The 55536-nt window shown below is 70.2% G+C and carries 55 protein-coding genes and 2 pseudogenes (2 of these 57 running past the window's edge); 29 read left to right on the top strand and 28 right to left on the bottom strand.

From position 1 onward, the window contains the following. A protein-coding gene (locus RCO28_RS29320) for a pyridoxamine 5'-phosphate oxidase family protein (protein ID WP_308944308.1) crosses the window boundary here: on the bottom strand, positions 1 to 293 show its 5' portion. The gene continues 178 nt to the left of window position 1, outside the view; the window shows 293 of its 471 coding nt (coding positions 1-293); its start codon is at positions 291 to 293; its stop codon lies off the left edge, out of view. A 280-nt stretch (positions 294 to 573) separates the two neighbouring features. Here RCO28_RS29320 and RCO28_RS29315 point away from each other — a divergent pair, with 280 nt between their 5' ends. Beyond that, entirely contained in the window at positions 574 to 1209 is a 636-nt protein-coding gene (locus RCO28_RS29315; RefSeq protein WP_308944307.1) for an isochorismatase family protein, read from the top strand. Between the two features lie 96 nt (positions 1210 to 1305). Here the strand turns inward: RCO28_RS29315 and RCO28_RS29310 are convergent, their stop codons facing one another. From RCO28_RS29310 to RCO28_RS29270, 9 genes are all read right to left on the bottom strand, one after another. Further along, positions 1306 to 1809 (bottom strand): Rieske (2Fe-2S) protein, encoded by a 504-nt coding sequence (locus RCO28_RS29310; protein WP_308944306.1) that lies wholly within the window; start codon positions 1807 to 1809, stop codon positions 1306 to 1308. Positions 1810 to 2179: 370 nt separating this feature from the next. Next, entirely contained in the window at positions 2180 to 4333 is a 2154-nt protein-coding gene (locus RCO28_RS29305) for a prolyl oligopeptidase family serine peptidase (protein WP_308944305.1), read from the bottom strand. 81 nt (positions 4334 to 4414) lie between these two features. Then, positions 4415 to 5599: an NADH:flavin oxidoreductase gene (locus RCO28_RS29300; protein ID WP_374991272.1), complete on the bottom strand. Its 1185-nt coding sequence runs from the start codon at positions 5597 to 5599 to the stop codon at positions 4415 to 4417. Between the two features lie 685 nt (positions 5600 to 6284). Continuing rightward, entirely contained in the window at positions 6285 to 7649 is a 1365-nt protein-coding gene (locus tag RCO28_RS29295) for an MFS transporter (RefSeq protein ID WP_308944304.1), read from the bottom strand. Beyond that, entirely contained in the window at positions 7646 to 8716 is a 1071-nt protein-coding gene (locus RCO28_RS29290; RefSeq protein ID WP_308944340.1) for a PLP-dependent cysteine synthase family protein, read from the bottom strand. Before RCO28_RS29290 ends, RCO28_RS29295 begins: the two co-directional genes overlap by 4 nt. An 845-nt stretch (positions 8717 to 9561) precedes the next feature. Further along, positions 9562 to 9975: a hypothetical protein gene (locus RCO28_RS29285; RefSeq protein WP_308944303.1), complete on the bottom strand. Its 414-nt coding sequence runs from the start codon at positions 9973 to 9975 to the stop codon at positions 9562 to 9564. Positions 9976 to 10243: 268 nt separating this feature from the next. Next, entirely contained in the window at positions 10244 to 11125 is an 882-nt protein-coding gene (locus tag RCO28_RS29280) for a F510_1955 family glycosylhydrolase (protein ID WP_308944302.1), read from the bottom strand. A gap of 138 nt (positions 11126 to 11263) precedes the next feature. Next, positions 11264 to 11914, bottom strand: a complete 651-nt coding sequence (locus RCO28_RS29275) for a DUF305 domain-containing protein (RefSeq protein ID WP_308944301.1) — start codon at positions 11912 to 11914, stop codon at positions 11264 to 11266. A gap of 94 nt (positions 11915 to 12008) precedes the next feature. Next, on the bottom strand, positions 12009 to 12479 hold the full coding sequence (locus RCO28_RS29270) for a DUF6153 family protein (protein WP_308944300.1): 471 nt from the start codon (positions 12477 to 12479) through the stop codon (positions 12009 to 12011). A 181-nt stretch (positions 12480 to 12660) separates the two neighbouring features. Here RCO28_RS29270 and RCO28_RS29265 point away from each other — a divergent pair, with 181 nt between their 5' ends. Next, positions 12661 to 13029 (top strand): BlaI/MecI/CopY family transcriptional regulator, encoded by a 369-nt coding sequence (locus RCO28_RS29265; RefSeq protein ID WP_308944299.1) that lies wholly within the window; start codon positions 12661 to 12663, stop codon positions 13027 to 13029. Further along, positions 13026 to 13943 (top strand): M56 family metallopeptidase, encoded by a 918-nt coding sequence (locus tag RCO28_RS29260; protein ID WP_308944298.1) that lies wholly within the window; start codon positions 13026 to 13028, stop codon positions 13941 to 13943. Before RCO28_RS29265 ends, RCO28_RS29260 begins: the two co-directional genes overlap by 4 nt. A 27-nt stretch (positions 13944 to 13970) precedes the next feature. On the opposite strand, the gene RCO28_RS29255 is transcribed toward RCO28_RS29260, so the two are convergent. Further along, on the bottom strand, positions 13971 to 14504 hold the full coding sequence (locus RCO28_RS29255; RefSeq protein WP_308944297.1) for a hypothetical protein: 534 nt from the start codon (positions 14502 to 14504) through the stop codon (positions 13971 to 13973). A 5-nt stretch (positions 14505 to 14509) separates the two neighbouring features. Beyond that, complete coding sequence (locus tag RCO28_RS29250) at positions 14510 to 14689, bottom strand: hypothetical protein (protein WP_308944296.1); 180 nt, start codon at positions 14687 to 14689, stop codon at positions 14510 to 14512. A 160-nt stretch (positions 14690 to 14849) separates the two neighbouring features. On the opposite strand from RCO28_RS29250, the gene RCO28_RS29245 reads away from it, so the two are divergent. Continuing rightward, entirely contained in the window at positions 14850 to 15425 is a 576-nt protein-coding gene (locus tag RCO28_RS29245) for a TetR/AcrR family transcriptional regulator (RefSeq protein WP_308944295.1), read from the top strand. Here RCO28_RS29245 and RCO28_RS29240 read toward each other — a convergent pair. After that, positions 15358 to 16209, bottom strand: a complete 852-nt coding sequence (locus RCO28_RS29240; RefSeq protein ID WP_308944294.1) for a helix-turn-helix transcriptional regulator — start codon at positions 16207 to 16209, stop codon at positions 15358 to 15360. The two genes, RCO28_RS29245 and RCO28_RS29240, sit on opposite strands and share 68 nt — an antisense overlap. 102 nt (positions 16210 to 16311) lie before the next feature. Between RCO28_RS29240 and RCO28_RS29235 the strand changes: the two genes are divergently transcribed. The 9 genes from RCO28_RS29235 (at position 16312) to RCO28_RS29195 (ending at position 24016) form a co-directional block, all read left to right on the top strand. Further along, positions 16312 to 17805, top strand: coding sequence for an MFS transporter (locus tag RCO28_RS29235; RefSeq protein WP_374991274.1), 1494 nt, complete (start codon positions 16312 to 16314; stop codon positions 17803 to 17805). Between the two features lie 212 nt (positions 17806 to 18017). Beyond that, the gene (locus RCO28_RS29230; protein ID WP_308944292.1) at positions 18018 to 19064 is read left to right on the top strand and encodes an NlpC/P60 family protein; all 1047 of its coding nucleotides are present in this window, start codon (positions 18018 to 18020) and stop codon (positions 19062 to 19064) included. Positions 19065 to 19467: 403 nt separating this feature from the next. Then, positions 19468 to 20136, top strand: coding sequence for a thioredoxin domain-containing protein (locus tag RCO28_RS29225; protein ID WP_308944291.1), 669 nt, complete (start codon positions 19468 to 19470; stop codon positions 20134 to 20136). Further along, positions 20133 to 20774, top strand: a complete 642-nt coding sequence (locus RCO28_RS29220) for a vitamin K epoxide reductase family protein (RefSeq protein ID WP_308944290.1) — start codon at positions 20133 to 20135, stop codon at positions 20772 to 20774. Before RCO28_RS29225 ends, RCO28_RS29220 begins: the two co-directional genes overlap by 4 nt. A gap of 117 nt (positions 20775 to 20891) precedes the next feature. Continuing rightward, positions 20892 to 21644, top strand: a complete 753-nt coding sequence (locus tag RCO28_RS29215) for a cytochrome c biogenesis protein CcdA (protein WP_308944289.1) — start codon at positions 20892 to 20894, stop codon at positions 21642 to 21644. A gap of 61 nt (positions 21645 to 21705) precedes the next feature. Further along, the gene (locus tag RCO28_RS29210) at positions 21706 to 22095 is read left to right on the top strand and encodes a metalloregulator ArsR/SmtB family transcription factor (RefSeq protein WP_308944288.1); all 390 of its coding nucleotides are present in this window, start codon (positions 21706 to 21708) and stop codon (positions 22093 to 22095) included. Positions 22096 to 22135: 40 nt separating this feature from the next. Beyond that, entirely contained in the window at positions 22136 to 22822 is a 687-nt protein-coding gene (locus RCO28_RS29205; protein WP_308944287.1) for an SCO family protein, read from the top strand. Between the two features lie 127 nt (positions 22823 to 22949). Then, the gene (locus RCO28_RS29200) at positions 22950 to 23285 is read left to right on the top strand and encodes a metalloregulator ArsR/SmtB family transcription factor (RefSeq protein ID WP_308944286.1); all 336 of its coding nucleotides are present in this window, start codon (positions 22950 to 22952) and stop codon (positions 23283 to 23285) included. 2 nt (positions 23286 to 23287) lie between these two features. Then, positions 23288 to 24016, top strand: a complete 729-nt coding sequence (locus tag RCO28_RS29195; RefSeq protein WP_308944285.1) for a cation transporter — start codon at positions 23288 to 23290, stop codon at positions 24014 to 24016. Positions 24017 to 24194: 178 nt separating this feature from the next. Here RCO28_RS29195 and RCO28_RS39490 read toward each other — a convergent pair. The 3 genes and pseudogenes from RCO28_RS39490 to RCO28_RS29185 all read right to left on the bottom strand — a co-directional run. Then, positions 24195 to 24446: pseudogene (locus tag RCO28_RS39490) on the bottom strand (ATP-binding protein); the annotation flags it as partial. 12 nt (positions 24447 to 24458) lie between these two features. After that, a pseudogene (locus RCO28_RS39485) lies at positions 24459 to 24711 on the bottom strand (ATP-binding protein); the annotation flags it as partial. A gap of 535 nt (positions 24712 to 25246) precedes the next feature. Further along, complete coding sequence (locus RCO28_RS29185) at positions 25247 to 26395, bottom strand: FAD-dependent oxidoreductase (RefSeq protein ID WP_308944284.1); 1149 nt, start codon at positions 26393 to 26395, stop codon at positions 25247 to 25249. Between the two features lie 379 nt (positions 26396 to 26774). Here RCO28_RS29185 and RCO28_RS29180 point away from each other — a divergent pair, with 379 nt between their 5' ends. Beyond that, entirely contained in the window at positions 26775 to 27350 is a 576-nt protein-coding gene (locus RCO28_RS29180) for a LuxR C-terminal-related transcriptional regulator (protein WP_308944283.1), read from the top strand. Here the strand turns inward: RCO28_RS29180 and RCO28_RS29175 are convergent. After that, on the bottom strand, positions 27319 to 28152 hold the full coding sequence (locus RCO28_RS29175; RefSeq protein ID WP_308944339.1) for an alpha/beta fold hydrolase: 834 nt from the start codon (positions 28150 to 28152) through the stop codon (positions 27319 to 27321). The genes RCO28_RS29180 and RCO28_RS29175 overlap by 32 nt on opposite strands. 32 nt (positions 28153 to 28184) lie before the next feature. Next, positions 28185 to 29867, bottom strand: a complete 1683-nt coding sequence (locus tag RCO28_RS29170; protein WP_308944282.1) for an AMP-binding protein — start codon at positions 29865 to 29867, stop codon at positions 28185 to 28187. A 218-nt stretch (positions 29868 to 30085) separates the two neighbouring features. On the opposite strand from RCO28_RS29170, the gene RCO28_RS29165 reads away from it, so the two are divergent. The 3 genes from RCO28_RS29165 to RCO28_RS29155 all read left to right on the top strand — a co-directional run bounded on the left by RCO28_RS29165 (position 30086) and on the right by RCO28_RS29155 (position 36384). Further along, positions 30086 to 34963: a non-ribosomal peptide synthetase gene (locus RCO28_RS29165; RefSeq protein ID WP_308944281.1), complete on the top strand. Its 4878-nt coding sequence runs from the start codon at positions 30086 to 30088 to the stop codon at positions 34961 to 34963. Positions 34964 to 35074: 111 nt separating this feature from the next. Beyond that, complete coding sequence (locus RCO28_RS29160) at positions 35075 to 35452, top strand: BlaI/MecI/CopY family transcriptional regulator (RefSeq protein ID WP_308944280.1); 378 nt, start codon at positions 35075 to 35077, stop codon at positions 35450 to 35452. Further along, positions 35449 to 36384, top strand: a complete 936-nt coding sequence (locus RCO28_RS29155; RefSeq protein WP_308944279.1) for a M56 family metallopeptidase — start codon at positions 35449 to 35451, stop codon at positions 36382 to 36384. The genes RCO28_RS29160 and RCO28_RS29155 overlap by 4 nt, the downstream gene beginning before the upstream one ends. 69 nt (positions 36385 to 36453) lie before the next feature. Here the strand turns inward: RCO28_RS29155 and RCO28_RS29150 are convergent, their stop codons facing one another. Beyond that, positions 36454 to 38742 (bottom strand): MMPL family transporter, encoded by a 2289-nt coding sequence (locus RCO28_RS29150; RefSeq protein ID WP_308944278.1) that lies wholly within the window; start codon positions 38740 to 38742, stop codon positions 36454 to 36456. A 66-nt stretch (positions 38743 to 38808) separates the two neighbouring features. On the opposite strand from RCO28_RS29150, the gene RCO28_RS29145 reads away from it, so the two are divergent. From RCO28_RS29145 to RCO28_RS29110, 8 genes are all read left to right on the top strand, one after another. Continuing rightward, positions 38809 to 39420, top strand: coding sequence for a TetR/AcrR family transcriptional regulator (locus RCO28_RS29145; protein ID WP_308944277.1), 612 nt, complete (start codon positions 38809 to 38811; stop codon positions 39418 to 39420). Between the two features lie 308 nt (positions 39421 to 39728). Then, the gene (locus RCO28_RS29140) at positions 39729 to 40580 is read left to right on the top strand and encodes a HipA family kinase (RefSeq protein WP_308944276.1); all 852 of its coding nucleotides are present in this window, start codon (positions 39729 to 39731) and stop codon (positions 40578 to 40580) included. After that, the gene (locus RCO28_RS29135; protein ID WP_308944275.1) at positions 40577 to 40960 is read left to right on the top strand and encodes a DUF3037 domain-containing protein; all 384 of its coding nucleotides are present in this window, start codon (positions 40577 to 40579) and stop codon (positions 40958 to 40960) included. The genes RCO28_RS29140 and RCO28_RS29135 overlap by 4 nt, the downstream gene beginning before the upstream one ends. Positions 40961 to 41138: 178 nt before the next feature. Next, positions 41139 to 41900 carry a 3-oxoacyl-ACP reductase FabG gene (fabG, locus tag RCO28_RS29130; RefSeq protein WP_308944274.1) on the top strand — a complete coding sequence of 254 codons (762 nt, stop codon included), beginning with the start codon at positions 41139 to 41141 and terminating at the stop codon, positions 41898 to 41900. A gap of 48 nt (positions 41901 to 41948) precedes the next feature. Beyond that, entirely contained in the window at positions 41949 to 42704 is a 756-nt protein-coding gene (locus RCO28_RS29125) for an SDR family oxidoreductase (protein ID WP_308944273.1), read from the top strand. Between the two features lie 150 nt (positions 42705 to 42854). Next, positions 42855 to 44438, top strand: a complete 1584-nt coding sequence (locus RCO28_RS29120; protein ID WP_308944272.1) for an ABC transporter substrate-binding protein — start codon at positions 42855 to 42857, stop codon at positions 44436 to 44438. Positions 44439 to 44562: 124 nt separating this feature from the next. After that, entirely contained in the window at positions 44563 to 45267 is a 705-nt protein-coding gene (gene ung / locus RCO28_RS29115; RefSeq protein ID WP_308944271.1) for a uracil-DNA glycosylase, read from the top strand. An 84-nt stretch (positions 45268 to 45351) separates the two neighbouring features. Next, the gene (locus RCO28_RS29110; RefSeq protein ID WP_308944270.1) at positions 45352 to 45867 is read left to right on the top strand and encodes a hypothetical protein; all 516 of its coding nucleotides are present in this window, start codon (positions 45352 to 45354) and stop codon (positions 45865 to 45867) included. 28 nt (positions 45868 to 45895) lie between these two features. Here the strand turns inward: RCO28_RS29110 and RCO28_RS29105 are convergent, their stop codons facing one another. The 3 genes from RCO28_RS29105 to RCO28_RS29095 form a co-directional block, all read right to left on the bottom strand. Beyond that, positions 45896 to 46417: a hypothetical protein gene (locus RCO28_RS29105; protein ID WP_308944269.1), complete on the bottom strand. Its 522-nt coding sequence runs from the start codon at positions 46415 to 46417 to the stop codon at positions 45896 to 45898. Positions 46418 to 46530: 113 nt separating this feature from the next. Then, positions 46531 to 46809 carry a hypothetical protein gene (locus RCO28_RS29100; RefSeq protein ID WP_308944268.1) on the bottom strand — a complete coding sequence of 93 codons (279 nt, stop codon included), beginning with the start codon at positions 46807 to 46809 and terminating at the stop codon, positions 46531 to 46533. A 322-nt stretch (positions 46810 to 47131) separates the two neighbouring features. Next, entirely contained in the window at positions 47132 to 47752 is a 621-nt protein-coding gene (locus RCO28_RS29095) for a TetR/AcrR family transcriptional regulator (RefSeq protein WP_308944267.1), read from the bottom strand. Positions 47753 to 47841: 89 nt separating this feature from the next. On the opposite strand from RCO28_RS29095, the gene RCO28_RS29090 reads away from it, so the two are divergent. Both RCO28_RS29090 and RCO28_RS29085 read left to right on the top strand, forming a co-directional pair. Further along, positions 47842 to 49050 carry an FAD-dependent monooxygenase gene (locus RCO28_RS29090; RefSeq protein ID WP_308944266.1) on the top strand — a complete coding sequence of 403 codons (1209 nt, stop codon included), beginning with the start codon at positions 47842 to 47844 and terminating at the stop codon, positions 49048 to 49050. Between the two features lie 140 nt (positions 49051 to 49190). Then, complete coding sequence (locus RCO28_RS29085) at positions 49191 to 50165, top strand: Gfo/Idh/MocA family oxidoreductase (RefSeq protein ID WP_308944338.1); 975 nt, start codon at positions 49191 to 49193, stop codon at positions 50163 to 50165. Between the two features lie 54 nt (positions 50166 to 50219). Here the strand turns inward: RCO28_RS29085 and lnt are convergent, their stop codons facing one another. The 4 genes from lnt to RCO28_RS29065 all read right to left on the bottom strand — a co-directional run bounded on the left by lnt (position 50220) and on the right by RCO28_RS29065 (position 53234). Beyond that, the gene (gene lnt / locus RCO28_RS29080; RefSeq protein WP_308944265.1) at positions 50220 to 51875 is read right to left on the bottom strand and encodes an apolipoprotein N-acyltransferase; all 1656 of its coding nucleotides are present in this window, start codon (positions 51873 to 51875) and stop codon (positions 50220 to 50222) included. Positions 51876 to 52013: 138 nt separating this feature from the next. Then, a complete protein-coding gene (locus RCO28_RS29075; RefSeq protein WP_308944264.1) occupies positions 52014 to 52532 on the bottom strand; it encodes a nuclear transport factor 2 family protein in 519 nt (172 codons plus the stop codon). A gap of 70 nt (positions 52533 to 52602) precedes the next feature. Further along, entirely contained in the window at positions 52603 to 52779 is a 177-nt protein-coding gene (locus tag RCO28_RS29070) for a hypothetical protein (RefSeq protein ID WP_308944263.1), read from the bottom strand. A 104-nt stretch (positions 52780 to 52883) separates the two neighbouring features. Next, complete coding sequence (locus RCO28_RS29065; protein ID WP_308944262.1) at positions 52884 to 53234, bottom strand: deoxyxylulose-5-phosphate synthase; 351 nt, start codon at positions 53232 to 53234, stop codon at positions 52884 to 52886. A gap of 167 nt (positions 53235 to 53401) precedes the next feature. Between RCO28_RS29065 and RCO28_RS29060 the strand changes: the two genes are divergently transcribed. Then, positions 53402 to 53596: an antitoxin gene (locus RCO28_RS29060; RefSeq protein WP_308944261.1), complete on the top strand. Its 195-nt coding sequence runs from the start codon at positions 53402 to 53404 to the stop codon at positions 53594 to 53596. A 36-nt stretch (positions 53597 to 53632) separates the two neighbouring features. On the opposite strand, the gene RCO28_RS29055 is transcribed toward RCO28_RS29060, so the two are convergent. After that, positions 53633 to 54505 (bottom strand): undecaprenyl-diphosphate phosphatase, encoded by an 873-nt coding sequence (locus RCO28_RS29055; RefSeq protein WP_308944260.1) that lies wholly within the window; start codon positions 54503 to 54505, stop codon positions 53633 to 53635. A 202-nt stretch (positions 54506 to 54707) separates the two neighbouring features. Then, a complete protein-coding gene (locus RCO28_RS29050; protein WP_308944259.1) occupies positions 54708 to 55445 on the bottom strand; it encodes a TVP38/TMEM64 family protein in 738 nt (245 codons plus the stop codon). Positions 55446 to 55494: 49 nt separating this feature from the next. On the opposite strand from RCO28_RS29050, the gene RCO28_RS29045 reads away from it, so the two are divergent. Beyond that, on the top strand, positions 55495 to 55536 hold the beginning of the coding sequence (locus RCO28_RS29045) for a DNA alkylation repair protein (RefSeq protein WP_308944258.1). 711 nt of this gene lie beyond the right edge of the window; the window shows 42 of its 753 coding nt (coding positions 1-42); it begins with the start codon at positions 55495 to 55497; its stop codon lies off the right edge, out of view.

Genomic DNA, 55536 nt, shown 5'->3' with positions numbered 1-55536 from the left:
ACGAACTCGACGCTGCCGGAGAGCTCCACGCCGCGCAGCTCCCCGTACTCCTCGCCCGCGTCGATCACCACCGCGATGCGCGGGTCGCGGCGCAGGTCGGCCCAGCGCTTGCTGCGAGTGATGGAGTACAGCCACAGTGCCGATCCGTCCCAGACGAACCAGAGGGTGCTGGCGTGCGGGGCGCCGTCCGCCGAGACCGTCGCGACCCGGCACGTGCGCTGCTCCGTGAGGAACGCGTCGCGCTCGTCCGGCGTCATCATGATCTTGCGGCCCCTGCGCTGCGTACCGGACATGCATCCTCCGTGTCGACGAGCCTCGTGCCGCACCGGGTTCGCGCGGCCCCGCGATCTGTGCGGAACGGCCGGGCGCGGCACCGTAGCTGACAATCCGTCAGGAAATCATGGTGTCTCTTCCACCGGTACGCAATGGGGGCTACCCTCCGGCGCCAACCGAGGCGACCGCCGTGCGCTCGGGCGGTCAGGCGACCGCCGTCCGCTCGTACGGTCAGCGAAGGTCACCGAGGCAGCAGGTCACCGAGACAGTAGGCAGGTCACCGAGACAGCAGGGGGAATCATGCCGTCCAGCGCACAGCTCGCCGAACTCCTCGATCCCGCCACCACCGCGCTGCTCACTGTGGAATGCCAGCAGGGCGTCGTCGGCGAGGACAGCGCGCTTCCCGAACTGGCCCGCGAGGCAAGAGAGTCGGGCGCACTCGACAACGTCGCGCGCCTGGTGGCGGCCGCGCACGCCGCCTCGGTCCAGGTGCTGCACGCGGTGGCGGAGCGGCGGCCGGACGGCCGGGGCGCGGGACGCAACGCCCGGCTCTTCCGCGCGGCGGAGCGCCTGCCGGTGCAGCAGTTGTCCGGTACGCGGGCGGTCCGGGTGGCGCCGCCGATCGAGGTCGCCGAGGAGGATCTCGTCGTACGGCGACTGCACGGGCTCTCGCCGATCGCGGGCACCGACGTCGACCCGCTCCTGCGGAATCTCGGCTGCCGCACGCTGATCGTCACGGGCGTCTCGGCCAACGTCGCCATCCCCAATGCCGTGTTCGACGCGGTCAACCTCGGCTACACGGCGGTCGTCCCCGCCGATGCGATCGCGGGGGTGCCGGCCGACTACACGCCGGTGGTGGTCCGCAACACGCTCTCGCTCGTCGCGACGGTGACGACCACCGAGGATGTGGTGGGGGTCTGGAAGGGCGCGCGGTAGGAGGGGCCGGGTCGTACCTGGGCGGACGCGGACGGGCGGGCGGGGCGCTCGACTCGCGCCCCGCCCGCCCGGTGGCCATGGAACCCGCGCCGCCCGTCAGAGCAGCCTGATCTCCTCACCCGAGACCTCGATCTTCTCGCTGGGCAGCGGGCGCGTCGCCGGGCCGTTCTCCACGGCGCCGTCCGCCACCGCGAACTTGCTGCCATGGCACGGGCAGTTGATCGTGCCGCCCGAGACGCTCCCCACGACACAGCCCTGGTGCGTGCAGGTGGCCGAGAAGGCCTTGAACTCGCCGGCGGCCGGTTGGGTGACGACGACCTTCTGCTCCTTGAAGATCTTGCCGCCGCCCTCGGGGATGTCGGAGGTCTTGGCGAGCGGGGCGCCTCCGCCGCCGGTCTCCTCCGTCGCGCCGCCCGTCGGAGAGTCGGGGGCGCCTTCGGTCGGGGTGCCCGTGTCGGTGCCGCCGGTGCCTCCCTCGGAACCCGAGTCGTCCGATCCGCCGCACGCCGTCACGGCTGCGGCCAGACCTGCCACGCCCACGGCTGCCACGACGGTGCGCCGGGCGGGGTCGGGGCGAGGGGTGTCCTGCGATGCGGCCATGCCATCCTCCATGCGGGATTTGAGGTCCGGAGCGTTGACCGGACCCGAGACGTCCGGCGGGTGCGGGGCGCACGCGACGGTGAGGCCTTGACCAGCCCCGCCGAGGGGTACGTCGCGCTCCGCGATGTGGTTCAACGTTCCAATGCCCGCGCCGTGAAATCCAGAGGACGCACGGACGCCGGACCAACCCGCGCCCCTACAGTCGCGACGGGTGCCGCCGGTCGGGTGCAGCGGCGCGGCCTCCGCGAGGCGTGCGGGGCCAACACGCGGAGCCGCGCAAGCCCCGCATGGAGGCGCGCAGGCCCCAGACGGAGCCGTGCAGGCCCCACACGCAGCTTCGCAAGCCCGCAGCCCCGCAGTCCCGCACGCCTTACGGCTTCCCCTCCCCAAGGGCGTCCCGCAGGAAGGTGAGTTCGTGCCGGAGCAGCATGTCGGCCACGCCCTCGCCGCTCGGGACGTGCGTGGCCGTCGGCAGCGGCAGCACCCCGTGCGGGCGCCCGGCCGCGAGCAGCGCCGCGGAGAACCGCAGCACGTGGGCGGCCACCACGTTATCGTCGGCGAGTCCGTGGACCAGCAGCAGGGGGCGCGTGAGGCGGTGCGCGTGCGTGAGGAGTGAGGCCTCGTCATAGATCTCCGGCCGCACGCCCGGATGCCCCAGGAAGCGCTCCTTCCAGTACGTGTCGTACAGCCGCTGGTCGGCCGTCGCCGCGCCCGCGACCGCCGCGTGGAACACGTCGGGGCGCAGCAGCACCGCCCCCGCCGCCAGATAGCCGCCGAACGACCAGCCACGGATCGCCACCCGGTCCAGATCGAGGTCCGGATACTCCTCGGCCGCCGCGTGCAGCGCCGCCACCTGGTCGTCGAGTACGGGCGTCAACTGGTCGCCGTGGACGGCCCGTTCCCACGCCCGGCCCCGCCCCGGAGTGCCCCGCCCGTCCGTGACGAGGACGGCGAAGCCCTGGTCGGCGAACCACTGGCACACCGCCGACGGCCAGGTGCGGGCCCGCACCACGAGCTGCACGCCGGGACCCGAGTACGGGCTGAGCAGCACCGGAAGCCGCCCGCTGCCGGGCTCGTGGCCCGTCGGCAGAAACAGCCGACTGCGCAACTCCCGTCCGCCGAGCCGGAGTCGGAGCGGAGCGGGACGTACGACCGGACGGTCCGTGAGCGTCTCGATCCGGCCCGCCTCGGCGCCCGCGCGCAGCAGCCGCACCGCGTCGCCCTCCGGTGTCCGGCTCTCCAGGACGAGCAGCGGGCCGTCGGCCACGGCGGTGTGCAGGCCCGGGACCTCGCTGATCCGCTCACAGCCGCGGCCCTTCTCGTACGACCACACATGCGTCTCTTCCGGGTCCTCGCTCGCCGTGAACAGCACCTGTTCGCCGACCGTGCCGAGCACCACGCGCGCGTGCAGCCCTTCCGGGGTGACGGCGACCCCGTCGACCTCCAGGCCGTCCGTATCGCCCACCGCGCGGGGCACGACCAGGGCGCCCGACGCGGTGCGTGCGGGTGTGCCGGGCAGGGCCGTCACCCAGGGCGCGTCGTGCCGCCGGTGCAGCACCTCGGCGGCGCCGGTGGCCGGGTCGAGGGCGCAGACGTACTCCGTGCGCTGGTCGCGGGTGAGCACGGCGGCCAGCGGGCCGTGCGCGTCCCACGAGACCCGCGTGACGTACTCGAAGGCCGGGTCCGTCCACGCGTCCTCCGGTCGCCCGTCCGCGTCCGCGGCGGCGGGCAGCCGCACGTCCACCGGCTCACCGGACAGCGGCACCACCCGCAACGTGGTGATCGCGTTGGCGGTGCCCGCCGCCGGATACCGGAACGTCCGCGGCGGCCGCTCCGGACGCACCGGGTCCGACTGATACCAGCGCTGTACGGGGCCGTGGTCCACGCGCGCCACGAGCAGCGCCGCACCGTCCGGCGACCACCAGTACGCGCGGTCCCTGCCGAGGGACTCGGCGGCCGTGTGATCGGCGAGCCCGTACGTCACGTCGGCGGACTCCGGCACGGCAAGGGCCCGTTCGTCCGTACCGTCGACGCCCACCACCCGCAGCGCGCCCCGCGATACGTACGCGACGCGCGTGCCGTCCGGTGAGGGGCGCGGGTCGACCACCGGCCCGGCCGTCGGCACCCGCTGCGGCAGGCCGCCGTCGGACGAGACCACCCACAGGGCACCGTTCAGCGAAAACGCCACCACGCGCGCGTGCCGGTCGCAGGCGTACGCCACGATGCCCTCCGACAGCTCCCGGGCCCGCTCCCGCCGTACCCGCTCCTCCGGTGGCACCGCACCGTTCCGGTTGAGCACCATCGGGTCGGCGAGCACCCGCTCCGCCCCGTCCTCGTGCACCCACAGGCGGCTCACCGCGTCCGTGCCGCCCTTCGACCGTAGGAACAGCACCCGTCTCCCGTCCGGCGAGACCGTGAAGGCGCGCGGCGCCCCGAGCGTGAAGCGGCGGGTGCGGGCGAACTGCAGGGGAAAGTCCGGTGACTCCACGGCGGGCGCGGTCGACGGGGCGGGTGCTGATTCCATGGCGGGCACTGTGACAGGGAACGGCCGGTTCGGACAGCCCACTCTCCGCGAGGGGGCGGAGTGGCGCGGTACGCCGGTGGATCACGCCAGGACGCAGCGCGTACCGGAGAAATTGGTCGGCATGCACTTGTTGCAGTGGACGCACAGGGAACGGGCCGAGCCGTCCCGGCTGATCCGGTTGACCAGGTCGGGTTCACGCAGGAGTGCGCGGGCCATGGCGACGAACGGGAAGCCCTCCGCCATCGCCAGATCCATGACGGTCCGATCGGTGATGCCGCCGAGCAGGACGAGCGGCAGCCCGAGGGCGGCCCGGAACTGGCGGGCCTCCTCGAGCAGGAACGCGTCACGGTAGGGGTACTCGCGCAGGAACGCCCGGCCGAGGAGGCGGACGCCCAGGCGCTGCGGCTGCGGCAGCGCCGCCGCGAAGTCCCGGACCGGGGCGTCGCCCTTGAACAGGTACATGGGGTTGAGCAGGGAGCTGCCGACGGTCAACTCCAGTGCGTCGACGCTGCCGTCGGCCTCTATCCAGCGCGCGACCTGGAGCGATTCGTCGAGCCAGAGGCCGCCCGCGACTCCGTCGTCCATGTTGAACTTGGCCAGGATCGCGATCCGGTCACCGACCGCGTCGCGCACCGCCCGCACCGCGGAGCGGGCCACCTTCGCGCGGTTGTCGAGCGATCCGCCGAATCCGTCCCGGCGCCTGTTGATCCGCGGGCTGAGGAACGAGCTGGCGAAATAGTTGTGCCCGAGGTGGACCTCGACCGCGTCGAACCCGGACTCGACGGCCAGCAGCGCCGCCTCGCCGTGGGCCCGGGCGATGCGGTCGATGTCCTCCTCGGTCGCGGCGCGGGTCAGCTGCGCGCCCAGTTGGTTGAAACGTCGGCTCGGTCCCAGGGCGGCCATCCGGTTCGACCGGGGGTTCGCGACCGGCCCGGCGTGACCGATCTGCGCCGACACGGCCGCCCCTTCGGCGTGCACGGCGTCCGTGAGCCGCCGCAGCCCCGGGACAGCTTCGGGCCGCATCCAGATCTGGTGGTACTGCGTACGTCCCTCGGGCGCGACCGCGCAGTAGGCGACGGTGGTCATGCCCACGCCGCCCGCCGCCACCTCCCGGTGGAACCTGATGAGCGAGTCGGTGACGAGGCCGCCGTCGCTGCGCCCTTCGAAGGTCGCGGCCTTGATTGTGCGGTTCCGGAGGGTCAGCGGACCGATGGTGCCCGGCGACAGCACGTCGGGGACCACATCGGGGATCGGCTTGGCGGACATGCAACCTCCTGGGGCGCGGTGCCGGGGGCGGTGCCGGGGGCGGTGCCGGGGCGGTGCCGGGGGCGGTGCAGGTTGTGTGCAGGCCACATCTGTAGCCGCTCGCGCCGTCGATTGCCATGGCTGTGCGCATGCGGCCGCGGGCCTGCGGGCGTCCGCTGCCCGGTCCGGGCATAGCCTGGGCGGATGCTCACCGAAGTCACAGCCACCCGCTACGTCACGCCCTTGCGTGAGGGCGGCTCGCTCCCCGGCATCGTCGAGGCCGACGATCTCGGGACGTAGGTCATGTACTTCCCCATGTGGCGGCGCTGACCTGCTGGTTCGAGCGCCGCCATACGTCTGACCTGCGGCGATGCTCCTTTCCGGGGCCTTCAGGTTCGCACGTGTCTATGCAGCCGGAACTCCCCACGGCCTCCCCGACAATGGGGAGTCGTCCCGGTCTCCGGGCTTGTCTCCTGCCCCTCAGTTTCGGTTAGCCGGCGGTGAGCGGAAGCGTCAGGAGGGGCGCCCCGGTACGTAAGCGGCGACGCCCGGAGGGGTCTGCGGGTCGACTCCGGTCGGCGCAGCAGGTCCGTTGATCATCGCCTGTGACTCCTGGGAGAACTGGGCGCGGCCGGGTGGAAGGGCGGGTCATGTGGTGCTGCCCGCCCCTCTCCCACGGGGCCGTCGAGTCAGGATCTCGTGGTGGTCAGACCTTCACGGGCTCGGGCTGCGGATCCGGTACGGGCGGCACCAGGCGGCCGGTGCGGTGCAGCCCGTACAGGGCGGTGGCGCAGGCGATGCCCAGGGCGGTCAGCGCGAGCCACGGGATCGCAGCCATGCCTGCAGCTCGGGCCGAGTCGAGGGCGGCGCCGGTGCCCAGGTTGCCGAGGGTGATGCCGATGCCGCAGATGGTGTTGTAGAGCCCGTAGTGAGTGGCGACCAGCCGGTCACCGGAGAGCCGGACGATGGTGTCCATCTCGAAGGGGTACGCAATCATCGTGCCCACTGCCAGCAGGACCGCGGCGAGCGTCGGCGGCGCGGCGGCGAGCAGCCACAGCACCATGCCACCGTCCGGCACAGGGACCAGGGTGGGCACGATCAGCGGCACGAACGCCAGGCCCATGATGAACAGCCCCCGGCTCAGCGCCTGACCGGCCTCCATGCGGGCCTTGCACCAGGCGGTCACCTTGGTCTGGAAGAGGATCGTGCTCAGGCCCGAGACCGCGAACATCACCGCCACCGCCGCAGTGCCGAACTCCCCGTCTCCGCCGAGCCGTCGGACCTCCAGCGGCAGGGAGAGGTAGACCTGGAACTGCAGGACGTAGAAGCCGATCATGGCCACCGAGAACAGCAGGAACGGCCTGTTGGCCACGATCCCTCGCCACTGCGAAAGCACGCTCTCCTGGGTTGGCCTCGCGTGCCGCCCGCGCTTGGCGCCCCGAGCGTGCTTCGAGCTCTGCGCCGCTTGCGGGTTCTGTGCGTTCGGTGCGTCGTCTGCCCTGCGGGCGGGCAGGGCGCGCATCTGGACGACGCTCAGGAATGCGAAGATCCCGGCCGCAACGAGGCAGGTGACGCTGAAGTCGACGCCGGTCAGGAGCATGCCGACCAGCGGGCCGAGCAGGATGCCTGCCTGGTAGAAGACGTTGAACAACGCGAACGCCTCGACCCGGCGGTCCCCCGTCTCTACCGATACGTATGCCCTGACGGCCGGATTGAAAAGGGCTCCGGCGAGGCCAGTGGCGGCGGAGGCGGCCAGCAGGGCGGGGACGGAGTCGACAAGGCCGAGGGTGGCGAAGCCGACGATGCGCAGGACGAGTCCGGCGATGATCATGGGCTTGTAGCCGAGCCGGTCGGCCAGCGTGCCACCGACCAGGAACATGCCCTGCTGGCTGAAGTTCCTTACGCCCAGGATGAGTCCGACGGTCCAGCCGGCGAGCCCGAGCGATCCGGACAGGTGCTGGGCCAGGTACGGCATCAGCATGTAGAAGCCGAGGTTGATGGTGAACTGGTTCACCATCAGCAGTTGCACGCTGGATGGGTAGGTGCGCACCTGCGCGACGGTGCCCTTCACTTGCTCTCCTCCTCCGCGCCGGAGCCGTCCGCCTGTTCGGCGAGGGCCAGTGGGTCGACGACTTCGGTGCACCGGGTCCAGCGGCTGACCTGCTTCTCGTCGGGCTGCCCGATCACGTCCGGTTCGGGGTCCGGCGGGAAGTCGAGCAGTCCGTGTGCGGCGCAGTAGTCGTCGTCGTAGACCGTGCCGAGGTAGCGCTGCGGGCCGTCGGGGAAGATCGCCGCGATCCGGGTGTCCGCGGGCAGGGTGCGGGCCAGCCAGCCGGCCACGAGTGCGACGGCGCCGACGCTCCAGCCGCCGGTGGCGTAGTGCGAGGTGGCGAGCTGGCGGCAGGTCCACACGGCCTCGGCCGGGGCTACCCAGTGCACCTCGGAGAAGTTCTCGTAGGCGACGTTGCGGGGGCGGATGCTGCTGCCGAGGCCGCGCATGAGCCGGGGCCCGGCGGTCTGCCCGAAGAGGGTCGAGTTGACGGTGTCGACGCCGGCCTGCTTCAGCTCGGGGTAGAGCTGCTTCAGGACACGGGAGACGCCGGCGGAGTGGCCGCCGGTGCCGACGCTGCACACCAGGACGTCGATGTGGCCCAGTTGGGAAGCCAGCTCAAGGGCGAGCGGGGTGTACGCGGACACGTTGTCCGGGTTGCTGTACTGGTCCGGGCTCCAGGAGTCGGGGTACTGCTTGAGCAGTTGGGCCACGCGTGCGCAGCGGGCCTGCTGCCAGCCGCCGGTCGGGTGCGGCTCGGAGACCATGTTGATCTGCGCTCCGTACGCGGTAAGGAGCTGGGTCATGGACCGCTCAAGGCCCGGGTCGGTGACCAGGGTGACCGGGTGGCCGTAGACCATCCCGGCCAGGGCGAGCCCCAGTCCGAGGGTGCCGCTGGTGGACTCGATGATGCGGCGGCCGGGCTTCAACTCGCCACGTGCACGGGCGCGTTCGACCATGTGCAGGCCGGGGCGATCCTTGATGCCGCCGGGGTTGAAGCCCTCGAGCTTGGCCCAGAACCCGCGGCCGGCCGGGGCCAGGGGTTCGGAGACGTGCAGGACGGGGGTGTTGCCGACGAGGCCGGACATTCCTTGACCGCGTGGCAGCGTCGCGGTGGGTACGGGTCCGGTGCGGGAGGAGGTCGAGTCGGTGGAGACCGTGAAGGTCTGGGATCGCATGGCTTCGCTTTCGCTCTACGTGCCGGGGGTTGAAGGTCGCTCGATGCGTGCGGCAGCACGCGCGGAGTGGCCTAGATGAGCCACCGGCAGAGGCGGGAATGGGCTCTTCGGGCACTCAGCGGTATGCGGGAGGCGCGGCTGGCGGAGGGCTGTGCTTCGGGCTCGGCCGGCGCGTGAGCCAGGGCAGCGAGCGGCAGGGAGTCGAGAGCCCACGGCTGCGGGGCCGACGTGCCCTGACCGGCGTGAGGAAGGACCTCGCAGGCGGGCTCGTGGTGTGGGGACGAGCCGTCCTGCGGTGATGCGACGTCGGTGGACGCGGACAGCACCGGCCGCGAGGGGGCGGCATGTTCGCCGCTTGCGGCAGGCAGTAGGCAGGCGGCGAGGGCGAGTAGAAGGCCGCCCAGGAGAAGCCACGACCGGAAGCGCGATGGCGCCATGGGAATGGCCGGGGCGTGGCCCTGTGTGTACGCAGAATTGCGTACTGAAGGACTTCCCAAGAGGGGTTGGGCAGGGGAGAAGTTCGTCACAGCACTCCGTACGGCAAGCCGCGTATTCGGAGACCGAAGTGAGCGGCCAGGAAGGTCGGTCGGACGACAGAAGTGGGTGCCCAAAGGAATCGACTTCTTGCCGGCGCCTTATATGCGCAGGCAGAGCGATATTTCGGTCACCAGGAACAGGTCGGAATAGCCCGACGGCAGAAGTGCCGTTTCGGCGGCGCTGACCGAGGCGGGGTGACCTGCTTGTCGCGGATCGGCCTAGATCCGGAGAATCGCTGGATCTCTCCCTGCTGGGGACGAGTCGGTGACGTCGGCCGAGCGGGAGTTCGCGAGGGAGCTGACAGGAGTGGGGTGAACGCCGTCGAGCGGCGTCGAGCACGGAGCCGGCAGGTCAACGCCCTGCTGAGGTTGGCCCGAGAGGCATTCCTCTGCTGCGTGATCATCCGATTCGCCGTCATGTTCGGCGGGGGCGACGCCATGTTCGTTCTGCACGGCCGGCGTTGTGGCCGCCGCGGAGGCGCTGGGCGCGACATGGTGCGCGGAGGTTTCGCTGCTCACGCCATGCGTATACAACAGGCTCAGAATGATCACGCCAAACCAGAACAGCCGCAACGGGCCCGCCAGTTGCGCGCGGGCCCGGAGCGGTGACGTTGTCCGGGTGGCCGTGACCATGCCGTGATCGTAGCGGCAATTCACGCGTGCTGCACAATCAACTCGGTTGAACAGTGTGCGAATTGGCCGACGTCAGTCGCCTCGCAGATGGGATGTTCGCGGCTATCTCGGATTGTGGCGGTCTGGAAGTGGCCGAAACCTGACTGAATTAGAGACTCAAACGCCCAACGGTGTTGTTCAGCATGCACATATGCGGGGCGGGGGCGCAGTCCGCTGGACATGGCCGCACCTCTGGCCGAGCTGGGAGTCCGCCTGCCGGTTCGCGCGCTCAGTGCCCGCCGGTGGACTCCACAGCGAGCCGCTTCGTGAACGACTGGCCGCCGTCCTTCGATTCGTAGACGCCGTTCTGGGTGGCGGCCAGGACGCGGTCGGTGCCCACCGCGGTCAGGGCCTGGGGCTGTCCGCCGGGCACGGTGCCGGCCTTCTTCCAGGTCGAGCCGCCGTCGCTGCTGAGGTGCACGGCGCCGGTTGGGTCGATGCCGTACAGGGCGTCGTCCGCCTGCCAGGAGACGAACGCCAGGGCCGGCTGCTTGCCCTTGGCGAAGGTCTTGCCGCCGTCGGTGCTGCGAGCGATCCCCTCGGCGGTGGTGGCGAGGACAAGGCCGGGGTCCTTGGGGGAGACGGCTATGTCGAGGGCCTGGAGTTCGGCGCCGTCCTTCCAGGCGACACCGTCCTTGCTGGTGCGCAGCAGGCCGTTGGTGGCGTCGTAGCCGTAAACGGTGTCGTGGGCGTAGTCCAGGGCGTGGAAGTCGGACTCGCCGGACAGGGAGAGCGACTTCCAGGTCTTGCCGCCGTCGGTGCTCCGGATGAGCCCCTTGTCGGCGTGGCCTTCCGCGTCCGGTGCGGGGTGGCCGCTGGCGTAGAAGGTGTTCTTCTGGGCGACGGTGAAGCCCATGAAGTCGTCCTTGCTGTCGCCCACCAGCCTGGGCTTGCCGTCGGAGTCCGGGGTGTAGACGCCTTCGTGGGTGGCGACGTACAGGCGCTGGTCGGACGGGTCGAGACCGAGGCCGTGGATGTGGCTGATCGTCACGTCGGAGGGCTGATCCCCGCCGGACGAGCCGGACTCTTTCCGGCCGTCGCCGACGCAGCCGGCCAGGACGAAGGCGAGGGGGAGTGCTGCGGCCGCGACGGCTGCATGGCGCTTGTTCATGGGTCCTTCAGAAGTGTGGAGGGCGCGCATCCCTGCGGCGCGTGGAGGCTCGGGTGCCCGGTACCCGCCCGGGCCCGCGCTGCCGGACGGGGCAAGCGCGGAGCCCAGGCGGTCTGCCGGTATGGCGAGGGGCGAGGGTCAGATCCGGTCGAGGATCTTCTCGAACTGGTCGACCTCGGCGGACTGGCCCTTGATGATGGCGTCGGCCATCTTCTTCGCGTCCGCGCTCTTGCCGTTCTTCTTCTCGTCCTCGGCCATCTCGATCGCGCCGTTGTGGTGCTCGATCATCATCTCGGCGAAGGCGCGGTCGAACTTCGCGCCCTTGGCGGCCTCGAGGTCCTTCATGTCCTGCTCGGACATCATGCCGCTCATGCCACCGTGCTCGGAGTGGTCCATGCCGGAGTCCATTTCGGTGGGCTGGCCCCAGGACTTCAGCCAGCCCTGAAGGGTCTTGATCTCCGGGTCCTGGGCCTTCTTGATCTGCCCGGCGAGCTTCTTGACCTCCGGGTCGGAGGCGCGGGTCTCGGCCAGCTCGGACATCTCGATGGCCTGCTGGTGGTGGGGGATCATGCCCTGGGCGAAGGTGACGTCCGCGTCGTTGAAGTCGGCGGAAGCGTTCGTGTCCTTGCCGGGCTCCTTGGACGCCGCGGCGGTGGAGTCCGAGCCGTGGTCCATGCCGTCCATGCCGTCGCCGTTGCCGCACGCGGCGAGCAGCAGGGATCCGGCGGCGACCACGCCGACGAGCGCGATACGGCGGCGGGCCGTGCGAATGCGGTTGATGGAGCTCATGTCGATACACCTCTGGTGTCGGTACTGCAGGTCTGTTCGCCGTACGTCGGAGTGCGCGAGGCAGCACGAAGCGCGCCCGCGCTGACGGTTCGGCCTAAATCCGCAGGACTGACAGCTGGGTGAGATCCGGTCTCGGTGGCGGCGCGTTGGGCCGCAGCGCGACGACGGCCCGCGCGAGGAGGTCCGCCAGCCACGCGGGACGGCGTGCGAACGCCGCGTACAGCAGCGCCGCGAGCGCCCAGACACCGAGCACCGCGACGCAGAGCGACGCCATGTCCATCGCCATACCGGAGGCGGGTTCGTCCGCCGACTGGTGCTGGGCGTTGGCGGACTCGTGCCCGGCAGCACCGGCAGCAGCCGTAGTCATGGCCGCATCGGTCGTAGCCACGTCGAGGGCGGCATCGCCGTGCGGGGCGGACGAGTGCGCTCCAGCGCTCATCCCGCCCCCCGAGGACTCGTCCGGATGCCCGACGGTGTGCATCACGAACACACCGAACGCGAGCACGACGACCAGCAGAAGGTGCGCAAGGGCACCGCCCGCTCGTACGTACTTGCTCACGCTCATCGCTGGAACCTCCGCTGCCGAGGCTACCTAAGCGACTGCAAGTGCGCGGCACGGGACCGGTACCCGGCCTCCGGTACGAGCAGGTACGAGCCCCGGCGTGGGCGAATCCGGTGACTACGATGACTGGTCGTGGGTGCTGGAGGGGCGAGCGGGCCGGACTCCGGGAGCGGAAGGAGCGGCGTTGCGTCAGCTGGGTGAGCTGGAGGCGGAGATCATGAACCGCCTATGGGCCTGGGGCAGGCCGGCGACCGCGCGCGATGTGCTGACCGACATCAACAAGAAGCGCCCCGTCGCCTACAGCACGGTCAAGACCGTGGCCGAGATCCTCCACCGCAAGGGCATGCTGCGGCGCGAGAAGGAGGGCAGGGCCTGGGTGTACGAGCCCACCTGCACCCGGCAGCAGTACACGGCCGCGCTCATGCAGGAGGCCCTGGGCAGCAACCCGGACCCGGCGGGTGCCCTCCTCAGCTTCGTGGAGCAGATGTCTTCCGAGGAGGCCGATGCCCTCAGGGGCGCGCTGAGGGCGGCGAAGCGACGGGGCGACGCATGAGCACCGCTGTGACGCTGACCTGCTACGCCCTTCTGGTGGGTGCTGTCGTCCCGTATCTCCTGGTGCGGGCGCGCTGGGCGCACCAGGCCCCGACCGTCGCGGTGCTCGCGTGGCTGGGCCTGATCGTGTCCTTCGTCGTGTCCGCCGCCTTGGCGCTGAACCACGTGGTCCTGGCCGAGCAGCAGCACGTGCACAGCGGCCTGCTGGGGCTGCTCAGCGCCTGCGGCGTGGTGGCCGAGGCTCGCGCGGGCGATATGACGCCCGCGTTCAGTGACGTCGCCGCCCTCCTCGGCCCGGCGATCATCGTGTTGCTGCCTCTGGGGTGGCTGCTCCGCACGGCGAGGAGGTCGCGCCGGGCCCGGCAGCGTCAACTCGACATGCTGGCTCTGGTCGGCAGCCCGGCAGCCGCGTACGACGCCACGATCGTGGAGCACGACGCCCCCGCGGTCTACTGCCTGCCGGGGCGCGCCTGTCGGGTGGTCGTCACCCGGGGCGCCCTGGACGTCCTGTCCGGCCCGCAGCTGCGGGCCGTTCTCGCACACGAGCGGGCGCACATCGAGGGGCGGCACCATTTGTTTCTCCTGGTGACGGAGGCGTTTGGCCGGGCCTTCCCCGGGCTGCCGCTCGCCCGGCACGCAAGGCAGCAGACGCCACTGCTCCTGGAGATGGCCGCCGACGACCACGCGCTGCGGTTCCACGCACGTGAGGAGCTGGCCACAGCGATGTGCGAGGTCGGCCCGGGGCCCGCGCCTCAGGCGGCCATGGGGGCGGGCGGCCCCGGCGCGCTCATCCGGCTGCGCCGCATCCTCACCCCGCAGGCGCGGCCCCGCCGCGCGACCTGGGTGGGGGTCGTGGTGGCCTCGGTGGCGGCTCCGCTGCTCCCGCTGCTGTTCACGTGCGGGCACGCGGTCTGATCCGGGTACGCCGCTCAGCCCGCACCCTCACACAGCGCCCATCACCGCGGAGGACTGGCCCTGCTCCCGCCGCTTGCGCCATCCGTAGCGGGTCCTGCCCTGGGGCTTGAAGACCGAGAGAGCCGTGGTCGTCAGCAGCACCAGCAGTGCGGCGGCCGCGTCAGCGACGAGCTGCACCCTCAGCCCGCCCAGCTCGGCGCCGGTAACCGCTGAACCCGCCGCCATGTCCGCCACGTAGGCGATCGGCTGGGTGTGTACGAGCAGGAGAACGGTGGCCAGCACGGTCAGCGCCAGCTTCACTACAACCCAGTAGTGCCGCAGCAGACCCCAAGGTGTGCCCAGTGACTGGATCACGCCGGTCAACAGCGACGCGAGACTCAGCGGGACGATCACCGACCAGGTGGTCACCTCCATCGCAACGTAGACCGCACCCGCCAACTGGCCGTCCGTGCTGGTCAGTCCGGTGATCGCGAGGGCCAGGAAGACGGCGACCGAGCCCAGCCAGCCGACCGAGCACATGACGTGGGCGGTGAGAGCGGCCTTGCGCAGGCGCGGTGCCATGGCCATCAGTGACCGCCGGAGTGCATGCCGCTGCCGAAGCCGCTGCCGGTGAGGTGCAGGAGGAGGAACGCGACGACCAGGGCGAGCGCGACGGCCCCGGACACCTTCACCCAGCGCGGGGTGCCGGGGACCGGCTCGCGACCGGGCGTCGCACCACTGTCCTGGGGCGTGGGCGAATCAGACATGGCGAACTCCTTCGTCGTACGCGGCAGTGAAGCCGGCCGCAGCCGACCGCCGCCGGCCGCAGCCGACCGCCGCCGTCCGCTGTCGCAGCCAGATTTATCGAGACAGTCTGTCTACGTCAAGTCATACTGTATCGACCAGGTCGCCACGTAGAGTGGGCGCGTGCCGAAGTTGTGGAACGAGACGATCGAGGCGCATCGCCGTGCGGTGCGCGACACGGTCCTGGACACCACGGCGATGCTGGTCGCGGAGCATGGCCTGCGGGGCGTGACCATGTCGAAGATCGCCGAAGAGTCCGGCATCGGCCGGGCGACGCTCTACAAGTACTTCCCCGACGTCGAATCGATCCTGGCCGCCTGGCACGAGAACCAGATCCACGCCCATCTGCACCAGCTCGGCGAACTCCGGGACGGGGCGGGCAGCGCGGAGGAACGACTCGAAGCTGTTCTCACGGCCTACGCGCACATCCAGCGGCAACGCCACGGGCACGGCGGCGAACTCGGCGCACTGTTGCACCAGGGCGAGCACGTCGCGCGGGCGCAGCAACACCTGACGGGCTTCATCCGAGACCTGCTGTCCGAGGGTGCACGATCCGGCGACATCCGGAACGACGTCCCCGCGGGCGAACTCGCGAGCTACTGCCTGCACGCCCTCGCGGCAGCCGGCGGGCTCAAGTCGAAGGCCGCGGTGCAGCGCCTGGTCGACGTGACGCTGGCCGGACTGCGCCCGGTGCGCTGAAGGCGCCCTCTTCCTCGAACGGAGCGTCGCCGTTGAGGTAGCGGCCGGGGGAGGTGCCGACGGTGCGCCGGAACGCCGCGAGGAAGGCGCTGGGTGTCGCGTACCCCACGGCGTGTGCCACTCGGGAAACCGGCTGTCCCTCGGCGAGGAGCGGGAGGGCGGCACGCAGCCGTGCATGGGTGCGCCAGCGGTCAAAACTCATGCCGGTGTCCTGAACGAACAACCGGGTCAGGGTGCGTCGGCTCACCCCGACGGCCCGCGCGTGCGCTTCGAGGCTCCGCGGGTCCGCCGGGTCGGCTAGCAGCGCGTCGGCCACGGCGCGTACGCGGTCGTCGGTGGGGTCCGGTACGTCGATGGGTGTGGCGGGCAGGGGGTGCAGCAGGTCGAGCACGACCGCCTCGGCCCGCAGTCGCGCGTCGTCGGGGAGGTTCTTGCGGTCGAGGTGGGCGATCAGGTGGGCGAGGAGACCGTCGACGCCGACCGGCGTGGGTTCCGTCCAGTCCAGCGCGCATCTGTCCGGCTCGAAGTACAGGCTGCACAGCACCGCGTCGCGGGTCGCGCCGGTCCGGTGGACGACCCCGGCGGGCAGCCAGAGGGCCCGTGTGCGCGGCAGCACCCAGTAGTCCTCGCCGACGGCGACACCGAGCACTCCCCGCCGTGCCCATGCCAGTTGGTGCTGCGGATGGCTGTGGGGGACGAACCACTGCCCGGACGCCAACGGAAAGTTTCCGACGACGATCGCGCCCACGCCTGCCGGGACGGCGCCTTCGACGGCATCGGCCATGCCGCCCAGCGTATGTCCCCGATGCGATATGACGTGGCCTCGTAGCGCATCGCGGCCGGCGCGGAGGGTGCATAGCGTCGTCGTATGGCAAACACACCCAGCGTGACGCCGGCGCCAACGACGCACGAGAAGCGGGCCGTTGGGCGTCGTGGGCCTGCCCTGGTGGTGTTGTGCTTCGTACAGTTCATGCTCGTCCTGGACGACAACGTGGTGAGTGTCGCGCTCCCCAGCGTGCGCGACGACCTCGGCTTCAGCAGCGCGGGTCTGGCCTGGGTCGTCAACGCCTACTTCCTTGCCTTCGGCGGCCTGTTGCTGCTGTTCGGCCGCATGGCCGACCTGCTGGGCCGCAGGCTCGTCTTCCTGACCGGGGTGGTGCTGTTCGGCGCTGCGAGTCTCGTCTGCGGGCTCGCGCAGGAGCCCTGGCAGCTCGTGGCCGGGCGGTTCGTCCAGGGCGCCGGATCGGCGATGGCCAGCCCGGCCGCGCTGGCGCTGATCACCCTCCTGTTCCCCGGCACCGAGGAGCGCGCCAAGGCGTTCGGCATCTGGGGCGGGATCGCGGCTCTGGGCGGCACGACGGGACTGGTGATCTCCGGTGCGTTGACCGGCCTCGCCTCCTGGCGCTGGATCTTCCTCATCAACCTGCCGGTTGCCGCGGTGGCCGTCGTGCTGCTCCCGCGCCTGGTCCCCGAGAGCCGGTCCGGGCACGCGGCCCGAATCGACGTACCCGGTGCGGTACTTGGCACCGGCGCCCTGGTGTCACTGGTCTACGGCCTCCTCCAGACCGGGGAGTTGGGCTGGACGGACCCGGTCGTCGTCGGGCCGCTGGGCTTCGCCGGGCTCCTGGCCGTCGCTTTCCTCGCGGTCGAGGCGCGAACTGCCGAGCCACTGGTGCCGTTGGCGTTCCTGTCCTTCCGCTTCCGCGCCGTCGCCAACGGGGCGACCCTGTTGTTCTCCGCCGCGATGTACGCGATGGCCTTCCTGCTGATGGTGCACCTGCAGACCGTCCTGGGCTACGGGCCTCTCACGGCGGGACTCGCCTACCTGCCCTACGGCGCCGGAATCCTCGCGGGCATGTGGCTCTCCTCCCGGGCGGTGGCCAGGCTCGGCGTGCGGCCGGCCCTCGTCGGGGCGTTCCTGCTCACCGCTGCCGGACTGCTGCTGCTCTCCGGGGTGGCACCGAGCGACAGTTACGCCTCCGGGGTCCTGCCCGGCATGCTCGTCACGAGCCTGGGATGCGGGCTGAGCCTGCCTGCCCTGACCGTCGCTGCCCTCACGGGCACCACCGAGGAGAACGCCGGGCTCGGCTCGGCCCTCCTGAGTGCCGTCCAACAGGTCGGAGGCGCTGTGGGGGTGGCGGTGCTTGTCGCTCTGGCCGTGGGCCGTAGCGACGCCCGGGCTGCAGAGGAAGGTCGGCTGCGCGCGGCGACCGAAGGCTTCTCCTTCGCGCTCGCCGTCGCCGCCGCCGTCCTCGCGCTCGGGGCTGTCCTCGTAGCGACGTTGCTCAAGAAGTCCCATCGTCCGTCGTCCGCCTCCGACGCAGGGGGAGAGGTTCCGGCGGTTACGCGCAGTCGAGCGCAGCCCGGACCGGAGCGCTGATCTCGTCCTCGGTCTGCGAGCGGCGGGCCCTGCCTTCACGCCGCTCATGTGACGGGCTGTCAGGGGCTGGAGCTGTGGATGGAGGAGGGTGCACGGCCCGAGCGAACCCCCCGCTTCGGGCTAATCTGCTTAGCAGTTAAGCTCTGGCCTCAGTTCTTCGCGGCTGTCGGTCACCCACCCGGGGTGGCGGCGGAGGAGAGGGAGTTTGCCCCGTGGCGTCACACCGTCGACCCAAGCAGCCGAGCCGGGCATACACGTCCATGGTCGGCGCGACCGCCGCAACCGCCGCAGCCATTGTCGTCTCCGCACCGTCGGCCCAGGCCGACCCGCTGCCGGATCCCACCAAGAAGGGCGTCAAGGCCCAGGTCGACCGCCTCTACGAAGAGGCGACGCAAGCCACCGAGAAGTACAACGGGTCGAACGAGAAGCGGGAAAAACTGCAGAAGGAGATCGGCGATCTGCAGGATGTCGTGGCCCGTGGCCGCGAAGAGCTCAACGAACTCCAGCGCGGGCTCGGCTCCATAGCGGCCGCACAGTACCGAGGTGGCGGGATCGACCCGTCCGTGCAGCTGTTCCTGTCCTCCGACCCCGACGGCTACCTGGACAAGGCGGCCGCCCTCGACCGGATCGGCAGCAAGCAGTCCGCCACACTGAAGCTCGCCCAGGCCAAGCAGCGCACCCTCGACCAGCAGCGCCAACAGGCCGCCGAGAAGCTGGAAGACCTGGCCGGTACCCAGAAAGAGCTGCGCGAGAAGAAGAAGGAAATCCAGGGCAAGCTCGGCAAGGCCCAGAAGCTCCTCAACACGCTGACGGCAGAGGAGCGCGCCAAGATCGCCGCGGAGGAAGAGCGCGCCAACCGCGCCAGCGAGCGGGCCGAACTCGGCAACGAGGCGAGTGCGTCGCAGCGCACCGCTGCGGCTTTCAGCGCCGCCAAGAGCAGGGTCGGCATGCCGTACGTCTGGGGCGCCTCCGGCCCCAGCTCGTTCGACTGCTCCGGACTGACCTCCTGGGCCTTTAAGCAGGCGGGCGTCTCCCTACCCCGTACGTCACAGGCGCAGGCCAATGCCGGTACGAGGATCGACTCCCTGAGCGCACTCCAGCCGGGGGACCTCATCATCATGCGCGACGACCTCAGCCACGTCGGCTTCTACGCCGGCAACGGTCAGATCCTCCACGCGCCCAAGCCCGGGGCGCAGGTGCGCTATGAGCCGATCAGCACCAGCGGCATGCCGTTCATGTGGGGCGTTCGCATCAGTTGAGCGCGTTTGAGAGGCATTTTCCGCTGCCTCGACCCTGTTCGTGCAGCGGCCGCCGCCCGCGCGGAGCGGGGCGGCGGCCAAGTCTCGTGCTGCACGCGGTGGTTCACGCGGCCTGGGACAGGGTGGACCGGTCCCCGCTCGATGCGTGCACGGTGGGCGTCACGGGGGCGGCGATGGTTCCGGTCTGACGGTGAGGGGCGGTTGCGGATTCGTACGCACTGGTGTGCCTTGCAGGGATGGCCGTGATCACGTACGTGCCCCCGCAGAGGGGCCACTTCTGGGGCACTGTCCAGCGACACATCAATGTCCGTTAGTGTGTCGATGCGTCGCCAGGCTGCGGGATGCCGGGGTGGGGGAGGCGCGCGTGCCCGTTCCCCTGTCTCTCCTCATCGGCAGAAGGCTCATGACGAAGAACCTGAAGATCTCCCTGGCGCTGGTCGCCCTCGTACTGGCGGTGGTTGGTGCGCTGCTGGCGGCCAACGGAACCCCCGAGACGTCCGAGGACCGCGCGGATGACGGCCAGGACAAGGCCGCCCCGGCTTCGGTGCTGGTCCGGCCCGACAGTCACCGGCTGTCGACGGCGAAGGACGGCAAGGTGACCGTCGTGGAGTTCCTGGACCTGGAGTGCGAGTCGTGCCGGGCTGCGTTCCCCGTCGTGGAGCAGCTGCGCGAGGAGTACGAGGGACGGGTGACGTTCGTGATGCGGTACTTCCCGATCCCTGCCCACAAGAACGCCGAGCTGGCCGCCCGTGCGGTGGAGGCGGCCTCCAAGCAGGGGAAGCTGGAGGCGATGTACCAGAAGATGTACGAGACCCAGGAGAGCTGGGGCGACCAGCAGGTCTCGCACGAGAAGACCTTCCGTGGCTTCGCGCGTGAACTGGGCCTGGACATGAAGAAGTTCGAGGCGGACTGGAAGGACCCGGCGACCGCGAAGCGGGTCGAGAAGGACCGCCAGGACGGCCTGAAGCTCGGGGTGCAGGGCACGCCGACGTTCTTCATCAACGGCCAGCGCCCGCAGATCCAGTCGGAGCAGGACTTCAAGGCGGCCATCGAGGCGGAGCTGGCCAAGTGAGCCTGGCCGCGCCTGCCGCCGTCCAGGCGCCCGGCGGTGGGCCCGCAGGGCCGGTGGGGCAGCGTCTTGTGGCGTGGGTGCTGACGGTGGGGGGCGCGATCGGGTTCCTGGCCGCCTTCGCGCTGACGGTGGAGAAGGTCGCCCTGCTGAAGGACCCCTCGTACAGCCCGTCGTGCAGCATCAACCCGGTCCTGAGCTGCGGGTCGGTGATGAGTACGCCGCAGGCGGAGGTGTTCGGGTTCCCCAACCCGCTGCTGGGTATCGCCGGTTTCGCCGTGGTCACCACGGTCGGCGTGGTGCTCCTGACGGGCGCGGTGCTGCCGCGCCGGCTGTGGTGGGGGCTTCAGGCCGGCGTCGTCTTCGGTGTGGTCTTCATCCACTGGCTGATCTTCCAGAGCCTGTACCGGATCGACGCGCTGTGCCCGTACTGCATGGTCGTGTGGTCGGTGATGATCCCCGTCTTCTGGTACACCACCCTCCACGCGCTCGCCCGCGGGCATCTGCCCGTGCCCGAGCGGGTGCGCCGGGCCGTCGGAGTGGTGGCCGGTTACCACGGTGTGGTGCTGACCTGCTGGTACCTGCTCATTGCCGTGCTGATCCTGCAGCGGTTCTGGCTGTACTGGACCACCCTCGTCTGACCGGGGATGCCCTTCCTGTGTCCTTCCGAAAGTCTTCAAGATGACCACCAACTGTGTTTGCGGCCCCGCGTCGGCACCGCTTGCTTCTGTGCTCGCCTCGGCGTTCAGGGGTGAGTCATGCTGATCGCTGCGGGCCTCGAGCCGACCGTGCTGACCGGCTCGTTGCTGCTGGCGCTGCCGCTCGCGGCGTTGGCCGGGGCGGTGTCGTTCTTCTCGCCGTGCGTGCTGCCGCTGGTGCCCGGATACCTGTCCTACGTCACCGGCGTCAGTGGCGCTGACCTCGCCGAGGCCCGCCGGGGCCGGATCGTGGGCGGGACGCTGCTGTTCCTGGCCGGGTTCACAGCCGTGTTCGTCTCCTTCGGCGCCGCATTCGGCTATGCCGGCAACACGCTCCTGGAGTATCAGGACGTGCTGATCCGGGTCCTGGGGGCGCTGACCATCGTCATGGGCCTGTCGTTCATGGGGGTGCTGCCGGGGATGAGCCGGGAGTGGCGGCTGCACCGCCGCCCGGCCGCGGGGCTGGCCGGCGCGCCGCTCCTCGGGGTGCTGTTCGGCCTGGGCTGGACGCCGTGCATCGGCCCGACCCTGGCCGCCGTGCAGGCGCTGGCCTTCAGCGAGGCCAGCGCCACCCGCGGCGCGGTGCTCACCGTCGCCTACTGCGCCGGCCTTGGCCTGCCGTTCCTCGCCGCCGGGCTGGCGTTCCGCAAGGCGTTGGGCGTGTTCGCCTGGGTCAAGGCCCACTACGTCTGGGTGATGCGGATCGGCGGCGCGATGATGATCGCCACTGGGCTGCTGATGGTCACCGGCGTCTGGAGCTACCTGATCAGCCAGATGCAATCCTGGTCCGCAGGCTTCACCGTCGGCATCTGACCACCCCGGCCCGGCCTGCGAGGGCCGCGCTCACGAACGACACGAAGGAAGGTACTTCGAGGTGAGTACGCAACAGCCCGGTGCGGCGGATTCCTGCGACCTGCTGTGCCTGGACCTGCCGGTCGCCGAGGACATCCGCGTCCGCATGCCCGAGCTTCCCGCGCTGGAGAAGGCCGCCGAGACGGCCAAGGCACTGTCCGACCCCACCCGCCTCGGCGTGGCCGCCGCACTCGCGGCGGGCGGCGAGCTGTGCGTGTGCGACCTGGCCTGGGTCGTCGGCCAGGCACAGAACCTCGTCTCCCACCACCTGCGGATGCTGCGCACCGCCGGCCTGGCCGCCTCCCGCCGCGACGGCCGCCTGGTGATGTACACGCTCACCGACCGCGGCCGCGACCTGCTCGGTGCCCTGCTCACCCCCACCCCCACCCCCACCGCCGCCAAGCCCGCCTGAACCGCCGCCCCTTGCGGCTCGCCCGATCGGAAAGACCCGGATGACTGCCCTTCCTACCCCCGCCCGCCGCTCCGCCGCGGCCGCTCTCGCCCTGGCCTGCGCCCTCACGCTGGCCGCGTGCGGCACCGAGGGCGATCCCGCCCCGGCCGGCGGAGCGAACACCGTCAGCAAGGAAGGCGACGCTTCCCCCTACAAGGGCACCGAACTCGACCAGCCGTTCGCCAAGCCGGATCTGAAGCTGACCGACGACGAGGGCAGGCCGTTCGACCTGCGCAAGGACACTGAGGGACGCTCAGTGCTGCTGTTCTTCGGCTACACCAACTGCCCCGACGTGTGCCCCACCACCCTCAGCGACATCGCTCTGGCCTTGCGCGAACAGCCCAAGGAGGTGCGGGAGAAGACCAGCGTGGTGTTCGTCTCCACCGACCCCGAACGCGACACCCCGAAGGTGCTGGACAAGTGGCTGGCCTCCTTCGACGACAGCTACATCGGCCTGACCGGCGACCTGAACCAGGTCAAGACCGCAGCGAAGGGCCTCGGTATCGCCGTGGAGGACCCGAAGAAGCATCACGACGGCACCGTCACCTCCGACCACGGCGCCCAGACCCTCGCCTTCCTGCCCACCACCAACCAGGGGCACGTCGTCTACACCAGCGACACCCCCGTCGCCAGCTTCACGCACGACCTGCCGCTGCTCGCGCGCGGCAAACAGTCCCCGGCGAGCTGACCGGCAGGGTCACTGCGGCCCGGCCAAGGGCCAGGCGCAGCATCACCACGTGCGTGCGGGTGTGCGAGCACCCTTCCAGTAGAGTTCAAGGTTTCTTGAATTCAGCTACACGTGTATCGTAATGGGCATGCTGACCCTCGCCACCGACCTCGATGCCCTGACCCGGTTCGGCCGGGCCCTGGCCGACCCGATCCGCTGCCGCATCCTGCTCGCGCTGCGCGAGGCGCCGGCCTACCCCGCCGACCTCGCCGACACCCTCGAAATCTCCCGCACCCGCCTGTCCAACCACCTCGCCTGCCTGCGCGACTGCGGCCTGGTCGTCACCGTCCCCGACGGGCGCCGAACCCGCTACGAACTCGCCGACCCCCGTCTCGGCCATGCACTGGACGACCTGCGCACTGCCGTGGTGGCCGTCGCCACCGACCGCACCTGCATCGACGCCGACGAGAAGGACTGCTGCTGACCATGACCGCCGAGATATCGATATCCCTCGGTCCCTCCCCGGCCCGCCGCGACGCCCTCGCCAAGCGCATACGTCTGCTGGTCGCGGCCACGATCACCTACAACGTCATCGAGGCGATCGTCGCCATCACCGCCGGCACGATCGCCTCCTCCACCGCCCTGATCGGCTTCGGCCTCGACTCCGTCATCGAAGTCTCCTCCGCCGCCGCGGTCGCCTGGCAGTTCTCCGCACGCGACCACGCCGTCCGAGAAGCGCGCGAGCAACGCACCCTGCGGATCATCGCCGTCTCCTTCTTCGCGCTCGCCGCCTACGTCTCCGTCGACGCCGTCCGCGCCCTGACCGGCACCGGCGAAGCCGAACGCTCCATCCCCGGCATCGTCATCGCCGCCCTGTCCCTGGCGATCATGCCGTTCCTGTCCGCCGCCCAGCGCAAGGCCGGACGCGAACTCGGCTCCGCGAGCGCGGTCGCCGACTCCAAGCAGACCCTGCTGTGCACCTACCTGTCGGCCGTACTCCTGCTCGGCCTGGTCCTCAACGCCACCCTCGGCTGGTCCTGGGCCGACCCCATCGCCGCCCTGGTCATCGCCGCCATCGCCGTAAAGGAAGGCCGCGACGCCTGGCAGGGCAAGGGCTGCTGCGCACCCACGTCAGCCGCCGCCGCGTCCGCCTCTCCGGCCAGCGCGGGAACGGATTCCTGTGGCTGCCGCCCCGGCTGCGACTGCTGCAACTGACCGTCCACCGACGCGAATCGGACCCCGGCATCACGCTGGGGTCCGATTCGCGTCGGTGGACGGTCAGGCCAATCGGTCCAGGGGCGAACCGGCCCTGGTGGATAGCCGCACAACCTTCGACCAGAACGCTCGACCTTCGCAACCTTCTCCTGTGGGACCGGGCGAGCCCTTCGTACCCTGCGACGTCGAGGGCTGTGTGCTCCATGGGTCGGAGGTCGCGGCGCAGGACGGTTTCGGCGAGCGACCCGAGGCGGAGGAGTCGGCGTTTGCGGACCTCGCCGGTCCAGGCGTACTCGTCGACGCCGGGCGGCCGGACGGGTGCGTCGAGGGGGTTCAGGCAGCCGGGGAGGCCGGGGTCAAGAGCGATGGTGTGGCCGCCCAACTCCTGTGCCGCCACAGTCCATTCGCCTTTGCGGTCGCAGGGTACGCGAGGAGGATGTTCGGGTTGTGAACTCTTCGAGTCGGTCGTAGAGGGCGAACGGGTCGTAGGTGAAGGCAGCCTCGGCGTGCACGTCGCGGCCGACGGAGATGCCCTGGGCGCCGAGGCCGCCCTCGGCGAGGTAGGGGTAGGCGCCCGCTGCGACGGCGGTGGTCATGCGGTGGGTGGGGAGCTTGAGTCGGCCTCCGCGGGCCGAGGCTGGGCCTGGGCGGCCACTCACGCCACCCAGGCCGGGCTCTCGGCGGAGCTGTGTGATCGCCTGCTGCGTCGAATGTGTGAGCCAGTAAGGGGGTGGCGGGACGGCAGTGTCGTGAAGATGGGCGTGCCGTCGGCGGCCATCCTCCCGGAGGGCCGCACGAGGGGGGAAGTGGTCGCCTACTTCAACTCACCTACTAGCACGGTGACTTCACGACCTTCTCGGTGGCGTATTCGACGGTCGCCACGACGCCCGGCCTGCGGTACAACTTCTTCGTGGGGGCGGGGACTGTCGGCCCCACCCGGTCAGGGGTCAGGCTCTGCCGAGGAGGCCGTATCCGGCCTCGTCGACCGTTTCGGCGATGAGGACGTCGTCGGGTTCGGCCGATGTGTTGACCGTGAGCAGCCCGGTCACCCCGGGGCGCATCGAGTGCAAGTGAAACCTCTGGGTTGGTCAACTCCCGGTCGCAGCACGGCCGGGACCCTGCTGTCGGGCCCCGGCGCCGGCTCGTCGGCGACGAGCCCGTCTGGCGACACTGGCACGCGCTGCAGCCCCACCGGATCCAGGTGAGCCCGTGGGGCTGGGCGCGGAAAAGCTACATACTGGGGCGCGTGGCGCCGGGTGAAGTGCGGTAGCGCGCCAGGTACTTGGCGTCCATGCGGTACCGCAGCCGCAGCGGCCAGCTGCCTCCGACGACGGGCTTGCGATTGCGGACGAAGACCGTCTGCCCGCCGACGTCGGGCATGGAGATCGCCGACATCCGCGTCACCTTGCGCCTGTCGAGTTCTGCGGCCGGCTCGCCTCGCAGCGCTGCCACGGCATTACGGGCCGCGGTCTCCGCCTGCAGGCGCGCCATGATCCACGTCTTCGGGAGTTCTGCGTCCATGCCTTGTACGTCGCTGAAGTCGCCGGCGGCGAAGACGTTTCGGGCAGTGGGCGCAGCGAGTGTGGGGTCCACCGTCAGCATGCCGCGTGAGTTCAGAAGATGGCCCGGCAAGCCGAGGTCGGGTCCGCGCAGCGGGCTGGTCACGCAGATGAGGTCTGCGCGGACCCTCCGCTCGGCGAGCAGCAGCTCACCATCGGCCACCTGCTCGATGCGCGCGTGCCTGATGCTCTCGATGCCCAGGGTCGCCGCCTGCTGCAGGATGCGATCGGCGGCGCGAACTCCGAACTGGCGGTCCAGGGCGTCACCGTCCTCCACCACCGTGACGCGAATGCCCTCGCGGCCCTTCGCCCGGGCCGCACGAGCCACCCACCCGGCGTACTCGAGCCCGGGGCCGATGCGTTCGCCGGTGAGCACGAACAGCACGGTGGCTTCGGACAGTTCCGCAAGGCGGTCGATCAGCTCCTGAGCGCCGTCCGCATCGCAAGGGAAGATCGCGTGCTTCTCGGCTCCGGCGATACGTGCGCGGTCCGCGGGTGCGCCCGGAGCGAGGATGAGCTGCTTGTACTCGACGATCGCGGATTCCGGTCCGATGGTGATCTGCGAAGCCTCCGGGTCGACTTGCGTCACCTGGCCGTGCACCAGCTCGAATCCGTGCTGGTCGGCGATGTCGGACAGCGGCATCGTCATGTCCGCCGCGGAGGCGGCGCCCGCGGGGAGGTAGACCAGCCAGGGCCGGTAGCGCAGGCTCTGGTCCGGGCTGATCAGGGCAACGGAGCTGCCTGGCTGCTGCTCCCGAACAGCGACCGCCGCGTCCACACCTGCGGCTCCGCCTCCCACGACGGCGACATCGACGTTCATCAGCAATTCCCCCTCTTGCCTGCAACAACGGCTGTTACACAACGTGATCTAGCTTGACACTCGAACTACTGCGCACCACAGTACATGGCGTCGGTATGGAACATACCTTCAGTTTCTGCAGGTGGTTCTCGACTGGGCGGCGGTGGCGCCGAGCCGCCGCCGATTCGCTCGTACCTGCAACATCCGGATGCCATACGGGGGTTATTCGATGCTGAGTAGACAGATCACAGGGGCTGATTCATCAGAGTGTCGGAAGGGGGAGGACTGCTCTGTGAGGGGAGGCGGGCGAGCCACCGTCCTCATCGAGCCCCATTCCATGACGCGGCGGGGGCTGCAGCACCTGCTTGCGGAAGCGCGTCCGGGGACTGCTCTGACTGCGGTGGCGCATCCGGAAGAAGTTCCCTCGCTGCAGTTGGGTGGTGCGTGCACGGTGCTGCTGTCGATCCGTTCGCTCACGGAACGGGTCCGTCATCTCCGACCGCTCTGGTCATGCTGCTGCACCCGGTTGGTGCTCCTCGCCGGGTCCCGGGACCGTGATCGTCTGGACCGAGACCGTCTGCAGGTCGCCGCGGAACTTCCCATCGACGCGGTCCTCCGCGAGGAGGACCTGTCCGACGGCTCCTTCGCCGAGACCCTGGACGCACTGGGACGGGGGACGGTCTCGGTCTCCCGCAACACCATGCGGGAGTTGTTCGCCCTCGCTGCGGACGCCGGACCACAGGGCCTTCATGCACGCTTTCGGCTCACCGCCCGGGAGTTGACAGTGCTGGAACTGATGACGCCCGGGCTGAGCAACCGGCAGATCGCCAAGTGCATGGGGATCACCGAACACGGCGTCAAGCGCCACGTGGCCAACATCTTGGTGAAACTCGGCTGTCAGAACCGCACGATGGCCGTGGCCAGCGGAATACGTCTGGGCCTGGTCAACCTGGAGTCCGTACAGCGCGCGATGTGACCGCCTGACGGTCGTTCTGGCCGGCGCGCTGTCCGCACAGGGCGTCGGCCAGGAGGTCGCTGAACCCCGTCACATCGTCCAGATGGAAGAAGTGGCCTCCGGGCATCTCCGTGAGCCGGAAGGCGCTACGGGTCTCCTCCTCCCATGTCTGCATGTCGGCCGCCGGTGCCTCGAAGTCCCCCTCCCCGGCGAAGACATGGACGGGGCAGCTCAGCCTGCGCCCCTCCCGGTACGCGTACGTTTCAAAGACGGCGAAGTCCGCCCGGAGTGTGGGCAGGAGCAGGGCCTTGAGCTCGCGACTGCGCATCACGCCCTCGGGGATCCCGTTCAGCTCCACGGCACTCGACCACAGTGCGTTGTCGCTCAACTCCCGTCGCTGTGGGAGCAGTTCGCGGCCCGGCGATCGGGGAGCCTGACAGCCGGAGATGACGAGACCTTCCGCGCGCATCCCGAAACGGGCCTCCAGGACACGCGCCAACTCGAAGGCGACAAAGCCGCCCATGCTGTGCCCCCACACGGCGAATCGACCGCGCAGTTGAGGTACCAGCCGAGGCACGAGAGCCTTGACCGCATCGGTCACGTTCTCGAACGCCCGCTCTCCGATGCGGGATTCACGACCCGGCAGGTGTACGGGACGCAGAGCAACCCGAGGAGCCAGGGGGCGGGCGAACGGGCGGTAGATGCCCGGACCCGCCCCGGCATGCGGTACGCACAGCAACGTCAGGGCCTGTGCGGATGCAGTCGGTGGTGGAGGGAGGAGCCAGGCGGGCTCACCGGCGGGTTCTGGTCTCGACACGTTCATCACGGACATGACTGTTCTCCTCTCACCTCCTCTCAGCGGGCCGTGTGCAGGACTTCGAGTTCCCCCTGCTCGTACAGAGCTCGCGCTGCCCGCCGCTGCCGCTTGCCCGACGAGGTTTTCGGGAGGGTGCCGGGCTTGATGAACACGAGCTCGTGCGGGGCGTGCTCCGCCGAGCGGCGCAGGCTCTCCATCACGCGCTCGCCCAGGTCCTGCAACATACGGCCGGTGCCGCGCCCTTCGGCCACCACCACCATGCGCTCCTGGCCCGGCAGGGAGAACGCGACGACGTTCCCGGCCCGCACCCCCCGGACCCGCTCGGTGACCACCTCGTAGTCCTCCGGGTAGAGGTTGCGCCCGCCGGCGATGACCATGTCCTTGATGCGGCCGCAGATCACCAGCTCGCCGTCGTCGAGGAATCCGAGGTCGCCGGTAGCGAGATAGCCGTCCCGGAGCAGGCCGTGCGAGTCGACGTGGCCGCCGGCACTCCAGTAACCCGGCGTCACACCGGGCCCCTTGACCAGGACCTCTCCGACGGCTCCGGCGGGCAGCAGAGAGCCGTCCTCGGATCGGATGACAACCTCCGTACCGGGCAGGGGAGCCCCGCAACTCACCAGTCGGCGCTCCGGGCGGACGTCGCCCAGGATGCCGACGCCCTCGCCCGCATCGAGCGGCTCGATGATCCGGGCCGGGGTCGCCTGGTCGCTCCCCGAGACCGCCAGGGTCGCTTCGGCCAGGCCGTACATCGGGCACATGGCCGTGGAGCCGAAGCCCACGCCGCCCAGGACGCTCTGCACACCGGCGAGTGCCGCCGGGTCGATCGTCTCAGCGCCGTTGATGGCAACGCGCAGCGGCGACAGATCCAGTGCCGCGGGCCGCAGGGACTGGACCTTGGCCGCGAGTCCGTACGCGAAGTTGGGCGCGGCGGTGACCGTGCCGCCGTAGTCGCTGATGGTGCGCATCCAGCCGGCAGGCTGCTCCATGAACGCTTCGGTCGCCATCATCACGACGTCGGCACCGCCGGACGTCATTCCGGCGAGGGACACGATGCCCATGTCGTGGTACAGGGGCAGCCAGCTGACGTAGACGTCGTGCGCGCCGAAGCCGGTGTGTTCGCCTGTCGCGGCGATGTTCTCGATGAGTTGGCCCTGTGTCACGGGGACGGCGCGGGACGCGGCTGTGGTGCCCGATGTGAACTGCAGCAGTCCGATGCTGTCGGGCGACGGCATCGGCAGCGGCGCCGCTGCCGGAGAGGTGAGCTTGCGGAGCTGCCGAAGGCTGACCGTGCGAACCGACAGACGGTCGGCGAACAGCGCGGCGGTGCTGTCCGTGGTGACGAACAGCGCGGGCGCCGCGGCCTTCACCCTGCGCTGCACCTCCTCGACGAACGCGTCCGCGTCCGCCCGTCGTGGACGCGGCAGGACCACGGGGGCCGCACCGAGCCGCCACACACCGAAGAGCGTGACGAGCAGATCCTTGGACGTCGGAGCCAGCAGACACACCCGGTCGCCCGCTGAAACACCTTGTGCGCGGAGAGACTTGGCCGCCGTCTCGGCCAGTCCTGCCAGCTCCCGGTACGGGATACGCGTGGGGGTCAAGTCGTTGTCGAGGACGGTGAGTCCGGTGGACGGCCGGGCCCGCAGCAGGCTCTCCGGGATGGAGAAGCCGACGGCTTCCGATGCGACATACGACGGGTGACGAGCCTTGTCCGACGGCACCACAACCTCCTCGATCGACAATCAACGGCTCAGACGCTAGGTCGGACCCGTGCGCAGGGGAGGCCGAAGACGATCACCTCGAAGGGCTACGTCGACTGATCTGACGAGGTAGCCGATCGGTCACCCGCCAAAGCCCTGTACCGACGGACGTTGTCGTCGCGCGGCCACCCGGGGAGCGTCGGCCTCTGCATCAGTGCTGTGACGTCGAGGAGATCCCCATGAACACCGCGCCCACGCCCGCCTCCGGCCAAGGCCTCGCCGACCCCGACTTCCCCTCGACGTTGCTGGATGAGAAAGACCGCGACAGGCGATGTCGCCTGCTCGCCGAGGCCCTACGGACGTTCCTCATCACCACCGACACCCTCGACATCGACTCCGACACCCACACGACGGCCACACTCGAATCGCTCACCGCGGTGGAACTCAACGCCGTCCTCGACGCACGTTTCGGCGTTGAGCTGGGCCTGTCGATGCTGCGCCACCCGGTGACCGCCCGCGAACTCGCCGAGACCGCCCTCGACCTCATGGACGAGGCGCCCCGCACGGGTCAGCGCGAACGACTCGTCCCTGACGTGGCGGGACGTTGTGAGCCGTATGCGCTGACGGATCTGCAGCAGGCGTACCTGTTGGGGCGGGGCGGTTTCTTCGCGCTGGGGGATGTGCCGGCGGCGTTCTACGCGGAGATCGAGGCGGACGCGGTTGATGTGTCGGCCTTGGAGGTGGCCTGGGATGCCGTGGTGTCGCGGCACGGGATGCTGCGGACGGTGTTCACGGACGACGGTCTGCAGCGGGTGCTGGAGGAGGTGCCCGGCTACCGGTTCGCGGTGCATGACCTGCGTGGTCTGGAGGAAGGGAATCGGCGAGAGCGCCTGGAGACGCTGCGTGCGGAGATCTCCGGCCGGGTGCGGGATCCCGGGGAGTGGCCCCTGTTCGAGATCGCTGTCAGCCGGGTCGAGGGAGATCGCTGCGTCCTGTACTTCGCCATCGACCTCCTGATCGCAGACGCGCCGAGCATTCGCCGGATTGTCGGCGAATGGCTGTCCCTCAACGCGGGCGGACACCTGGACCCGGCCCCCGAGGTGTCGTTCCGGGACTATGTGCGGGCGTTGGAGGTGGCGGAGGACTCCGCCGTATTCGCCGCGGCGCGGGAGCACTGGCTGGGGCGGTTGGCCGAGCTGCCTGCGGCGCCGGAGCTGCCGTTGCGTGTGGCCGCAGAGTCCGTGACGTCTGCGCGGTTCTCGTCGCGGTCGTTCGGACTGGGAGCCGAGCAGTGGGCGCGGCTGCGTCAGGCTGCGCTGCGCCACGGTCTGACTCCGTCGATGGTGCTGTGCTGGGCGTACGCGGCGACGCTGCGGGCATGGTCGGCGACGGATGAGTTCACGCTCAATCTGACGGTGAACGACCGGCTTCCGGTGCACCCGGACATCGACCGTGTCGTCGGCGAATTCACCTCCCAGGTTCTGGTGGCCGTGGATGCGGATGCTGACGCGCCGGCCTGCGACCAGATAGCCGCTCTCCAGGACCGGTTCTGGGAGGGGTTCGAGCATCGCGCGTTCAGCGGCGTTCAGGTCCTGCGCGAACTCGCCCGGAGTGGTGACGGAAGCCGCACCACCATGCCGTACGTGTTCGATGCCGTCCTCGGCCAGGACCTCGACGGCGAGAACATGCCCGACTGGTTCCGTGGCCTTGCCCATGTGTCTGCCACGGCCCCGCAGGTCGCCATCGAATGCCAGGTGTTCGAGTTGGGCGGTGAGTTGCGTGTGCAGTGGGCCGTGGTGGAGGAACTGTTCCCTGATGGTTTGGTGGATGCGGCATTCACGGCGTTCACCGGGCTGGTGGAACGTCTGGCCGATGACGGCGAGGTATGGGATACGGCTGCGCTGGGGATGGCGCCGGCCTCGGACCTGGTGGCCCGTACGGAGGCGAACTCGACGGCCGCGGCGGTTCCCGAGGGGCTGTTGCATGAGCTGGGCGGGTTTCTGGCTGAGCGGGGTGATGCTCCTGCGGTGATCGCTCCGGGGCGGAGGCTGAGTTATGGGGAGTGCGACCGGTTGGCGTCGCGGATCGGGCGGCGGCTGCGCGAGCTGGGCGCCTGCCTGAATGAGTTGGTGGGTGTGGTGATGGACAAGGGCTGGGAGCAGCCCGTCGCCGCGCTGGGCGTGTTGTATTCGGGGGCGGCGTACCTTCCCGTCGACGGGGGATGGCCGACCGAGCGGGTGCGGCGGATTCTGGAGCGGGGTGGCTGCCGGATGGTGCTGACCCAGTCGCATCTTGTGGAGATGGTCGAGTGGCCGCCCGGGGTGACGGTGCTGGCCGTTGATGACGAGCGGGAGTGGTCGGCCGTCGATGACGGTCGGCTGGGGGCGGTGGCGGGTCCGGAGGATCTGGCGTATGTGATCTTCACGTCGGGTTCGACGGGCGAGCCGAAGGGTGTGATGATCGACCACCGTGGCGCGGCCAACACGATCATCGACATCAACGACCGTTTCGGGGTGGGGAGTTCGGACCGGGTACTGGCCCTGTCGTCCCTGAGCTTCGACCTGTCGGTGTGGGATGTTTTCGGGATGTTCGCGGTGGGCGGCGCGGTCGTGCTGCCGGGCCTGGACGCCCACCGCGACCCCGCGGTCTGGCTGGAGACGGCCCGCGAATACGGCGTATCGGTGTGGAATTCGGTTCCGGCGTTGATGGAGATGTTCACCGACTACGCGGCCGCCAACGGTGAGTCGGTCGAGGGGCTGCGGCTGGTGCTCCTGAGTGGTGACTGGATTCCGCTCGCCCTGCCCGGCCGCATCCAGGAAACCGTCCCCGACGCCACCGTCATCAGCCTGGGCGGTGCAACGGAGGCGTCGATCTGGTCCATCCACCACCCGATCGGTGAGGTGGATCCGGATTGGCGGAGCATTCCGTACGGTCGTCCGTTGGCCAACCAGTCCTTTGCGGTGCTCGATGCGCGGCTGGAACCTGCCCCGACCTGGGTTCCCGGCGAGCTTTTCATCGGCGGTGTCGGGGTGGCTCGCGGGTACTGGGGTGATGCGGACAAGACGGCGGAGCGGTTCTTCACCCACCCGGTCACAGGGGAGCGGCTGTATCGGACCGGCGACTTGGGCCGGTATCTGCTGGATGGGTCGATCGAGTTCCTGGGGCGCAACGACCATCAGGTGAAGATCAACGGTTACCGCATCGAGCTCGGCGAGATCGAGGCCCAACTCAACGCACACCCGTCGGTCAAGGACGCCATCGTCACCGCCAACAACAACCAACTCACCGCCTACCTCATCCCGAACTCCTTCACACACACCACCGACGATCCCGAAACGCTCACGGCATCCCTGCGGGAGCATCTCGCAGCCGCGCTGCCCGACTACATGCTGCCGCGCGCGTTCGTGATGCTCGACGCACTGCCGCTCACGGCCAACGGCAAGGTCGACCGCGGTGCTCTCCCCGCACCGCAGCCCACGGCTGCCGCGGCGCCCACCGACGTTCCTGAGGACAGCGGCGACTCGCCACGTAACGACATCGAGCGACGCCTCAAGGACATCTGGACGGAGATTCTCCCCACCGACACGGTCGGCATCCACGATGTCTTCGGGGACCTGGGCGGCGACTCACTGCTCGCGCTCAGAGTCATCAGCAAGGCTGCCGAGGCCGGACTCGCCCTGACACCCCGGCAGTTCTTCGAGAACCCGACGATCTCCGCGCTCGCCCGGGTCGCCACACTGGCAGCGCCCAGCACTTCGGCCGCGCCGACCGAGGCAACGGGACCCGCACCGCTGCTCCCCGCGCAGGCGATGCTGCTGTCCGGACTGAGTGAAGAGGCCGCCCAGCATCACAACTACGCCCTGTTCTTCGAGTTGGCCGAGCCCCTGGACAAGGTGGCCCTGCGGGTCGCGCTGCGCACCGTGATCGCTCGCCATGACGCGCTGCGTACCGGCTTCGTCCTCCAGCGCGACGGCTGGCAGCAGGAGGTCCGCCCCGCCAAGGAGCTTTCGACCACTCCCTTGGAGTGGCTCGATCTGGCCGACTTGCCTGCCGAGGACCAGGACCGCGTCATCGAAGAACGCGCCGCGCAGGCTCAGCGGAGCTTCGATCTGGCCGAGCCGCCGCTCCTGCGGGTCCTGTACTTCGACTGCGGGAACAACCGCCGGCCCGAACTCCTGCTGATCGCACACTGGTTGGTGGTGGACAACTTCTCCATGCGCCTTGTGCTCGACGAACTCCTCACCGCGCACGACCAGATCGCCGAGGAGGGAGAGGCTGAGCTTCCTCCTGCCTCCTTGCCGGCGGCCGCCTGGGCCCACCAGCTGGCCGACCACAGTTCGCGTGCGCATGCTTCGACCGGATCGGTGTCAGGAGTCCCCGTGGGTACGGTTGGTGAGGCGGAAACCCTCATCGAAGTTGTGGACTCGGCAACCGTCGACCGGCTGAGGGCGCACGCGCAAGGAGCCGCGACGATCGGTGACGTTCTGCTGGCGGCGCTCGCCCGCGCCGCGCGCGATTGCCGGTTCGGCGACGCCATCGACGTCGAGGTCGACGGTCATGGCCGTGCTGCCGCGCTGCCGGACACCGTGGGCGATCTCTCCCGCACGGTCGGCAGGCTCTCGGTCCGCTATCCCCTGCGGGTCCCGGCGGTCGGCGACGCCCGGCGGGTGACCGAGGCCGTGCTTGCGGCGCGTTCCGCCCAGTCCAACGGCGGCCTCGACCACGCCCTGGCGGAGTACGGTACGGCGGCTCACGTGGACGGTCGAGCAGGAGGCGCTGACTTCGCGTTCAACTACCTTGGCGCAGTTGATGAGTTGTACGCGCATCCGCGCCTGGCGCCGTCCGCCCATCGCCCGGGACCGCTGCAGCACGCCGCCACACCGCTGCGGCACCGGTTCGAGCTCCTCTGCGGCACCGTCGACGGCGCATTGCTGGTCGGCATCACGTCCGCCGGCTCCGAGCGCGCGGCGGCAGAACAGCTGCTGAAGAGCTTCGTGTCGGAGTTGGGATCGATCGACAGGCGCGAGCAGGCGCCTGGCGGTCGGTCGACAGACTGCCGTGGTGCGGCTCTCGCAGACTCCTTCCGCCACTGGCTGTCTACTGGGACCGTCGGCTAGTCGCCCTGTACCTCCTGCTGCGGCGTTCCTGGGCCATCACCGGGAACGCCGCTGCGCGTTGTGGCGTCGGCGGGCACCGGTACCATGCCGGGAATCGAGCGGAGGCGCAGCGTGTGGAATCTGGGGTCACTGGAAGCCGAGGTGATGGAACGGCTGTGGGCCGCCGGCCGGCCACTGCCGGTCCGTGACGTGGTGGACGCGATGAACGCGGAACGCCCCGCGGCGCTGGCCTACACCACCGTCATGTCCACGATGGCCAAGCTCAACAAGAAGGGCTGGCTCGACCGCACGCGGCAAGGCAAGCAGTACTTGTACCAGCCGCACGAGACGCGCGAGGCCTGTACCGCCCGGCTCATGGCGGAGGCCCTCAGCGGCAGTGGCGACCCGGAGTCGGTGCTGCTCCACTTCGTCGAACGTGTCGCCGCGAGCGAATCCCCCGATCTGCAGGCCGCTATCCGGCGTGCGCTCGGCGACGAGGACAGGGCATGACGGGTGCAGCCTTCCAAGCGATGTATCTGCTGGTGGCGGCAGTACTCGCGCCGCCGCTCCTCGCCCGGGCGCGCTGGCCGATCCGAGCGCCACGTCTGGCCATCGGTTTATGGCTCGGCATGGTCGTCTCGGCCCTGGCCTCGTTCGTCTTCCTAGGGCTTGAGCTTGCGGGCACCGCTGTGCACGCGCTGATCTGGCAGTGCTGCGTACGGTGGGTCGCCCATCTTTCTCCGGACAGCCTGAGGGTGCTCACCACTGTTGCAGGAGCCGCGATCGCAGTCGGGGTGCCGCTGAGGGTGAGCACGGTTCTGCTGCGCAACCACTTGCGTTGGCGTCGTCGTCAGCAGAACCACGTCGCCGCGGTGGACCTGTTGGGCCACCGAGTCGGCTTGCGTGACACTTCCGCCGTAGCCATCGACCACGCGTGCCCGGCGGCCTACTGTGTGGCGGCCCACGGCGGGCGCATAGTCCTGACGACAGCGGCCCTGAAGATGCTGTCGAGGGCCGAGCTGGCAGCGGTGATGGAGCACGAGAGGGCCCACCTCCGTGGCCGCCACCACTACATCATGTGCTTCACCGGCTCTGTGGCTCACGCAATGGCCTGGGTCCCCCTCTTCGCGGAGGCGAAGGGGGCCGTAGCCCGCCTTGTGGAAATGGCGGCGGACGACGCCGCAGCGCGACAGGTCCGGGCGGACGTCCTGGCCCGCGGGCTCGCCCGGCTCGCTGCGGGCCGAGTGGAGAACGCTCCGGTTGCGGGGGCCGGGGCGTTGCACGCCTCCGGCGGGGACGTGGCCGAGCGCATCAACCGGCTCCTCGACTCGGGCACCGCATACGGTTCCAAGTCGGCGTACGGAGCCGGGGCTTGCTGGATGCTCGGACTGGTGGCGACCCCGTCGGCTGTTTGCGTCGCCACGGTGAGCCTCTGGTGCTGATCGCCGCGAAGCAGCAGAAGAGGGCCGGCCTCCCGGGGCCGGCCCTCTGCCTTTTCGGCGCTTCGTGCGCTACTGCGTCACATGCTCGCGCGATTCGCGTACCGCGGGGGCGCCGCCGAGCTCGTTGGAGGACGCCGTGTCCTGCTCCTCGTCGGCCGACGGGCCGTGGCTGAATCCGATCTTGTCGTGCAGTCGCCGCAGGGGACCCGGCGCCCACCAGTTCGCCCGCCCGGCCAGCCGCATGAACGCGGGAACCAGCAGACCGCGGATGACGACCGCGTCCATCAGGATGGCAAGGGCTGTACCCAGGCCCAGCATCTTGACGTGCGTGACGCCGGCGCTGACGAGCGCCACGAAGAAGATGGCGAGCAGTGCTGCCGCCGCGGTGATGAGACGGCCCGTGCTCTCCAACCCCCTAGCCACCGCTGCCTCGTTGTCGCCGGTGCGGTCGAACTCCTCCTTGATACGGGAGAGAAGGAAGACTTCGTAGTCCATCGACAGGCCGAAAATGACGCAGAACATCAGAATCGGCATGGTGACGTCGATGTAGCCGGTGACGGTGAAGTCACCCGTGAGCCACTGCAGGTTGCCGTCCTGGAAGACGTACACCATGGCCCCGTACGTCGCCGTGAGGCTGAGCAGATTCAGCACGATGGCCTTGAGCGGCATGATCACGCTGCCCGTGAACAGGAACAGCAGCGTGAAGGTCAGTAGCGCGATGATCAGCACGGCCCAGGGCAGGGCGGACCAGAGGCTGTCCAGAGTGTCGGCGTAGGTGGCCGCCGTGCCCGCCACGAGTGCTGCCGTGCCGGCGGGAGGCTGTGCGTCCCGCACCTTGCCCACCAGGTCCTTGCCTGCTTCCGAGTAGCCCTCCACATCGGTCGTCAGAGCCAGCCAGGCTCCGTCCGCTTCGGTGAACATCTTCTCCGAGCCCGATACGGGCGGCGCGATCTGCTTCCCGTCCTGGAAGCTGCCGGTGGCCGTATCCACACGCTCGACGTCCGACACCTCGGACAAGACGGTTGCGTAGTCGGTGAGTTCGCTGTCGGACGGCCGGGCATCGGGGAGGACGACCTTCAGGTCCCGGCCGGTTGGCGTGGAGAACTCCGTACGCACGGCATCGCCCACCTGGGCGGCGGCCAGATCCTTGGGCAGCGCACGGTCGTCGGGCAGCCCGAACGACGCCTTGGTGAAGGGCATGACCACGATCGCCAGCACGACGAGGACAACCGTGAGCACGGGCAGCGGGCGCCGCATGACACCAGTGGCGAGACGGTGCCAGAAACCGTCCTCGGGGCGCTTCTCCTTCTTCGGCCCCCGGCGGAGCTTCGCCATCAGGTCGAACTTGTCGATCCGGCCGCCCAGCGCAGCCAGCAGCGCCGGCAGCAGCACCAGGGCGCCGAGCGTCGCGAACAGCACCACACCGATGCCCGCGTAGGCGAAGGACCGCAGGAAGTACAGCGGGAACACCAGGAGCGCAGCCAGGGACAGCAGCACGGTGACGGCGGAGAAGACGACAGTCCGCCCCGCTGTACGGAGAGTCGTACGCAGTGCTGTGGCGGTCTCGGCCCCCTTCTTCAACTCCTCGCGGTACCGGCTGATGATGAAGAGCGAGTAGTCGATGGCCAGTCCCAGGCCGAGCGCCGTGGAGAGGTTGGCCGCGAAGATCGATACGTCCGTCACCTCGTTGAGCAGCCGCAGCACGGCAAGCGAGCCGATCACGGAGAAGCCCGCCACCGCGAGGGGCATGAGCGCGGCCATACCTGATCCGAAGACCAGCACGAGCAGCAGGATGGTGATCGGAACCGCGATGCCCTCGGCCCGGGCGAGGTCGGTGGTGATGCGCTCAGAGCCCTGGCGGTTGAATTCCGCCCGGCCGCCCGACTTCACCGACAGCACGCCCTGCTCACCGGTGACGCGAGGGGCGAGGCGTTTCGCCGTCTTCAGCGCCTCGTCGTCGTCCCCGCTGAGACGGGCGAGGATGAGGGCCGACCGCCCGTCCTCCGACCGCAGCCCGTCGGCCGCCGGTCCGCCGGTCCAGTACGAGGAGACCTCGGCGACGCCGTCCTGATCGGTGAGCTTGCGGGTGAGATCGCGGCCTGCGGCCTCGGCTTCGCCGCTGTCGACCTGTCCCGGTGCCCGCGCCACGAGGATGAAGTTCGGTTCACCCGTGTCGAAGCGCTCGCGCAGCACCTCCTTGGCGATCGACGACTCCGCCTTCGGGTCCTCGAAACCGCCTGCGGAAAGGACCTTCATCGCCGGCGCAGCGATCGCCGCGGCGATCGCGAACCCCAGCACAGCGACTACGAAGACGAGGCGGCGCCGGCGCATGGCCAGCGACGCGAGACGGGCAAACATCTATCCCCCCGGAGGTTTCATTCTTAGAGATGGCGACATACCGAGAGTATGTAATAACCTGCGGTCATGACTGTCAAGACGCGTCGCCAGGAGTACGTCGAGGCCACCCGCGCGGCACTGCTGGATTCGGCAGCGCGCCTGTTCACGGAGAAGGGCTTCGCTCATACCTCGTTGGACGAGGTCGCGGCTTCCGCGCGCGTCACCAAGGGAGCGCTGTACCACCACTTCTCGAGCAAGCAGGCGCTCTTCGAGCACGTCCTGGAGGGCGTCAACGAGCGGATCGCCGAAACCGTGATGAATGCGGGCGGCAACGCAGACGATCCGTGGGAACGCATGACCAGCGGCTTGAACGCATTCCTCGATGCCTGCCTGGACGACGAGTACCAGCGCATCTGCCTTCAGCAAGGACCTGCTGTGCTCGGCTGGGAGCGGTGCCGCGAGATCGAGGCGCGCATGATGGGGCTGCTCGATTCCATGCTCGTCGAGCTGGCCGACAGCGGCGCCCGAATCGCCCCCAGCCCCCTGCTGACTCGCGTCCTCTTCAGGATGGTCAGCGAAACCGCGCTGGCCATCGGTGAGGCGGAGGACAAGAAGGCTGCGAGGGCGGAGGCGGGGGAGCTGGTGACTGGGTTGTTGGCTTCAGTTCTGCGGGGAGTGTCCACTGCGGGCGGAAGCTGAGGGAGGGGCGGCTGCTCAGCGCGTTGCTCGAAGGAAGGTGCCGTCGAGCAGCCGGTCGAGCGTGTCCACCATGTGAGGACATGTGCGCCCGGGGTGCTGCCTGGCCAACTCCTGCGGTGGTGCGGGTCCTCAGGCTGAATCTCCCCAGATTCTCCCTCGAGGCAATGGGTGGCGGGCAGATCTCGGTACGTTCGCCTGCACACTCTCCAGATCCTCCCCGGCGCTACCGGTGAAGCTCCTGCGGTAGAGGTCAGCTCTCGAAAGAGCTCCTTGGATCGGCAAGCTGTGCGGCCCTATAACCTGGGATAATGCTTGCAGAAGTCACTGCCACCCGATATGTCGCCCCACTACGTGAGGGTGGATCTCTGCCCGGACTCGTCGAGGCTGACGACCTCGGCGTATACGTCATGAAGTTCACCGGGGCCGGCCAGGGCCGCAAGACGCTCGTCGCGGAGGTCGTCTGCGGGCAGTTGGCGCGTCGGCTGGGGCTGCGGGTGCCCGACCTGGTGCAGATCCAGCTCGACCCCGTGATCGGCCTGGCCGAGCCGGACCAGGAGGTGCAGGAGCTGCTCAAGGCCAGCGGCGGCCTCAACTTCGGCATGGACTACCTGCCGGGCTCCCTCGGCTTCGACCCGCTCGCGTACGAGGTGAGCGCCGCCGAGGCGGGGCGGGTGGTCTGGTTCGACGCGCTGATCAACAACGTCGACCGGTCCTGGCGGAACCCGAACATGCTGGTGTGGCACGGCGACCTGTGGCTGATCGACCATGGCGCGAGCATGATCTGGCACCACAACTGGCGCACCGCCCAGGTCGCCGCCGCGAAGCCGTACGACGCCTCCGACCACGCGCTCGCGCCCTTCGGCCCGGACGTCGCCGCGGCCGCCGCCGAACTCGCGCCGCGCGTGACGGAGGAACTCCTCACCGAGGTCGCCGCCGACGTCCCCGATGAGTGGCTGGTCGACGAGCCCGGCTTCGACAGCCCGGACGAACTGCGCCGCGCGTACGTCGACGTGCTGCACGCGCGAGTAAAGGGCCTCGCCGAGCGGATCACCCTCGGCCCGCGCGTCGAGCGCAAGCAGTCCAACGCGCCGGGGTGGCTCACCGACCACCTCACTCCGTGGCCGCACCCCACCAAGGACAAGAAGGGCGCGGGCGAATGAGCGAGCGCGATGTGTTCGAGTACGCGCTGCTGCGGGTGGTCCCTCGCGTGGAGCGCGGCGAGCAGTTCAACGCGGGCGTGGTGGTCTACTGCCGCGCCAAGTCCTTCGTGGCCGCCCGCACCCACCTCGACGAGCGCAAGCTGACCGCGCTCGACCCGGCGGCGGACGTCGCGGGCGTACGGGCCGCGCTGCGCGCCGTCGAAGGAGTCTGCCGGGGCGGCGAGGACGCGGGCCAGGCGGCGCGGGACGACATCGGCCGGCGCTTCCGCTGGCTGATCGCGCCCCGCTCCACGGTGGTCCAGCCGGGCCCCGTGCACTCCGGTCTGACGGCCGACCCGGAGGCCGAGGTGGAGCGGCTCCTGGACCTCCTCGTGCGCTGAGCCCGAGGCTGAACTCCGTCCCTCGAGAAGCCCTGGACACCGGTGGGCCGTTGACACCGGGTGCCAGGGCTTCTAGCGTCACGGATGCGTAGGTACTAAGCGGTCGCTCACCCCCCTGGGGAAAAGTCCTGGCGAGAGCGCCGCGAGAGCCGCATTCCAAGGGCGAGGGAGAACCAGCATGTCCACCACCGAGCAGCGCGTCGCCGTAGTCACCGGAGCCGCGCGCGGCATCGGCGCCGCCACCGCGATCCGACTGGCCGCCGAAGGCCGCGCCGTCGCCGTCATCGACCTCGACGAGGCCGCCTGCAAGGACACCGTCGAGCAGATCCAGGCCGCCGGCGGCAAGGCGATCGCCGTCGGCTGCGACGTCTCCGACGAGGCACAGGTCGAGGCCGCCGTGGCCCGGATCGCGGACGAGCTCGGCGCTCCCACGATCCTCGTCAACAACGCGGGCGTGCTCCGCGACAACCTGCTCTTCAAGATGAGCGCCTCCGACTGGGACACGGTCATGAACGTGCACCTGCGGGGCGCCTTCCTGATGTCGAAGGCCTGCCAGAAGCACATGGTGGACGCGGGCTTCGGCCGGGTCGTCAACCTGTCCAGCTCTTCCGCGCTCGGCAACCGCGGCCAGGTCAACTACTCGGCGGCCAAGGCCGGTCTGCAGGGCTTCACCAAGACCCTCGCCAAGGAGCTCGGCAAGTTCGGCATCACCGCCAACTCCGTCGCCCCCGGCTTCATCGTCACCGAGATGACCAAGACCACCGCCGAGCGCGTCGGCATGGGCTTCGAGGACTTCCAGGCCGCGGCCGCCACCCAGATCCCGGTCCAGCGCGTCGGCCGCCCCGACGACATCGCCAACGCCATCGCCTTCTTCACCGGCGACGCCGCGGGCTTCGTCTCCGGCCAGGTCATGTACGTCGCCGGCGGCCCGCTCAACTGACCCGGCCGCACCCCGACAGACCCATACGGGACGTAAAGGAAGCAGAACATGACCGTGCAGGACAGCGGGCGGGCCGCGCTCGTCACGGGCGCGAGCCGCGGCATCGGATACGGCATCGCCGAGGCGCTCGTCGCCCGCGGCGACCGGGTCTGCATCACGGGACGCAACGAGGACGCGCTCAAGGAGGCCGTCGAGAAGCTCGGCGCCGACCGGGTCATCGGCGTCGCCGGCAAGGCGCACGACGAGGCCCACCAGGCCGTCGCCGTGGAGCGCGCCATGGAGGCCTTCGGCCGGGTCGACTTCCTGGTCAACAACGCCGGTACGAACCCGGTGTTCGGGCCGATGGCCGACATGGACCTGAACGTCGCGCGCAAGGTCTTCGAGACCAACGTGATCTCGGCGCTCGGCTTCGCCCAGCGGACCTGGAAGGCCTGGCAGTCCGAGAACGGCGGCGCGATCGTCAACATCGCCTCCATCGCCGGCGTCTCGGCCTCCCCGTTCGTCGGCGCGTACGGCATGAGCAAGGCCGCGATGGTCAACCTGACGCTGCAGCTGGCGCACGAGTTCGCGCCCAAGGTGCGGGTCAACGCCATCGCGCCCGCCGTGGTGAAGACCAAGTTCGCCAAGGCGCTGTACGAGGGCCGCGAGGAGGAGGTCACCTCCGCCTACCCGCTCGGCCGCCTCGGCGTGCCTGCGGACATCGGCGGGGCCGCCGCGTTCCTCACCTCGGACCAGTCGGACTGGGTCACCGGGCAGACGCTCGTCGTGGACGGCGGCATTTTCCTCAATGCGGGCGTCGGCTGACCAAACGGTCAAGCCGGTGCGTAGCCCGCGTACCGGCTGAATGAGACGAGTCGGTACATCAAGTGCCCTGCCCGGCCTGAACGTTGGCCCGGCAGGGCACTGCGGTAAGGTGCGCCAACCCCCTGGCGTGGTTGATCGAGGAGCGTGCGCGTGTTCAACCGGACCCGAAGTCTGCAGGCCGCTGCGACTCTTGCGTCCATATCCCTGCTCGCGGGATGCGGTGTCTTCACTTCCGAAAGTACCGACGAGGAAAAGCCCATCGTCGTCGGCACCACCAGTGCGCCCAGCACCCTCGACCCCGCCGCGGCCTGGGACGGATCCTGGGAGCTGTACCGGAACGTCTACCAGACGCTGGTCAGCTACCCGACCGGCGCCGCGACGCCCGAGCCGGACGCCGCCGAGGCCTGCGAGTTCACCGACGAGTCGAACACCGCGTACCACTGCAAGCTGCGCGAGGGCCTGAAGTTCTCCGACGGCGACCCGCTCGACGCCAAGGCCGTGAAGCACTCCATCGACCGGATCGGCAAGATCGGCGTCGAGGGCGGCCCCGCGGGTCTGCTCGGCAGTCTCGAACGCGTCACGACCGACGGCGACCGCGATGTCACCTTCCACCTGAAGAAGGCCGACGCGACCTTCCCGTTCGTCCTCGCCACCCCGGCCATGTCGATCGTGGACCCGCAGGAGTACCCGGCGAACTCGCTCCGCAAGGAGAGCAGCATCGTCGGTTCCGGCCCGTACCAACTCGATTCGTACGAGGTCGGCAAGACCGCCGAACTCACCAGGAACCCGAACTACAAGGGCTTCGCCGAGCACAAGAACAACGCCGTCACCATCCGGTACTTCCAGGACTCCGGCACCATGGTGAAGGCCCTGAAGAAGCACGACATCGACGTCACGTTCCGCGGTCTGACCTCGCAGGACATCGTCGACCTCCAGGGCACCGCCGCCGGCGAGAACAAGCTCCAGCTCGTCGAGGGCGCCGGCACGGAGACCCGCTTCCTGGTGTTCAACCCCAAGGACCGCTGGGCGAAGAACCCCGCTGTGCGCGAGGCCGTCGCTCAGGTCATCGACCGCGGCGCGATCGTGCACAACATCTACAAGGACACCGTCGAACCGCTCTACTCGATGGTCCCGACCGGCGTCGCCGGCCACACCACGGGCTTCTTCGACACGTACGGAAAGCCCAGCCCCTCCAAGGCGAAGAAGATCCTCAGCGAAGCGGGCATCACGGACCCCGTCCCGCTGACCCTCTGGTACGCCACGGACCGCTACGGCTCGGTCACCAAGACGGAGTTCGAGGAGATCAAGCGCCAGCTGGAGGCCTCCGGCCTCTTCGACGTGACGGTCAAGGGCCGCCCCTGGAAGGAGTTCGAGAAGGGCTTCCGCAGCGGCGAGTACCCCGTCTTCGGCCGCGGCTGGTTCCCCGACTTCCCGGACCCGGAGAACTTCATCGCGCCGTTCGTCGGCGAGCGCAACAACCTGGGCATCCCGTACGCCAGCCCGCGCATCACCGACCAGCTGCTGCCCCAGTCGCGCCGTGAGACGGACCGCGGCGCCGTGGCCGAGGAGTTCGAGAAGGCGCAGGAGATCCTCGTCGAGGACGCCCGGCTGCTGCCGCTGTGGCAGGGCAAGCAGTACGTCGCCGCCTCCGAGGAGATCGCCGGCGGTGAGCGCGCCCTCGACCCCTCGACGATCATGACGATGTGGGAGCTGAGCCGGAAGACCAGCTGGTAGACGGCGGTCCGAGTGCACTGCACGACCCCGAAGGGCGGCCGGAACTCCGGCCGCCCTTCGGCGTTGTCAGTGGTCGCCGGTAGGTTCGATGGTGAGAAGTGACCGCACACTGGAGGTTGTTCACGTGACGGACCCGACCACCGCAGCCCTGCTCCCCGAGTCCTGGCGCGAGGTTCTCGGCGAGGAGCTGGAGAAGCCCTACTTCAAGGAACTCACCGAGTTCGTCGAGGAGGAGCGCGCGAAGGGCCCCGTCTACCCGCCCCGCGAGCAGGTCTTCGCCGCCCTGGAGGCCACGCCGTACGAGGATGTGAAGGTGCTCGTCCTCGGCCAGGACCCGTACCACGGCGAGGGCCAGGGCCACGGCCTGTGCTTCTCGGTCCGCCCCGGCGTGAAGACCCCGCCCTCCCTGCGGAACATCTACAAGGAGATGCAGGCCGAGCTCGGCACCCCCGTCCCGGACAACGGCTATCTGATGCCCTGGGCCCGGCAGGGCGTGCTGCTCCTGAACGCCGTTCTCACGGTCCGCGCGGGCGAGGCCAACTCGCACAAGGGCAAGGGCTGGGAGAAGTTCACGGACGCCGTGATCCGCGCGGTCGCCTCCCGCCCCGACCCGGCGGTCTTCGTGCTGTGGGGGAACTACGCCCAGAAGAAGCTCCCGCTCATCGACGCCGAGCGGCACATCGTGGTGAAGGGCGCCCACCCCTCGCCGCTCTCCGCGAAGAAGTTCTTCGGCTCCCAGCCCTTCACACAGATCGACAAGGCGGTCGCCGCCCAGGGCCACACGCCCATCGACTGGCGCATCCCCGACCTGGCCGACTTCGTCTCCTGAGCGCCCGCGCCTGAGCTGGATTGTCAGTGGTGGCGGATAGCGTCGGTGCTGTTCGCAGATGGTCGTACGAGTCGGGAGAACGCAGTGGCGGAGCAGCAGGAGCAGTCGTCCGAGGACGCCGTGATGGCACGGGCGGGGCAAGCAGTCATGCTGCATCGCGCGGGCGACCGTGAGGAGGCGCGCAACCGCCTCCTCGAGCTCTGGACCGAGATCGGGGAGCACGGCGACCCGCTGCACCGCGTCACGATCGCGCACTACATGGCGGACACCCAGGACGACCCGGCCGATGAGCTCGCCTGGGACCTGCGAGCGCTGACGGCCGCGGATGTCCTGACGGACGAGCGGGTCGAGCAGCACCACAGATCGCTCGAAGTGCGCGCGTTCTACCCGTCGTTGCACCTCAACCTTGCGGCGGACTATGTGAAGCTCCACCGCGAGGACGAGGCCCGCGCCCACCTCCGCCGCGCCCGCGGAGCCATCGGCACCCTCGGTGACGACGCCTACGGCAACGGCATCCGCGCCGCGATCGAACGCCTGGAGCTGCGGCTCGGGGCGGGCGGGGACGGCGGGCCGGTGGGCCCGCCGCGCCGGGAGGAGTAGTCGGCCTCACCGTCCCGGCTCGGGCGGCTCAACTCCCGTACTCCGCACGGCAGATGCGCGCCTGCGGGCTGTCCGGGGCCCACCGCCCGTAGCGCTCGCCGAGCCCGCAGAGGTCGGCCTCGGGCAGCATCGACTTCGGGCGTGCGGGGGCGCCGTGGAGGGGGGAGTCGTCGGCGGGGCCGGCGTGGTTGGTCCCGCCGGTGTGCTGCTGTCGGGGCTGGGCGGGCTGTGCGGGCTGTGCGGGCTGTGCGGGCTGTGCGGCACCGACTCCTGGGGCGCGGTCGTGCTTCGGCTGCTCGGGCAGGCGCAGGTAGTCCTTGGACTCGGGGGCGTCCGGCCTCATCATCCGTAGCGCCTCATGGGCCGGTGCGGTGACGAGGCGCGGCTCGGCGTCGCCACGGGCCTGCGGGGCGGGCTCGGACTCGGACGCGGACTCGGACGCGTCGGACCGGGAGTGCGGCGCGTCCACCCCGCCCACGGAGACACAGCCGCTGACGGCCGAGGCGGTCATGGCGATGAGCAGGGCCGCTGCGGTCCTCGTTCGGTGCATCTGCGCAACTCTGGTGTGCAGACGGCCTCTTGAGCGAGAGATCGAGAGGAGATTGCCCCGCACGTGTGAACGTGGCCGCCGGTGTCTGGCGGGGGTGGGGGCGCGGTGACGGTTCAGAGGGCCGCAGCAAGAACCGTCAGCTCGACCGCGAAGACCAGCACCCCTCCGAGCAGGATGGCGCCGACCGGCCGGACCGGTCGTTCCGCCGCCTCGCGCTGCAGGGTCGTGTGCGCGGCGAGCGCGGCCGGAGTCGAGGTCACCCAGAGAGCGGCCGGGAACACCAGCCCCTCCCCGAGGGCCTGACGCAAGTCCGAGCCTCCGGCAACCAGAAGCCGCACCAGCGTGGGCAGAACAGCCGTGGAGATCAGCCCGAGCGCGGTGCCGACGACCACCCATCGCCAGAGCCGCCCGCCGCCGAGCCCGCGGTGCCCGGCGCGCCGTGCCAGCCAGTGGCCGAGGGTGAGCGAGGGCAGGACGTAGGCGGCGGTCAGCAGGGCGCTGAGCGCGGCGATCGTGACCGGACAGCGCGGCGCCGGTCACGGCAACGGCCATGAACGTGGCCGGGCCCTGGCGGAAGGCGACGAGCAGCGGCGGGGCCGCGACGGTCAGGAGTACACCCAGCACACCGAGTACGGCCATCGAGACGGGCCACGGTGCCGCGCCCTCCGGGCCGCCCGGAGGTCTCCCCGCGCGCCCCGTGCCACCGAAGTTCCGCTAACCGCGCTCACCGCACCCCAGCATCCCGCCCAGCAACTCCCTGAATCCCGCCCGTAGTTCGTCGAGGGACGGGACCTCCGCGTGGTACGAGCCGGCCGCGCAGGCGAACATCAGGCCCTCGCTCCAGGCCACGAGGGACAGGGTGTGGCGGCGTGGGGCGGGGGAGCCGGCCGCTGTCAGCAGGGACTCGACCATGGTGCGGAACTGCGCGCCCTGCTGGTCGTAGAACGCGCGCAGTTCGGGGCGGCGGGTCGCTTCGAGGGCCAACTCGTAGCGGGAGACGGTGAGATGGCGGTGCTCGGTGAGGGCGCGGTGCAGGGCGCGCGCCAGGGTGTCGGCCAGGGCCTCGGCGCCGCCCTCGGGGTCGGGCATCTCCGTCGGCATCAGCGTCTGCGCCTCGCGTTCCGCCTGCCGTCGCACGGTGGCCTCCAGGAGGGCGAGCCGCGTGCGCGCGTGATTGGAGGTGGAGCCCTGCGGCAGCCCCGCCGCCTCGTCGACCGCGCGGTGGGTGAGGCCCCGCATGCCGCGCTCGGCGAGCAGGGTGATCGCGGTGTCGGCGATCAGCTCCGCCCGGGAGGAGGAAGGGGCGCGGGGGGAGACGGGTGGGCGTTCAGGCATGGGGTCACCCTATCCCGTACGACTACACCTGTAGTAACGTCGTCCACGTACGCACTACAGGTGTAGTTTCAGGAAGGGGAGGAGTCGTCATGGCCCGTGCCATCGTGATCGGAGGCGGCGTAGGCGGTCTCACCGCGGCCGCCGTGCTGCATCAGCAGGGCTGGGCGGTGACCGTCCTGGAGCGCTCGCCCGAGTTGGAGCCCGTGGGCGCCGGCATCTCCCTCGCGCCCAACGCCCAGCGCGCCCTCGACGTCGTCGGGCTCGGCGACGAGATCCGGGCCCTCGCCGCCTGGCAGCGCGACGGCGGACTGCGTACGCCCAGCGGCCGCTGGCTCTCCCGTACCAGCAGCGAGGCCATCGCCGAGCGGTTCGGCGGCTCGCTTGTGCTGCTGCACCGCGCCACCCTGGTCGACGTGCTCCGCTCCCGCCTGCCGGAGGGCACCGTCCGCACCGGCCTGGCCGCGCGCCTCGCCGACCCCGGCGGACCCGGCCGGCCCGCCACGGTGACGACCGACGCCGGGGATCTGGAGGCCGAGCTGGTCGTCGGCGCGGACGGCATCAACTCCGTCGTGCGCAAGGCCCTGTTCCCCGGGCACCCCGGTCCGACGTACGCGGGGTTCACCACCTGGCGCGTCGTCGTGCCCGCACCCGAGCGGCACTTCGGCTCGCACGAGACCTGGGGGCAGGGCGAGTTGTGGGGCTCGCACCTGATGAAGGACGGTACGGCGTACGCGTACGCGGCGGCCGGAGTGCCCGCCGGGTGGGAGGCGCCCGGCGGCGAACGGGCGGAGCTGATGCGGAGGTTCGGGCACTGGCACGAGCCGATCCCGGAGATCCTCGCCGGTGTGGCGCCCGAGCAGATCCTGCGGCACGACGTGTATTACATGCGGCACGCGCTGCCCGCGTACCACAAGGGCCGGGTCGCCCTGCTCGGCGACGCCGCGCACGCCATGACGCCGAGCCTCGGGCAGGGCGGCAACCAGGCCATCGAGGACGCGGTGGTCCTCGCCCACCACGTCGACCCGGAGCGGGAGCCGGGCCCGGCCCTCGCGGCGTACTCGGCGGAGCGGCTGCCGCGCACGATGGGCATCGTCGCCAAGGCGTACCGCACGGGCCGTATCAACACCGCACCCTGCAGCCGCCCGGTGATGCTGCTGCGGAACGCGCTGATCGCGGGCGTGAACAAGGCCGGCCCGAACCTCGTCCTGCGCACCCTCGACGGCATCATGGACTGGCACCCGCCGCAGGACCGGCAGACCGGCGCCGGGCGTACGGAGGCGTCCCGGTCCCGGAGTTGACCGGCCGCGCCCCGCGCCCCGCGCTCCCGCCTCCACCCTGCGCCCTCCGCCCTGCCCTGAGCCCCGAGCGGCACGTATGCTTCCGGGCATTCCGCACCGCGAGCAGCGCTCGCACCACCGCGAACCTCAGGAGCATGTACGTGAAGGTCGGCTGCATCGGGCTCGGCGACATCGCGCAGAAGGCCTATCTGCCCGTCCTCGGCGCACTCCCCGGGGCGGAGCTGCATCTGCAGACCCGCACGCCCGCCACGCTCGAACGCGTCGCCGCCGCGCACCGCGTGCCGGTCGAGCAGTGCCATGCCGACCTCGACGGGCTCCTCGCCCAGGGCCTCGACGCGGCCTTCGTGCACGCGCCGACGGTGGCGCACCCCGACATCGTCACGCGGCTGCTCGACGCGGGTGTGCCGACGTATGTCGACAAGCCGCTCGCATACGAACTCGCCGAGTCCGAGCGGCTCGTGGCGCTCGCCGAGGAGCGGAACGTGAGCCTCGCCGTGGGCTTCAACCGCCGCCTCGCGCCCGGGTACGCGCAGTGCGCCGAGCATCCGCGCGAGCTGATCGTGATGCAGAAGAACCGGGTCGGGCTGCCCGAGGACCCGCGGACGCTGGTGCTCGACGACTTCATCCACGTCGTCGACACCCTGCGGTTCCTCGCGCCGGGTCCGGTCGACGACATCTCCGTGCGCGCTCGCGTACGGGACGGTCTGATGCACCACGTGGTGCTGCAGCTCGCCGGTGACGGGTTCACGGCCCTCGGCATCATGAACCGGCTCAGCGGGTCCACGGAGGAGATCCTCGAGGTCTCGGGCCAGGACACCAAGCGCGAGGTGCGCAACCTCGCCGAGGTCATCGACCACAAGGGCCAGCCGACGATCCGCCGACGCGGCGACTGGGTCCCGGTCGCCCGCCAGCGCGGCATCGAGCAGTCGGTGCACGCCTTCCTGGACGAGGTCCGCGCGGGCCGGGTGGTCAGCGCGCGGGACGCGCTGGCGACGCACGAGATGTGCGAACGGGTGGTACGGGAGTCCCTGGCGGGGGCTGCGGGGGCTGCGGGGGCTGCGGGGACGGCGGGAGCTGCGGGAGCTGCGGGAGCTGCGGGAGCGCCCGGCGCCTGAGGGGCGGGATGCCCGGCGGCGGCCAGGGCAACGCAAAGATCGGGGAGGCGGTCCCTAACGGCGCCAGAGAGCGCGCCGTGCTTCCCAGCCGCACAGCAGAGCCAGTGCGAGGACCGCTCCGTACACCGCCCAGTCGCCGAAGCGGACGTACAGCGTCGTGCCGGTGGCCAGGGGGACGTCGTACGTCCGGGCCGTGCTCTCCTCCGTACCCAGCGCGGTGCCCACGCGTGCGCCGTCCGGGCCGTGGACCGCGGAGACGCCGGTGAGCGTGGCGTGCACCATCGGGCGGCCGTTCTCGGCGGCGCGCAGGGCGGCGAGCGAGGCGTGCTGGGCGGGCGCCCAACTGTCCTGGAACGTGGACGTCGCCGACTGGGCGAGCAGCAACTGCGCACCCGAGCGCGTCAGATGGCGGCTCATGTCGGGGAACGCCGACTCGAAGCACACCAGCGGCCCGACCTTCCCCCAGGCCCGGGCGCCGGAGGCGTCCGGGTTGCCGGTCACCGGCAGGACCACGGGGGCCTCGCCGCGCCTGCGGTCCTCGCCCGCGGCCCTGCCGACCGAGGTGGCCCAGCCGAGCAGGGCGCGCGCCGGTACGTACTCGCCGAACGGCACGAGCCGCATCTTGTCGTAGCGCCCGCCGGTCGGGCCCTCGGGACCCACGAGGATCGCGGACTTGAAGATTCCGGGCTCGTCGGAGCGGCGCGCGTCGACGTTCACCAGGATCTGCGCGCCGACCTCCCGGGACAGCTGCCCCAGGCGTGCCGCGAGGTCGGGCCGCTCGTCCAGGTCGTACCCGACGCTGCTCTCGCCCCACACGACCAGGTCGACGCCGCGCCCCGCGACCGTACGAGTCAACGCCTCCTCGCGCGCGAAGCGCTTCGCGACGCTGCCCACGCCTTCGATCACGCCGGGCTGGACGACGGCGACCCGCGCCGAACCCGCCGCCTGGGGACGGGGTGCCCACGCCCAGGCCGCGGAGGCGACGATGGCCACGGCCGCCGCTCCGGCCACCGCCGCGACCCGGGCCCGCTCCACCGCGATCAGCACGGCGAACGCGGTGTTCACGGCGACGACAACGAGGCTCAGCAGCCACACTCCGCCCACCGAGGCGACCCGGAGCGCTGGCTCGACCTGCCACTGGCTCGACCCGAGCAGCCCCCACGGGCCGCCCAACCCCTCCCAGGACCGCACCAGTTCGACCATCAACCACCCACTGGGCACAAGCACCAGGGCCGCCGCGACCCGCCGGGGCGCGGGCGAACCGCCGAGCAGATGCCGTACGAGCAGCCCCCAGGGCGCCCACAGCGCGCCGAGCAGCACGGCGATCACGAACGTGAAGACATGCAGACTCGGCAGCAGCCAGTGGTGCACCGCCAGCATGAACCCGGCCCCGCCGAGCCAGCCGTCGTACACGGCCCTGCGCGCGGTCGGCGCCGAGCGGACCAGCAGCAGCCAGGGCACGAGCGCGACGTACGCGAACCACCACCAGGACGGTTCCGGGAAGGCGAGCGCGGGCAGCGCGCCCGCGAGGACGGCGAGGGCGCCGCGCCCCCAGCGGGAGTCGAGCAGCCGGCCGACGGGCCCGCTCCGGCCCGAGCCGCGCGTCCGGGCGTCGCTTCCGGTGTGCCGGAGCCGCGACAGGCCCTTCGGGCCGCCGTCCCGGAAGCCGACCCTGCGCAGTACGCCGGTCGACCGGCCGGTCAGCTCCATGCCGTGCCTCCCTCGGCACCGGACGTCCGGTGCGTACCCGTGCGTACGTACGTCCAGTGTGCGCCCGCTTCGCGATCTTCGACAGGGGGCGTGGCGCGTGGCGTACCGGCTCGGTCGCGGAGGGTGGAGGGTGCGAGGTCAGGAGCCGTCGGGCTGCCGGCGCGGGGCGGGAGGCCGCTCCCGCCGGTCCTCCGAGTCCGGCCGCTCGATCGCCGTACGGCGCCACTTCTCGCGTACGACGACCTTGGTGACGCGCCAGCCGACGCGGGTGCGCAGGACCGAGAACGTGTACCGCCCGCCGCACTCGAAGTCCGGGGCGCCGCCGTCGGGCCGGGTGCGCATCGGGTTGGTGTAGTCGGCCTGCACCTGGGCGGTGTCGCCCACGTCCCCTTCGAGCGGACCGAAGCGGAGTCTGCGGTTGACGATCAGATGCTGGCGCATCGGGAAGAGCTGGAGGGTGCCGGCCAGCCACTCGGCGACCTGGTGGGCGGCGCCTTCGATGCCGCCCGCGGAGCTGTAGTCGGCCCGGCCGTCGGGGGTGAAGAGGCCGCGGTACGCGAGCCAGTCGCCGTCGTCGACGGCCATGGCGTAGTCGGAGATGAGGGTGTCGATGGCGAGCCGGTCCATCACGGCTGCGAGGTCCACGCGCTGCGTCATCGATTCAGTGTTGTCGCCCGGAGCCGCGAGGCCAAGGGGCGTGCGCGGACCGGCGCAGGACGCCTGCCGGTCAGGCGACCTTCACTACCTCTTCACGAATGGCCGCTGCCCAGGCGACCACAAGCACCTGGTACTCAGCACGCTGTTCATCGCTCAACCGCCCGCCGGAGCACAGCATCAGGCCGCGTATCCGCTCGTTCAACTGGTCGGCGGACCACGGGACACCATCGGGCGAAGTGGCGATCATGTGAAAGAGTCTAGGGCCTGGGTATGACAACGACCGTGCCCTGAGCGCGACTTCTGTGCCTATCCGGTCACACCCACAGCAATATGCGTGGAAGTCGCCGGTGTTCACCCTTGTCCCTCTTCGGCCCAGGGATCGGGGTCGGCGAGAACTTCCGCGAGGGGACGGCCGGTTCGGGCGGCGAGCTCCTGGCGTTCGCGCACCTCGCGCATCGTGCGCGGACGATAGCCGGGCCCGTCCGGCATACAGCCACAGCTCGGGTGGAAACGCAGCCCGGCCCGGAGGACCACGGTCAGGGCCTGCCAGCCGTCCAGGTCCCGACGCGGCGGTACGGCCAGCTGCTCACCGGCGTCGATCATCGGCAGCCGGCAGGTGGGGCAGGGCACCGGCCCCGGCGACGCCTTCTTGAACGCGTGCCGGCAGCCGAGGCAGACGAGATGGCTCCGCATGATTCTCATGGCCGCACGCTACGGACAGGTACGGGCACGGGGCAGCCGGATTTCGCCACCGCCGGGCCATCGCGCCTGAGCTGCGGCGGAGCCCGCGTATCGCGTCAGCGGATGCACCCCGGGCACAGGTCCGCGATGCTGGAAGGACCCGAGAAAGCCAAGCAGGAAGGGCTGCCATGTCTGTGATGGACAAGCTCAAGCAGATGCTCAAGGGCCACGAGGACCAGGCAGGGAAGGGCGTCGACAAGGCCGGTGACATGGTCGACGAGAAGACCCAGGGCAAGTACAAGGGCCAGGTCGACACCGCTCAGGACAAGCTCAAGGGGCAGTTTGGAGCCGGCCAGGACAAGGACCAGCCGCCGCAGCAGTGACGCCCGGCTCCTGAGGGGTGCCGACGGTCAGGGGTGTCAGCCCGCGGACTCTCCCGCGTGCGGGCTCAGTACACCCATGCCCACGAGGATGAACAGGACGGTGCCGAGGACGACGCGGTAGTAGACGAAGGGCATGAAGGACTTCGTGGTGATGAACTTCATGAACCAGGCGATCACCGCGTAGCCCACGATGAAGGCGATGATCGTCGCGAAGATCGTCGGCCCCCAGGAGACATGGCCCTCGCCCGCGTCCTTCAGCTCGTACGCCCCCGAGGCGAGCACCGCCGGGATGGCGAGCAGGAAGGAGTACCGGGCCGCCGCCTCACGGGTGTAGCCCATGAGCAGGCCGCCGCTGATGGTCGCGCCGGAGCGGGAGACGCCCGGGATCAGGGCCATGGCCTGGCAGATGCCGTAGATCAGGCCGTCGCGTACGCCGAGTTCCTTGAGGGTCTTGCGTTCGCGGATGGCGCGGTGGCGGCCGCCGACCTCGTCGCGGGCGGCCAGGCGGTCGGCGATGCCGAGGACGATGCCCATGACGATCAGCGTCGTCGCGATCAGACGCAGGTCACGGAACGGGCCCTCGATCTGGTCCTTGAGCGTGATGCCGAGGACGCCGATCGGGATCGAGCCGATGATCACCAGCCAGCCCATCTGGGCGTCGTGGTCGCCGCGCATCTCCTTGTCGGTGAGCGAACGGAACCAGGCCGAGACGATCCTGACGATGTCCTTGCGGAAGTAGATGAGGACCGCGGTCTCCGTGCCGATCTGCGTGATGGCCGTGAACGCGGCACCCGGGTCGTGCCAGCCCGCGAAGGCCGCCGTGAGCCGCAGATGGGCGCTGGAGGAGATGGGGAGGAACTCGGTGAGCCCCTGCACGAGTCCGAGGATGAAGGATTCGAACCAAGACATGTGGGTGCTAGGCCATTCGCGTACTGATCATGGACTGACCAGCGAACTGGCAGGTCAGGACCCCTGAGTGGATGGACGGTCGAGGTGTCGGCTTAGGCATCTGGCTCTGTGGTCGTCGCCGTTGTTCAGGGGAAGCGTAGCGGCAGCCTTTCGGGGGCCTGCCCAGGGGTTGTGCCGGTCAAGAGCCGGGCGCGGTCGGCCGTCACCCCGTGGTGCTGTCGCCGCGCAGCTTGTGGCGCTTGCACCAGGCGACGATCGCCGCGGCGAGACCGGTCAGGGCGATGAAGCCCATGGCGACGAGGAAGGCGGGGGAGGTCGGCGTGCTCGCGCGGCTGCCCGCCACCACGTACGCCGCCGTGTTCGGGATCGAGCCGAGGCCGGTGGCGAGGAGGAACGGGAACCAGCCCATGCGGGAGACCGCCGCGCAGTAGTTGGAGGCCCAGAACGGCACCCCGGGGAAGAGCCGCGCCGCCATCATCGAGCGGAAGCCGTGCCGGCTGAGCTGGCCGTCCACCGCGTGCACGAGGCGGCCGCGCAGCAGCGGTCGCAGGGCGTCCTGGCCGAGCGCCCGGCCCAGACCGAAGGCGATGCCCGCGCCGATGACGGTGCCCGCGATCGCCCCGGCAAGACCCGCCTGCGTACCGAACAGGGCACCCGCCGCCAGGTTGAGCAGCGGCCGGGGCACGAACGCGGCGGTGCACAGTCCGTACGCGACGGCGAACACGATCACGCCCATGCCCGCTGTCGCGCCGTTGAGCCGCACCGGCCAGCCGTCGGCGATGAGTTGCTGCGGTTCCAGGAGGAGAACGCTCGTGCCGGCCGCCGCGAGCAGCACGACGAGCAGGGCGAACCGGGACCACGGGGCGAGCAGCACGCGGCCGACGCGTACGGCGAAGCCCTCGGGGGTGGCGGCCGCGGGCCGGGGCACGGGATCGAACATCCGGGGAGACTAACCGACACATATGTGTGATCGCCGTATGGTGCGTCTCATGTGCGCCACAGTGCCGTCCGGCTCCGCCGAGTCCGCCACG

Source organism: Streptomyces sp. LHD-70, from assembly GCF_031157275.1.
GTDB lineage: Bacteria > Actinomycetota > Actinomycetes > Streptomycetales > Streptomycetaceae > Streptomyces.
Note: the sequence above shows the minus strand (reverse complement) of the source record. Positions and strands in the feature narration are given on the sequence as shown.

Excerpts from the sequence above, each read along its gene's own strand:
- RCO28_RS29290 (WP_308944340.1), bottom strand. The coding sequence starts at position 8,716 with ATGTCCGGCCTCGTCGGCAACACCCCCGTCCTGCACGTCTCCGAACCC.
- RCO28_RS29200 (WP_308944286.1), top strand. The coding sequence starts at position 22,950 with ATGCTGACCCTCGCCACCGACCTCGATGCCCTGACCCGGTTCGGCCGG.
- RCO28_RS29140 (WP_308944276.1), top strand. The coding sequence starts at position 39,729 with ATGCTTGCAGAAGTCACTGCCACCCGATATGTCGCCCCACTACGTGAG.
- RCO28_RS29055 (WP_308944260.1), bottom strand. The coding sequence starts at position 54,505 with ATGTCTTGGTTCGAATCCTTCATCCTCGGACTCGTGCAGGGGCTCACC.
- RCO28_RS29065 (WP_308944262.1), bottom strand. The coding sequence starts at position 53,234 with ATGAGAATCATGCGGAGCCATCTCGTCTGCCTCGGCTGCCGGCACGCG.
- RCO28_RS29075 (WP_308944264.1), bottom strand. The coding sequence starts at position 52,532 with ATGACGCAGCGCGTGGACCTCGCAGCCGTGATGGACCGGCTCGCCATC.
- RCO28_RS29285 (WP_308944303.1), bottom strand. The coding sequence starts at position 9,975 with ATGGTCACGGCCACCCGGACAACGTCACCGCTCCGGGCCCGCGCGCAA.
- RCO28_RS29105 (WP_308944269.1), bottom strand. The coding sequence starts at position 46,417 with ATGCACCGAACGAGGACCGCAGCGGCCCTGCTCATCGCCATGACCGCC.
- RCO28_RS29225 (WP_308944291.1), top strand. The coding sequence starts at position 19,468 with ATGACGAAGAACCTGAAGATCTCCCTGGCGCTGGTCGCCCTCGTACTG.
- RCO28_RS29060 (WP_308944261.1), top strand. The coding sequence starts at position 53,402 with ATGTCTGTGATGGACAAGCTCAAGCAGATGCTCAAGGGCCACGAGGAC.
- RCO28_RS29090 (WP_308944266.1), top strand. The coding sequence starts at position 47,842 with ATGGCCCGTGCCATCGTGATCGGAGGCGGCGTAGGCGGTCTCACCGCG.
- RCO28_RS29175 (WP_308944339.1), bottom strand. The coding sequence starts at position 28,152 with ATGAACGTGTCGAGACCAGAACCCGCCGGTGAGCCCGCCTGGCTCCTC.
- fabG (WP_308944274.1), top strand. The coding sequence starts at position 41,139 with ATGTCCACCACCGAGCAGCGCGTCGCCGTAGTCACCGGAGCCGCGCGC.
- RCO28_RS29280 (WP_308944302.1), bottom strand. The coding sequence starts at position 11,125 with ATGAACAAGCGCCATGCAGCCGTCGCGGCCGCAGCACTCCCCCTCGCC.
- RCO28_RS29215 (WP_308944289.1), top strand. The coding sequence starts at position 20,892 with ATGCTGATCGCTGCGGGCCTCGAGCCGACCGTGCTGACCGGCTCGTTG.
- RCO28_RS29205 (WP_308944287.1), top strand. The coding sequence starts at position 22,136 with ATGACTGCCCTTCCTACCCCCGCCCGCCGCTCCGCCGCGGCCGCTCTC.
- RCO28_RS29250 (WP_308944296.1), bottom strand. The coding sequence starts at position 14,689 with ATGTCTGATTCGCCCACGCCCCAGGACAGTGGTGCGACGCCCGGTCGC.
- RCO28_RS29315 (WP_308944307.1), top strand. The coding sequence starts at position 574 with ATGCCGTCCAGCGCACAGCTCGCCGAACTCCTCGATCCCGCCACCACC.
- RCO28_RS29095 (WP_308944267.1), bottom strand. The coding sequence starts at position 47,752 with ATGCCTGAACGCCCACCCGTCTCCCCCCGCGCCCCTTCCTCCTCCCGG.
- RCO28_RS29050 (WP_308944259.1), bottom strand. The coding sequence starts at position 55,445 with ATGTTCGATCCCGTGCCCCGGCCCGCGGCCGCCACCCCCGAGGGCTTC.
- RCO28_RS29305 (WP_308944305.1), bottom strand. The coding sequence starts at position 4,333 with ATGGAATCAGCACCCGCCCCGTCGACCGCGCCCGCCGTGGAGTCACCG.
- RCO28_RS29255 (WP_308944297.1), bottom strand. The coding sequence starts at position 14,504 with ATGGCACCGCGCCTGCGCAAGGCCGCTCTCACCGCCCACGTCATGTGC.
- RCO28_RS29300 (WP_374991272.1), bottom strand. The coding sequence starts at position 5,599 with ATGTCCGCCAAGCCGATCCCCGATGTGGTCCCCGACGTGCTGTCGCCG.
- RCO28_RS29145 (WP_308944277.1), top strand. The coding sequence starts at position 38,809 with ATGACTGTCAAGACGCGTCGCCAGGAGTACGTCGAGGCCACCCGCGCG.
- lnt (WP_308944265.1), bottom strand. The coding sequence starts at position 51,875 with ATGGAGCTGACCGGCCGGTCGACCGGCGTACTGCGCAGGGTCGGCTTC.
- RCO28_RS29125 (WP_308944273.1), top strand. The coding sequence starts at position 41,949 with ATGACCGTGCAGGACAGCGGGCGGGCCGCGCTCGTCACGGGCGCGAGC.
- RCO28_RS29310 (WP_308944306.1), bottom strand. The coding sequence starts at position 1,809 with ATGGCCGCATCGCAGGACACCCCTCGCCCCGACCCCGCCCGGCGCACC.
- RCO28_RS29185 (WP_308944284.1), bottom strand. The coding sequence starts at position 26,395 with ATGAACGTCGATGTCGCCGTCGTGGGAGGCGGAGCCGCAGGTGTGGAC.
- RCO28_RS29155 (WP_308944279.1), top strand. The coding sequence starts at position 35,449 with ATGACGGGTGCAGCCTTCCAAGCGATGTATCTGCTGGTGGCGGCAGTA.
- RCO28_RS29260 (WP_308944298.1), top strand. The coding sequence starts at position 13,026 with ATGAGCACCGCTGTGACGCTGACCTGCTACGCCCTTCTGGTGGGTGCT.
- RCO28_RS29240 (WP_308944294.1), bottom strand. The coding sequence starts at position 16,209 with ATGGCCGATGCCGTCGAAGGCGCCGTCCCGGCAGGCGTGGGCGCGATC.
- RCO28_RS29195 (WP_308944285.1), top strand. The coding sequence starts at position 23,288 with ATGACCGCCGAGATATCGATATCCCTCGGTCCCTCCCCGGCCCGCCGC.
- RCO28_RS29150 (WP_308944278.1), bottom strand. The coding sequence starts at position 38,742 with ATGTTTGCCCGTCTCGCGTCGCTGGCCATGCGCCGGCGCCGCCTCGTC.
- RCO28_RS29070 (WP_308944263.1), bottom strand. The coding sequence starts at position 52,779 with ATGATCGCCACTTCGCCCGATGGTGTCCCGTGGTCCGCCGACCAGTTG.
- RCO28_RS29135 (WP_308944275.1), top strand. The coding sequence starts at position 40,577 with ATGAGCGAGCGCGATGTGTTCGAGTACGCGCTGCTGCGGGTGGTCCCT.
- RCO28_RS29165 (WP_308944281.1), top strand. The coding sequence starts at position 30,086 with ATGAACACCGCGCCCACGCCCGCCTCCGGCCAAGGCCTCGCCGACCCC.
- RCO28_RS29275 (WP_308944301.1), bottom strand. The coding sequence starts at position 11,914 with ATGAGCTCCATCAACCGCATTCGCACGGCCCGCCGCCGTATCGCGCTC.
- RCO28_RS29270 (WP_308944300.1), bottom strand. The coding sequence starts at position 12,479 with ATGAGCGTGAGCAAGTACGTACGAGCGGGCGGTGCCCTTGCGCACCTT.